Raw genomic sequence first — 56,187 nt, 5'->3', positions numbered from 1 at the left:
GGCGCTGACCGGTTTCGCGCTGGCTCGGCGTCCGGTGTCCGGCGGGATCGCGCTTGCCGTCTTCGCCGCCGGCACAGTGGTGTGGAACAGCCTGTGGGCGTCGTACGGGCAGCGGAACGTGCCGAGCGAGTTGCTGGGTCGGGTCGGCGCGGCCCAGCGGATGGTCGGTCTGCTCAGCGCGCCGCTCGGGGCGGCGCTCGCCGGGTTGGCCGCCGCGGCGTACGGCACGGCGCCGGTGACGGGCGCGGCGGCGGCGACGTTCGCTCTGGTCACCGTCGCCGCGTGGCGGACGCTGCGGCCGGCCGCACCCGCTGTGTTGAGCCGCGCGGGCTAGCCCGGCGTCCGCTCCCGGTGCGACAGCCCGGACAGGCGCAGCGCGATGCGTCGGCGGGCCGGTGGAACGGCACCGAGCAGCCGGAGCAGCACGTCGCGGGCGGGCCGACGAGCCGGGGAGACACCGGCCATCCTGGTCAGCCCGGCGGCGAAGCTCAACACGTCCTCGGCCATCGGCCGCTGCCGGGCGGTGTAGTCGTCGAGCAGCGTCTCCGGGCCACCGTCGAGCACGTCCGCCACTGCGGTGCCGAGCGCGACAGCGTCGCAGATGCCGAGGTTCATGCCCTGCCCACCGGCCGGGCTGTGCACGTGCCCGGCGTCGCCGGCCAGCAGCACCGGCCCGGCTCGGAAGGTGTCGGCGATCCGGTGGTGCACCCGGAACCGGGAGCCCCAGAGCACCTCGGTCACCCGGTCGGGTCGTCGCGCCGGGCCGCGCTCGTCGAGCAACGCCTGGAGGTAGGCCGCATCCGGTTCGGCCGGGGCGCTGGCCACGGCTGCGACCAGCCGGACCACCCCGCCGGGCAGTGGCGCCCACACCAGCGGCCCGGGGCGGGCAAGGAAGAGCGCCGCCTCGTCGCGCGGCAGCACGCTGCGCACCCGCACGTCGGCGAGCACGAAGGACTCCTCGTCGCTGCTGCCGGTGAAGCCGATGCCAGCCAACTGTCGGACAGTGCTGTGCAGGCCGTCCGCACCAACCACGAACCGGGCCCGCAGTGCCTCGCCGTCGACCTGCGCGAGCATGCCGTCACCGGCTCGGCTCAGCCCGGTGAGCTGGCACGGCCGTCGCACCTGGACGCCACGTTCAGCCAGCTTCTCGGTGAGCACGGCCTCGGTGACCGCCTGGGAGACCAGCAGCGCGTAGGGGAAGCGGGACGGCAACTCGTGGAACGGCACCGACAGCAGCACCCGGTCCCGGTCGCGCACTGTGAAGCGCGGCGTCCGCACCGCCTGGGCGATCAGCGGCTCTGCCGCGTCGATCCGGTCCAGCACCTCAAGTGTGTACGCGTGCACGACGGCCGCGCGGGAGGTCGTGGGCGGTGCGGTCAACCGGTCCAGCACTGTCACCTCGACCCCGCGCCGGGCCAGCGTCAACGCGGTCGCGAGACCGGTGGGGCCGGCGCCCACCACCAGGACGTCGGTGCTCGTGGGCAGCATGGCCACCTCCAGGTCGACTGGGCCAACGGCCGTTGGCAAACGCGTGTTGGCAACGCTAGGGCCCTCCCAATTGCGTGTCAACAGGTGTTGGCATACGGTCGTTGGCATGACCAGCCCGACGCGCTCCCGCCGCTCCGACGCCACCCGGGCGGCGATCCTGCGAGCGGCCCGGGAACGGTTCGCGGCGGACGGCTACGAACGCGCCACGATCCGGGCCATCGCCGCCGACGCCCAGATCGACCCGTCGATGGTGATGCGCTACTACGGCAGCAAGGAAGGGCTCTTCGCGGCGGCGGCCGAGTTCGACCTACGCCTGCCCGACCTGACCTCGGTGCCACCCGCCCACCTCGGTGAGGTGCTGGTCCGGCACTTCCTCGCCCGCTGGGAAGGCGACGAGACACTGGTGGCGCTGCTGCGGGCCGCCAGCACCAACCCCGGCGCCGCCGAACGCATGCGCGGCATCTTCGCCGACCAGCTCACCGCCGCCGTCGCCACGTTCGGCAGCGACCCGGCGCTGACCGCCCGGCGGGCCGGCCTGGTGGCCAGCCAGATCCTCGGCCTCGCCTTCACCCGATACATCGTCCGCCTGTCACCCATTGTGGACACCACGCCGGACGAGCTGGTCGCCTGGATCGCGCCGACCCTCCAGCGCTACCTGACCGGAACACCACCAGGCTGACCCAACCTTTTCCCACCTCCCGTGCGTCTGCCAGATGACGCGTACTGCGCGACGGCCGGGAGGGGGGCGGATGGCGCCGACGACTGACGACGGACGCGACGGCTACCTCGCCTTCGTGGAGAACCACCAGCACCGGCTGCTCCGCGCGGCCTACCTGATCTGCGGCAACCAGCATCAGGCCGAAGACCTCCTCCAGGACGCGCTGCTGAAGCTGGCGCTGCGCTGGTCCTCGGTCCGCAACGGCGACCCGTCCGCGTACGTGCGCGCCATCCTCTACCGGGACTCGGTGTCGTGGTGGCGTCGCCGACGGCGGGAATGGCTCAGCGCCGCGCCGCCGGACCAGGTCGCCCACGACCGTGACGGCGCGTTACGGCTGACGATGCACGACGCGCTGGGCCTGCTGCCACCGCGGCAACGGGCCGTGCTGGTGTTGCGCTACTACGAGGACCTGACCGAGGTCGCCACCGCCGAGGCGCTCGGGGTGACAGTCGGCACCGTGAAGAGCCAGTGCCATGCGGCGCTGCGCCGACTCCGCGAGGTCGCCCCGGACCTCGCCCGCGATGCCCGGCCGAGCCGAGGCTCGGCCGATCTGGCCAGCGGCCTGGAGGTGAACCCGTGAACGAGCAGGAACTGCGCCGACTGCTGACCGTCAGCGTCGAGGACGTGCTCCCCAGCCAGCCGGCCGCCGCCGGATGGGAGCGGGCTCGCCGTACCCGGCGGACCCGGCGGGCCGTCGGAGTGGTCGCCCTGGCCGTGGTGCTGGTTGGTGGCGGCACGGTGGCGGCGCTGCGACCACCCACCGACCCGGCACCGGTCCCTCCGGTCGGCCCCACTGTCACCCCGACCGTCGACCCCACCCACGCGGGTCCGGTGCAGCGACCACCCGCCGAGCTGACCTACCCGCCCGATCCGTTGGCCAAGCTCGGCGACCCGGCGACAGTGCCGCTTTCCGAGCGACCGGTCAAGCGGGCACTGGCACTGTTCCAGCCGCTGGACGAGGAGTACCACGCGAACGGCCCGGTCCGGGTGCTCGGCAACGACGGCGTGACACGCAGCCTGGACGTGGTGACGCTGGCGCCGACCCGGGACGCGAGCGGCAACGAGGCGCCCGCGCTGAAGCCGGGGATGCTGTCGCCGGACGGCCGGTCGGCAGCGTTCGCGCAGACCAAAGAGCTGATCCTGATCGACCTCACCACGGCGGCCGTCCGCCGGATACCGCTCGACGGCTACCTGGAGTTGGTGGTGTGGGCGCACGACCGGGTGCTGGTCGGGGGCGACGACCGGACGTACGCGGTGGACTTTGTCACCGGGGCGGCCAGCACGATCGACGTGTCGACCTGGGAGTTGATCGCACCCGACCCGGCCGCCGGCCGGGAGGCCCCGTTGATCGACGTGTACGGCGAGCGGACCAGCCTGGCGCTACGCAGCCGGACCGCCCGGGAGGGCGAACTCCGCTCCGAACAGCCGGTCAACGCCTCGGCGCTGCCCTCGCCGTACCAGGTCAACGAGTTCTACGGCCGGGGCTGGCTGCACGGCGAGCGCCTGGCGCGGGCAGCCTGGATCATCAACAGCGAGATCGACGGTGCCGAGGCGGCGGCCGTGCTGGACGCGCGGACCGGCGCAGTGCTCCACCTGCTCGACCTGGGCCGGGAACGCGGCAAGGGCTGCTGCGAGGTGCTGGGTTGGGACAGCAGGGGCGCGGTGCTGCTCCGACTGGAACCGGCCGCCCTGGCGCGCTGGCACCCGGAGACCGGCGAGATCACCGGCATCGTCCGCGACCTGCGTGGCGTGTTAGCACTCGCCAGCTGACAACTGTCGCGTCGTCCCGACGTGATCGACTCGGGTTCATTGATATCGCGGTGTCCGAACGAGCGGGACAGCCCGGCATCAGGAAACCCGAGTCGATCACATGATGACCTGGTCAGACGGCCAAGCCGCCGGGCTGGTCGCCCTTGACGACGGGTGCCCGGACCAGGTTGCCCCACTCGGTCCACGAGCCGTCATAGTTGCGCACCTGCGGGTAGCCCAACAGGTGCCGCAGCACGAACCAGGTGTGGCTGGACCGCTCGCCGATGCGGCAGTACGCGATCACGTCGTCGTCCGGGCTCAGCCCGAGCTGGTCGGCGTAGATCGCCTTCAGCTCGTCGGCCGACTTGAACGTGCCGTCCTCGTTGGCGGCGGACTTCCACGGCTTGCTGACCGCGCCCGGGATGTGTCCGCCGCGCAGCGCACCCTCCTGCGGGTAGTCCGGCATGTGCAGCATCTCACCCGTGTACTCACCCGGCGACCGGACGTCGACAAGTGGCCGGCCGGAGGCTACGTGCGCCATGACCTGCTCACGGAAGGCCCGCAGCGGCGCGTCGTCGCGCATCGGCACCGGGTAGTCGGCGCGCGGGCGGGCCGACTTGTCGCGGGTCACCTCGCGTCCCTCGGCGATCCACTTCTGCCGGCCGCCGTCGAGCATCCGCACGTCGGCGTGGCCGAAGAGCGAGAACACCCAGAGGGCGTACGTCGCCCACCAGTTGAAGTTGTCGCCGTAGAAGACGACGGTGTCGCCCCGGCCGATGCCCTTCGCGGCACACATCTCGGCGAAGCTCTTGGCGTCCAGGTAGTCCCGGGTCACCTGATCGTTCAGCTCCAGGTGCCAGTCGACCTTGACCGCACCGGGAATGTGACCGGATTCGTAGAGCAGCACGTCCTCGTCGGACTCGACGACGACGAGGCCCTCGTCGCCCAGATGCGCAGCCAGCCACTCGGTGGTGACCAGGCGCTGCGGGTCCGCGTACGACTGGAGGCGGGGATCGGGATCGTTCGGCACAGACATGATCCCCAAGGTACGCCGTTCAGGCGCGACGGTGGGCGATCCGACCAGCGACCACTGTCACCAGACAGGCCCCGTCGACGCCGTGCACCGCGAGGTCGGCCCGCCCGGCCGACCGCAGCGTCGGCGCCACGGCGGTGGCCAGCACCAGCAGGTCGCTGCGCTCGGTGGCGGCCCGCAGGGCGGGGTCGGCCAGATGTTCCGCCAGCACCGCCGTCACCCCGGTACGCAGCAGCGCGTGCACCCGCTCGCGCGGGGTCGGCGCGGGCGGCAGCGGACCGTCGTGCAGCAGACCCGGCCCCAGAGTGCCGGGCCAGCGGCGAACCCGGGCGTTGGCGTACGCCGAACTCAGCTCGGCAAGTGGGCCGACGGCCTCGATCCGGTCGCCACTGACGAGTACGGCGTGGTCGGGCAACGACTCGCCGTCCCGGTCGCGGCGCAGCAGGGCCGCCGCGTGCAGGGTGATCATGCTCAGTCGACGAGCGGGCCGAGTTGCGGGCGCTTCGCCGTCACCGTGTCGCCGGACGACCGACCGGTCAACCGCCGCTTCACCCAGGGAGCGAGGTACTGGCCGGCCCACCGCAGGTCGGAGGCGCGGGCCGCCAGCCACGGCGACGGCGCCGGGTGCGGCGGAACCATCAGCCACTCCTCATCGCAACCAACCCCGAGGGCGTTCAACACCTGCCCGGCGACCCGGCGATGCCCGGCCGGGGAGAGGTGCAGCCGGTCGGTGCTCCAGAGCATGGGATTGAGGAACGTGTCGTCGGCGTACAGGTCGACCATGATGGCGCCGTGCCGCTCGGCGGTCTCGCCGACCGCCTGGTTGAGCAGCTGCACCCGGGGGGCGACGAGGCGTTGGCCGGGCAGTCGGGCCATCACGTCAGCGAACCGGAAGAGGAGCACGTCCGCGCCGCCCGAGCGCAGTTGCCGGACCACCTCGTCGAAGCGGGCGACCAGCGTGTCCGGATCGAAGGTGCGCCGCAGCACATCGTTGCCACCGGCCGCGAAACTGATCAGATCCGGCTTCATCGCCACTGCGGAGGGCACCTGCTCGGCGACCACGCTGGGGAAGAGCCGGCCCCTGATGGCCAGGTTCGCGTACCGGAAGTCGGGCCCCGCGTCGGCGGCGAGCCGGGTCGCCACCAGGTCCGCCCAACCCCGGAAGGTGCCGTCCGGGTACGCGTCGTCCATACCCTCGGTGAAGCTGTCCCCGACCGCGACAAAACTGCGCCAGCGCACCCGCGCCCCCTCACGCCTTCGTTGCCTGCGGCGACCAGTCTGGCACCGGAGTCGCGACGCGTGGTGCCCCGATCCGCAGACGTGTCGGACGTCATGGCGCGCACAACAGGCGGGACCGGCCACCCCCGTGAGTGGCCGGTCCCTCGTACCCGGTGCCCGCTGCACCGGGAGCTCAGCCCAGCAGGCCACCCCACGGCTGGCCGGCGGGCACCGACGCGGTGGCCAGCACCCGGCCACTGGCCGCGTACCGGACCAGCCGGTACGCCGGCGCGCCGTCGGCCGGCGTCGCCGCGTTGACCTGCACCACCAGACCGCCGTCGGCCAGGACGAGCCCGTCGATGGCTTCGCCGTGCCCGGTCGGCTGCTTCCATGCCGGGTCCAACGGCGCCAGCTCGGTGACGGCCCCGCTGGCGGCGTCGAGCCGGTAGTTGCGGAACCGCTCGCTGCACCCACATCCGCCAGGGCTGGTCGTGTGGGCGCTGATCACCAGCGTCCGGCTGTCACCGGAGATCGCCGCCACTCCGCCGATGACGAGGCCGGCCGGGAGGCGCGGGCTGACCGCCCGTCGGACGCCTCGCTCGTCAGAGATCGCCACGGTCTGCTGGCCGACCTGGGCGATCCATCCACCGGACACCGTCGGGCACTTCGGGTGGTGGGTGGCGAGCACCTTCTGCCCGGTCCCGTCGGCGTTGACCGCGATGAGCGTCAGCTCCTTCTCCCGCCCCAGGCCGTACAGCACCCGCCCGGAGTCGAGCCAACTCGGCGCGCACGTCTGCTGACCCTGGGTCGGAATGACGTGCCGCTTCGTGCCGTCGAACCCGCTGATCACCAGGCGGCGGGCGGACCCTTCCATCCAGGCCACCCGTCGCCCGTCCGGCGAGACGGCGAGCGGGCCGGCGTCCATGCTGTTCCCGAGACGACCCGAACGCACCACCTGCCAGGCCCCAGCAGTGGTACGCCGCCAGATCCGGGCCGGGTCGTTCTGCTTCTGGCCGTGCTCCTCAGCGGTGTACCAGGTCAGCTGCGGCCACTGCGTCGAGCCGGCGGCCGGGCGGGCCAGCGCGACAGCCGGAGCGGCATCCACGGAGCCGCCAGTGCCGGCGGCCGAGGTGTCGTCGGTCGCCGGACCGGGGGTGGCGGTGGCCGTTTCGGCCGGAGCGGGCGCGGCCTTCGGGTCGGCGGTGCCGCAGGCCGCGGCGCCGAACGCCAGGAGCAGCAGGGCGGCGGTACCGGCGAGCGCGCCGGAACGGCGGGACGAGGCGGAGCGGGTGGTGTGGGTGAACGGGCCGAGATTCATCATCTTCATCCCTTGTGGAGGCTCACAGTGCCTGACACCACCCAAGACGAGCCCCTGGCCCTGGCGAGTTGCCGCCGCGACGCGCTACTACCTGACAGTCGGATCCGCTCACACCGGCAACCTTTTCCACAGTTCACCGACCGTGATCAACACCGACCCGCGGGCTGTGCGTAGACGCAGAACGGGCGGGCCACCGAGGGTGACCCGCCCATCTCGCGCCGATCGGTCAGTCGACGACGGCCAGGATCTGCATGTCCTTCAGACTCGCCGGCTCGGCGGTCTCGGAAACCTTCTTCCCGTCCTCGTCCACCAGCAGGACCGCATACCCGTTGTTGGTCTTGACCCGCACGACCATCGACCCGTCCGACTGGAAGTAGACCTGGTGCAGGGTGCGCCCGCCCAACGGCAACGAAATCTGCTTGCCCGTACGGGTGTCCAGCACCACGTTGACCCGCAGGTCGCGAGCGACGTCGCCGGCGTCCCCAGCCGGCTTGTGCCGCAGCAGCGCGACCAGCGAGCCATCCGGGGCGAGACTGACGACGTCGTCGGTTTGCCATCCGTCCCGGGAGAAGCCGGGGACGACTCGCTTCTTCGTGCCATCCGGACCGTAGAGCGTTACCCCGTAGTCAGTGGCCATGGCGATGGTCTGGCCGTCCGCCGACCAGAAGGCGCTGCAGGCCCTGGTTTCGATGGTCCACCAACGCACGGTCTTTTTCGCCGAGTGCATGTCCAACATGCCGTACCGACCGGGACCCAGATCTCCTATCTCGCGGAACAGCAACTGCCGCCGGTCCGGCGACCATGCCGCGCCGACGCAATACGCATCGACATTCGAGCGGATTGCTTGCCTGTCGGAGCCGTCGGCGTCGGAGACGATGAGGTCGTTGTTGCTGTCCACCCAAGCAACCCGGTGGCCGTCCGACGAGACGCTCATCCTGCCCTTGAACGCGATATCGGGCAGTGCGAGAAGCCGCGTCGTACTGCCGCCGGGGGTCCAGGATCGCAGGTTCGCGGTCTTCACGAAGGTCACACTGGCGGGGCCGTAGAAGAGCTTGCCGAACTGCACGGACGGCGTGTTCGTGCTGGAACCGTTGCTGGGTGGGGCGCCTGGCGTGTCACCGGCGCTGCTGGAGGGCGTCGGGGTGGGCGACGCCGACGGCGTCGGGCTCGCGGTGACCGACGGGGTGTCGGCAGGCAGCGGGGGCGGAGACTCGTTCGGCCGGATGGCGAAGGCGGTGCCGGCCGCCGCCGCGATCAGCACCAGCGCGGCGGCCGATGTGGCCACCGCCCGTTGGATACCGAGCCGCCGGGACGTGCGCAGCGTACGGTCCCGCAGGTCGACGGAGGTGACCTCGTCGGCCAGGGCGGTCAGGTCGAGCCGGAGGCGCTGGTCGTTCATCGGGTACTCCCTTCCAGGACGTACAGCTCGGCGAGTTCGGGCGCGACGGTGCGCAGCCTGGCCAGTGATTTGGCCGTCTGGCTCTTCACGGTGCCGATCGTGACGCCGAGCAGGTCCGCCGCCTCCGCCTCGGTGCGGTCCTCGAAGAACCGCAGCACCAGCACGGCGCGTTGCTTCGGGGAGAGCTTCGCCAGTGCCGCCCGCAGGGTGAGCCGCAGACTGGTCTGGTGGGCGTGGTCCGGGGCCGAGTCGCCTCCGCGTGGCTCGGGCAGGTCGCCCGGCATCGACTCGGGTACCCGGCGCCGTCGCCACCAGGACACCTGTAGGTGGTACATGGTCTTGCGGGTGTACGCCTCGGCGTTGCCGCTGTGGTGCAGGCGGTTCCAGGAGCGGTGGGTCCGGGCCAGGGCCGACTGGACGAGGTCCTCGGCCAGGTGCTGGTCGCCGGTGAGCAGGTAGGCCGAGCGCAGTAACGCCGGCGTGCGGGAACGGACGAACGAGTCGAACTCACTCAGCAGAGGGTCCACACGGGCCAATCCTTCAGGTCGGGGTGCGAGGGCCTGGTGTCATTGCAGACGTCGGGAACGGCATCGATGGTTGCCGGCGACGAGTGCGGCTCGGATCGAAATGGATCGCTCATTCTGCCGCACCGGCCGTAGGCTGCGCGGATGCTGCTACGCATGTCGACCCTGTTGCTGCGGACCCTGCGCGAGGATCCGGCCGACGCGGAGGTGCCGAGCCATCGGCTGCTGCTGCGCGCCGGCTACATCCGTCGTGCCGCACCGGGCGGCTACACCTGGCTGCCGCTGGGCAAGCTGGTGCTCGATCGGATCACCGAGGTGGTACGCGCCGAACTGCTGGCGATCGGCGACCAGGAGGTGCACTTCCCGGCGCTGCTGCCCGCCGAGCCGTACCGCACCAGCGGCCGGTGGACGGAGTACGGCGACGACATCTTCACCCTCACCGACCGGCGCGGTGCCGAGCACCTGTTGGCGCCCACCCACGAGGAGATGGCGGCGCTGCTGGTCAAGGACCTGTTCACCTCGTACCGGGACTTCCCGGTGACGCTGTTTCAGGTGCAGACGAAGTTCCGCGACGAGGCGCGGCCGCGCGCCGGGTTGCTACGCGGCCGGGAGTTCCTGATGAAGGACGCGTACTCCTTCGACCTGGACGAGGCGGGGCTGCGGGAGGCGTACGGGCGGCATCGCGCCGCGTACCAGCGGATCTTCGACCGGTTGGGGCTGGACTTCACGGTGGTGCGGGCGATGTCCGGCGCGATGGGCGGCTCCGCGTCGGAGGAGTTCCTGGCGGCGACACCGGTCGGCGAGGACACCTTCGTCGGCTGCACCTCCTGCGACTTCGCGGCGAACACCGAGGCGGTGGCCACCCGGGTGCCGAGCGCTGGTGACCCGGGCGCGCAGCCGGCCGTCGAGGTGCACGACACTCCGGAGACTCCGACGATCGCGAGTCTGGTGGAGTTGGCCAACGCGCGCCGGTTGGGCGGTCGGGGCGGCTGGACCGCCGCCGACACCCTGAAGAACGTCGTGCTGTCAGTTCGTCAGCCGGGTGCCGACCGGGCCGAGCTCCTGGTGATCGGGCTGCCCGGTGACCGGGAGGTCGACCTGAAGCGGGTCGGTGCCGCACTGCACCCGGCACAGGTGACCGTCTTCGAGGAGTGGGCAGAGCATCTGGAGCTGGTTCGCGGCTACATCGGACCGCAACTGCTCGACAAGCTGGGCATCCGCTACCTGGTCGACCCTCGGGTGGTGACCGGGTCTGCCTGGCTGACCGGGGCGAACGAGCCGGGCCGACACGCGACCGACGTGGTGTGCGGACGGGACTTCACCCCCGACGGCACCATCGAGGCGGCCGACGTCCGCGCCGGCGACCCCTGCCCGGAGTGCGAGGCGGGTGAGCTGACCATCCGGCGGGGCATCGAGATCGGGCACATCTTCCAGCTCGGCCGCCGCTTCACCGACGCCTTCGCCGTCGACGTGCTCGGGCCGGCCGGCAAGCCGGTCCGGCCGACGATGGGCTGCTACGGCATCGGGGTGTCCCGGGCGGTGGCGGCAGTGGCCGAGCAGCACCACGACGACCGGGGACTGGTCTGGCCGGCGGCGGTCGCGCCGTGTGACGTACACCTGGTGGTTGCGGGCAAGGGCCCGCAGCTCGACGCGGCGCTGGAGCTCGGCGGGCGTCTCGCCGCCGCCGGCCTGCGGGTGCTTGTCGACGACCGCACGCACGTCTCCGCCGGGGTCAAGTTCACCGACGCCGAGCTGATCGGCATCCCCAGGGCCGTCGTGGTCGGCCGCCGGCTCGCCGAGGGGTACGTCGAGCTGCGCGAGCGGGCCGGCGACGGGCGCACCGAGCTGCCGCTGGACGGTCTGGTGGATCGACTCGTCCACCAGGTACGCCAGGAACGTGCGAGCCTGGTGTAGCTGCCGCGTCACGGGGTAGTGCTGTCGGATCGGGTGGAAACGTCTTCGGAGGCTCTCATGACCGGTTACCGGGTCAGTGACGTGATGACCAAGCAGGTCGTGTACCTGCCGGCCGAGACCACCCTGGACGAGGCGGCCAGGGTGATGAAGGAGGCCGACATCGGTGATGTGGTGGTCACCGACGGCGCCAGCCTCGCCGGCATGCTCACCGACCGGGACATCGTGGTGCGGGCCGTGGCGGAGAACAGCTCCCCTGCGGCCACCACCATCGGCTCGATCGTCACCCGCGAGGTCGTCATGATCGAGCAGCACTGCACTGCGGGTGAGGCGGCGGCGCTCATGCGGGATCGAGGCATCCGACGGGTGCTGGTCTGTGACAGTGACCGCAAGCTGGTGGGGATCGTCTCGCTCGGCGACCTGGCCATGCAGCTCGACCCCACCAGCGCTCTCAGCGAGATCAGCGAGCAGTCGCCCACCGTGTGACAGGGGCCCCGGCACGACGGCGGTAACCTCGACACATGGCTGACATGCCGGCCCGACTGGCCGAGATCGTCGACGAGTTCGCCGCCGCGCCGCGCGACCTGGTTCTGGAGATGCTCCTGGAGTACGCCGATGTCATCCCGGTGCTGCCCGAGGGGGCCGTTGAGCGCGAAGGCATGGAGCAGGTGCCGGAGTGTCAGACGTCGTTCTTCCTGCGCGCCAAGGTGACCCCGGCGGGCACCGTGGCGACGATCTTCGACTGCCCACCGGAGGCGCCGACCACGCGGGCGTTCGCCGGGATCCTCGCCGAAGGGCTGGCGGGCGCAAGCCCTCAGCAGGTGCTGGACGTGCCGGACGACCTCTACCAGCGGATGGGTCTGGCGCAGGCGATCAGCCCGCTGCGGATACGCGGCGGCACCGCGATCCTGGGCCGGCTCAAGCGTCAGGTGCGGGAACAACTGGGCTGACCGCGAGGTTGCCACCGATCATGGAGATCGAGATCTACGCGGACGTCATCTGCCCGTGGTGCTACATCGGCAAGCGCCGCCTGGATGAGGCCCTCGCCCGTTACGAGGGCGAGGTGACGGTCCGTTACCGACCGTTCCAGCTCGACCCGTCACCGGTGTCCGAGCCGCTCCCGCTGGTGGAGGCGCTGGCCGGCAAGTTCGGCGGCCCGGAGCGTGCCCGGCAGATGGTCGACCACGTGACCCAGGTCGCGGCGGCCGACGGGCTGCGGCTCGACTACGACCGTGCGGTGATCGCCAACACCTTCGAGGCGCACCGGTTGGTCGCCTGGGCGACCGATCAGGGCAGGGCGGCCGAGATGGTGGAGGCGCTCTACCAGGCGCACTTCAACCACGGGGTCGACGTCGGCTCGCGGGAGGCGCTGGCCACAGTGGCCGGTGAGATCGGCCTCGACGCGGCCGACGCGCGCCGGTTCCTCGACTCCGACGAGCGCGTCGCCGACGTCGCCGCCGGGCTGGCCGCCGCCCGGGATCTGGGCATCACCAGCGTGCCGACCTTCGTGCTGGCCGGGAAGTACGCGGTCTCCGGTGCGCAGGAGGTGCAGACGTTGCTCGCCGCGTTCGCCGAGGTCGAGCAGCGCGAGTCCGCAGCGCACTCACACTGAGTCACCGGCGACCGGGCGTCCGGCATCGATGATCACGATGTTTCACGTGCAACAACATCGATGCCGATGCCTGGTCAGGCCGGCCTGGCCAGCCCTTCCATCACCTGGGCTCCGGGCAGCGCGCCCAACGCCGGCCCCGGCAGCGCGATCTTGCTGTGCCGTACGCCGGACCCGACGATCACGTGCGGTGTGGCGATGACCCGCGCGTCCACCAGGATCGGCCACTGCGCCGGCAGCCCGATCGGGGTGATGCCGCCGTACTCCATGCCGGTCAACTCGACAGCGTCGTCCATCGGGGCGAAGCTCGCCTTGCGGACGTCCAGCGCCCGGCGAGCCACCCCGTTCACGTCCGCCCGCGTGGTGGCCAGGATGATGCAGGCCGCGTAACGCACCACGCCCTCGCGCTTGCCGGCCACCACGACACAGTTGGCCGACACGTCCAGCCCCACCTCGTACGCCGCGCAGAACGCCGCAGTGTCGGCGAGATCGGCGTCGATCGGCGCGACCAGCACGTCGTTGACGTCCACCGGCGCGTCGACCGGCCACTGCGCGATGGCCTCCGCAACCGGCGGGGCGAGCAGATCCAGGCGGGCGCGGGCCGGTTCGGTCTTCAGCGTTCCCATCACGGATGCGATCCTCGCATCCGCGACACTGAACCGCCCAGCGGCTCCCCGGCCCCCCGGCGACGCCACCGGCCCGGGCCGGATCGACCCGGCGCTCAACTGCCCGCGAGGAAGGCGTTGTCGCGCATGAAGGAGCTGTCGCGGGCAGCCGCCAACTCCTCCTCGCGCTGGGCCTTGGCCCGTTGCAGCTCCAGATCCTCGAACGCGTGCCGGACACCCAGCCGGATCACGCCGTAGAGGAAGACGAAGCCGAAGACGTAGAGGATCACAGTGGTGACGACAGCGAACATGGCGTCACGGTAAGGCGAACGTGAACCGGTGTTGCTCTCATTTCCGGCCGGTTCCCCCGTACGTGTCGGCCAGGTGCTCGGCCCAGGTACGCACACCCCGGGGCAGCGCCTCGGTGGTCAGACCACCGGCCCGCAGCTCGCTACCGAGTCGGCCGGGAATCCGCACCGGCAGCAACGGTCGACGCGAGCCTCGGGCCGCTCGCCACGCCCTGGCGGCCTCGTCGAAGCGGAGCACCTGCGGCCCGCCCAGGTCCTCGATGCCGCCCAACGGGCCGGCGACCAGTCGAGCCGCCAGCCGCGCCGCCACCTCGTCCGGGTGGACCGGTTGGGCGAGCACCGCCCGGTCCCCGACCACCGGGCCCAGCCGCGCGCTGGCGGTCAGCATGTCGTCCAGGAACTGGGGAAACTGGGTGGCCCGCAGCACCGACCACGGCACCGGACCGGCCGCGATCACCTGCTCGGCGGCGAGCTTGTGGCGGTAGTACGGGAACGGCACCCGATCAACCCCGACGATCGAGATGTAGACGATGTGCCGCACACCGGCCGTCCCGGCGGCCACCACCAGTCGGCGGGTGCCCAACACGTCCACCTGGTAGGTCTGCCGACCCCGAGGCGCGGACGCCAGGTGCAGCACGGCGTCCACCCCGGTCACCGCCTCGGTCAGCCCATCCCCGGTGGCCAGGTCGGTCACCACCCACTCCACGTCCGAGTCGGCGGACGGCCGGCGGCTGGTGGCCCGGACGCTGATCCCGTCGTCGCGCAACCGGCTCAGCACCGAACTGCCCAGATTGCCGGACGCCCCGGTGACCAGAACCTTCATTTCGTCCTCCCCACTCGTCACGAACCACAGTCCACCGACTCGGCCGACCTGGCGTTGACGAAACAACGCGACAACCCGTGACGGCGAGCGGCCACTCACCCCGATCGGATCAGGTCCAGCACTGTGAGCAGCGCGAAGAACGCGATCACGATCTCGTTGACGATCCAGGCGTGCCCCTGTGCCCACTCCCGCATCCGGGTCAGCACCCGCGAGGCCCTGTTCCCCAGCAGCAGCAACGCGAGCAGAGGCAACGCGAGCAGGAGCACGGTGAGCAGCACGAACGGCACCAGGTGCCACCACGGCAGATCATGTCGGGCCACGCTCGCCCCGACGGTGGCCATGGTCAGGTCGTCGGTCGGCGTCGCCACGAAGAGCAGCGCACCCAGCCGCAGCGTCTGCGGCGGACCGGCATGCTCGATGCTCCCCAGCCAGCGCGGTGGTCCGGAGCGGCCCCGGCGGATCCAGATCAGCACGGCCAGGCACACCAGCAGGGCCAGCACCACCAGGTCGATGGCGGGGCCGCGATCGACCTTCCCGGCGACGGCGCTGGCGTCGGCGGCCACCCCACCCACCAGCTTGGTCAACAACCAGGCCACCGTCACCCCGGCGGCGACCACCAGCCCCGCGCCGGTGAGGAAGCCCAGCGACGCCGCCCGGGGCCGATCCGACGAGGCCAGGAAGACCGCCACCACCAACTGCGTCCCGGCGACCATGACCACGGCGAGCGGCAGAATGGTCAGGAGGTTCATCGCCCGCCATCCTTCCGGCACGAGCAGGTGGGACGCGGCGGAATCCGCTGATCACCCGGTCTGTCGCACACCCCCGCCCACCACCACCCGGCCGGCCAGCAGCGCCCCGAGCAGCGCCAACCCCGCGGTCACCACGAGCGTCGTCGTGTAGCTGGCCGGGCCCGGCGCGTTTCCTGCCGCCAACACGGCCCCGGTCAGCGCGAGCACTGTCGCCGCGAAGAGGGAGTCGCTCAGTTGCAGTGACGAGCTGTTGCGGCCCTGCTCACCCGGCGCGGACAACTCCAATGTGAGCACCGACAACGGCGGATAGAGCAACCCCATGCCCAGGCCGGCGATCGCCCAACCAGCCACGGCGACGGCCACCGGCACCTCGGGCCGGACGGCCAGCGCCACAGTGGCGGTGCCGACGGTGATGCAGGTCAACCCGGCGCGCGGCAGGCTGGCCCGCGACGCCGGCACCGGAATCCGGCCCTGCAACCAGGAACCCGCCGACCAGGCCAGCGCGCCGACGGTGAGGACCAACCCGGCCGCGGTCGGCGACAGGCCCCGTTCCCGGGAGAGCATCAACGGGATGACCACCTCGCTGCCGACGAAGGCCGCCGACGCCAGGCCACGCAGGCCCACGACCGTGGGCAACCCTCGTGCGGCCCGAAGGAACCCGGCCGGCAGCAGGCGCGGGGCACAGATCAACAGGCCGGCCACGGCGAACGCGACAAGCACCAGGGCCGTGGCGCCGCGCTGCTGTCCCCCGATGTGCAGCAGTGCGGCACTCACAGCGGCCCCGCACGCCCAACCGATCCGTGCCGCCGCACCCGTCGGCGGGCTCGTCGCCGCACTCCGGCCCAGCGACAGCAGGCCGGGGTGGATCAGCAGCCCCGCCGGCACCGCCACGGCCGGCACCGCCAGGAAGACCCACCGCCAGCCCAGGTGCTGCACGATCAGGCCGGCAACCGCCGGCCCGACCAGCGACGGCACGACCCACGCCGCCGCGAACGCCGCGAAGATCCGCCGGTGCAGCTCCTGCGGGTACGCGTGCCCGACGATCACGTAGAGCGCCACCGATAGCAGCCCGGAGCCGAAACCCTGCACGACCCGCCCGACGACCAGCGCGCTCATCACGGGCGCGGTCCCGGCGATCAGCAACCCGACCACGAACCAGGCGACGCCGTGCCACATCGGCCCCCGAGGACCCCGCGCGTCGCACCAGATCCCAGAGACCACCATGGCCAGCACACCGCTGGCGAACGGGCCACCGAAGGCGATCCCGTAGAGCGCCAGCCCGTCCAGGCTGCGCGCGACGGTCGGCATCGCCGTGCCGACCGCCAACGCCTCGAACGCGAGGAGTGAGATCAGCGCGACGCTGCCCACCGTCATCGCGCGCAGCCGGGGGGCGAAGAGTCCGGGTACGGCGGGTGCATCGGTGACGGCGGCGCTCGGCATCGACCGAGCATGCGACCTGAACCCAGATTCATGTCAACAGTCGGGTGATCCGGCTCTCGTCAGGCGTCCTGCAGCACCTCCCCGACTCCGCGCGCCAGCCCGGAAAAATGCTGGTCTGCCAGCAGGTGGCCAGCGGTGATCACCACAGCGATCGGCCACTCGATGACCTGTAGCGCGGCGAGCGCCCCGAGCCCGGCGTAGTAGATGACCTTGTCCGGTGGCGGCACCGCCATCTCACCCAGCATCGGCAGATGCACCCGCCGGTTGTACATGTTGACGTTCTCCCGCGCACCGTTGAGATGTCGCGTCAGCGTGCTCATGCCGGCCTCCCCATGTCCGGTGATGATGGTCGGGTTCCACGGCCCATCCCGTCCATGCGCCAGCGACGGCGGAAAATTCCGCCACCCAGGGGGCATAACGGATGGCAGGTCGGGAAGCCAGGCCGCCGGACGTGAGTGCGGTGGGAGGACGACATGGCCAAGGTCAGGACGAGCGGCAACAGGGAGCCGGGCCGGCGCCCGTCCAGCCGTACGCCTCGATGACGGCGGCGGGTCGCGCTGCCGGCCGCATCCTGCCGTCCTTCGGCGTGCCGCACCTGGTCGGCGAGGCGTCCCGGTCGGTCAGCTCGGCCGCGGTCCGGCTGGCCCGGACGGTCGGGCTCACCCGGCGTCGGGTCTGGTCCCGGCCGGGCCGGCACCACATCGAGGTGCACGGTGTCTGCCAGGAGGGCGGCGACCAGCTCGCCCGCCAGGTGGAGGGCGCGCTGGAGCGGATGCCCGGAGTGGCCTGGGCCCGGGTGAACGCTCCATCCGGGCGGGTGGTGGTGGCCGTGCGGGCCCCCGAACCAGATCTCGATGACCTCATCGCCACCATCGGCCGCGTCGAGCGGACCTGCGACCACGAGCCCGACCCGGAGATCCCGCCCCCGCACCCGCCCGAGGAGGGCCCACACAACCCGCGCACCCTCGGCGCGCTCGCCTCGGACGCGCTGGGTCTGACCCTCTGGGCGGCCACCCGGATCCTGCCGTTCGCGCCGTTGCCCGGTGAGGTGGCCGGTCTGCTCGCCGCGGTGGATCTTCAGCCGAAGCTGCACGCGTTCCTTGGCAGGACGTTGCGCTCCGACCCGCGCGCGGAGGTTCTCTTTCCGCTGGCCGAAGCCGTGGTGCAGGGCCTGACCGGCCGCTGGACGGGCATCGTCCTCGACGGCGCCCAACGGCTCGTGGAGTGGGGCGAGGACCGGGCCCAGTTCTCCGCCTGGGTGAGCGCCGAACCGCGGTTGACCGGCGACCCCGAGCGTGCCGTCGCCCGGTGGCCGATCGCCGACCGTCCCCGCCCCAAGCCGCACGGCCCGGTCGAGCGGTACATCAACCGGGCGCTCGCCGCCGGTACGGCGGCCGGCGTTGCGGCGGTGCCCTTCGCCGGGCGCAAGCGGGCCGCCGCGCTGGGCCTGTCCGCGCTGCCGAAGGCACCCGGCAGCGGACGCGAAGGGTACGGCGCCCAGCTCGGCCGGATGCTGGCGCGGCGCGGGGTGATCGCGATGGACCGCAGTGTGCTGCGGGAGTTGGACCGGGTCGACACGCTCGTGCTGGACGCTGCGGTGCTCGGCTCGGACCGGGGCGTACTTGCCGATCTGGCGCCCGCACCGGACACGGACGTCGACCAGGTGGTCGAGCGAGCCTTCGCTTTGTTCGACCCGGACGACCCGGCCGCCTCCCGTGCGTCCGACGGCTGGCGGCTCGGACCGTTGGACCAGATGCCCGCGAACGACCCGGACGCCATTCCGGACGCGGCCCGGCTGCGCTCGGCCGGCGGTCATCTGCTCGGCCTCGCCCATGGTGACCGACTTGCGGCAGTATTGCGGGTCGAGCCGGAACCCGCACCCGGCGTCGACGGGCTGCCGGCCGCCGCGCGGCGGGCCGGCCTGCGGCTGGTCGTCGCCGGCGGTGACGAGCAGCGGTACGGCTTCGCCGACGCGATACTGCCCGGCGGGGACCGGCTGGCCGAGTCGGTACGCGCGTTGCAGCGCGACGGGGCGGTGGTGATGCTGGTTTCCGCGGACCGGAAGGCGCTCGGCGCGTCCGACTGCGGCCTCGGGTTCGCCGCGCCGGAGGAACTGCCGCCGTGGGGTGCGCACCTGCTGGTCGGCGCCGACCTACGGGTGGTGGCGCTGGTGATCGAGGCGACCGGGGTGGCTCGGCGTACGGCCCAGCAGAACATCCGGCTGGCCATGGCCGGCACCGGCCTCGGGGCGCTGGGCGCGTTCACGGCCCCGCCGACCGAGCTGCCCGGCCGCTCGCTCGTCGCGGTGAACGGCGCGGCGGGGTTGGCCTTCGCCAACGGGGTCTGGCAGGCCCGCCGGTTGCACGACCAGTCGGACACCCCGGCACCGGTCACGACCGCCTGGCACCTGATGCCCGTCGGCACCGTGCTCGACCACGTGCGCTCCACGCCGGACGGTCTGACCAGCGCGGAGGCGCAGCGCCGGCACCAGGGCGCTGGCGGGAACGGCAATGCCGCACCGGGGAGCGGGGGGCTGCTGCGTGCCTTCGTGGACGAGTTGTCCAACCCGCTCACCCCGGTGCTGGCCGCCGGGGCGGTGCTCTCCGCGTCATTCGGTTCGCTTGTCGATGCCGCGCTGGTGGGCAGCGTCGTCGGTGGGTCCGCCCTGATCGGGGCGGTGCACGAGCGCAACACCGAGCGGTCGCTGGCCGAACTCCTGTCCCGTTCGGCGGTGACCGCACGGGTCCGCCGGGACGGTGCCGAGCAGGTTCTCGCCGCCGAAGACCTGGTCCTCGGGGACGTCATCGCCCTTGAGCCCGGTGACTCGGTGCCGGCGGACTGCCGCGTGCTCGAGGCGGTGGGCCTGGAGGCCGACGAGTCGTCGCTGACCGGCGAGTCGCTGCCGGTCGCCAAGTCCAACCGACCGGTGGTCGCTGCCGCACTCGCCGACCGGCACTCCATGTTGTACGAGGGCACCACGGTCGCCGCCGGGCACGGCACCGCCGTGGTGGTGGCGACCGGGTCGGACACCGAATCCGGTCGCAGCCTCGCCCTGGTCAAGCAGGACCCACCAGCCAGTGGGGTGGAGGCCCGGCTCGGCTCGTTGACCAGCGCCGCCATCCCGTTGGCGGCCGGTTCCGCTGTGGCGGTGGCCGGCGCCGGCCTGCTTCGAGGCGTACCCCTGGCCGAAACGGCGGCGACCGCCGCGAACCTCGCCGTGGCGTCGGTGCCGGAGGGGCTGCCGTTTCTGGTCAGCGCGGCGCAGCTGGCCGCGGCCCGGCGGCTGGCCGAGCACGGCGCGTTGGTCCGCAACCCGCGCACGATCGAGGCGCTGGGCCGGGTGGACGTGCTCTGCTTCGACAAGACCGGCACCCTCACCGAGGGCCAGTTGCTGCTTGCCGGGGTCGGCGACAGCGTCGGTGACCGGTACGCCCCGCTGGACCGGTTGGACGACCGACTGCGGATGACGTTGGCCGCGGCGCTGCGGGCCACCCCCGCCGCGAAGAATCCGGAGGAGTTGGCGTTGCAGACCGACCGGGCGGTCCGGCGGGGTGCGGGTGAGGCCGGGGTGGTGGAGCAGACCGGCGCCGCCGGTTGGCACGCTGCCGGGGGCCTGCCGTTCGAGCCGTCCCGCGGCTACCACGCGAGCATCGGACAGACCGACGGTCACCTGTTGTTGAGCGTCAAGGGTGCTCCGGAGACGGTGCTGCCGCGCTGTTCGTCCCGACGCGTGGATGGTCGTCGGGAGCCACTGGACGACGCCGGCCGTGCGGAGCTGGAGCGGATGCTCGCCGACCGGGCCGGTGCGGGAAATCGGATCCTGGCCGTCGCGGAGTGCCCGGTGAACGACCCGAAGGTGACCGATTCCGACGTTCGAGGGCTGACGTTCGTGGGTTTCCTGGCCCTCTCGGACGGTGTCCGGGAGAGCGCAGCCCCGGCGGTACGCCGGATCCGGCAGGCCGGCGTGCACACCATCATGATCACCGGTGATCACCCGGCCACCGCGGAGGCGATCGCCGCCACCATCAGTGAACACGACGAGCAGCGGGTGGTCACCGCCGCTGAACTCGACCAACTGGACGACGACGCGCTCGCCGAGCGGTTGGCAAACACCGACGTGGTGGCCCGCTGCACCCCCGCCCACAAGGTGCGGATCATCCAGGCGTTGCAGAAGTGCGGGCGGACCGTGGCGATGACCGGCGACGGCGCCAACGACGCCCCGGCGATCCGGCTGGCCGACGTCGGCATCGCCCTCGGTCAACGGGGCACCCCGGCTGCCCGCGCCGCAGCCGACCTGGTGGTCACCGACGACCGGCTGGAAACCATCATTGCCACCCTGATCGAAGGGCGGGCCATGTGGTCGTCGGTGCGGCACGCGCTCAGCATCCTGGTCGGCGGCAACCTCGGCGAGATCGCGTTCAGTGTGCTCACCGCAGCGGCGACCGGCCGTTCCGCGCTCACCGGACGACAACTGCTGCTGGTCAACCTGCTCACCGACCTGGCGCCGGCGCTGGCCATCGCAGTCCGGCCACCCGCGTCGGACCGCACCGACGCGCTGCTGCGGGAGGGCCCGGACACCGCGCTCGGCGAGAGCCTCACCAGGGAGATCGGGCTGCGGGCGGCAGCCACCACGCTGGGCGCGACAGCAGGCTGGACGTTGGCCCGCTACACCGGACGCCGGCAGCGGGCCGGCACTGTCGCCCTGGTCTCCCTGGTCGGCACCCAACTCGGGCAGACCATCCTGGCCGGCGGCACCAGCCCGACCGTGCTGGCGTCCACCGCGGCGTCACTGGGCGTCCTTGTAGTGGTGGTGCAGACCCCGGGGGTGAGCCAGTTCTTCGGCTGCACCCCGCTCGGGCCGGTGGGCTGGACCATCGGGGCCGGGTCGGCGCTCGGCGCGACCTTCGCCAACGGGGCGCTCACGAAGCTGATGGAGCACGTGCCGCAGGCCCGCCCCCACACCACCACTGCGGGCAGCGACGGCGCGACCGGCTCCAAGGACTGAGCACCGGGCGGTCACCACATAGCTGTCACCGCTCTTCCGGATGGAACGGGTCCCGGGCCGAACCGTGCTCGGCGCAACAGTGCTGATCCGGAGTCTCTCTGCCGGGCCGCTCGGCTCGGTACGAAAGGACGATCGGATACCAGCTGGTCTGCGCTAGCATCCTCCAGCCCGCCTGATGATCATGGCCGGAGAGAGCGCGAGGAGATTCCTTGAGTAAGGCGAAGGCATGGGTGGGCGGTATCGCAGCACTCGGTCTCATTCTCTGTTGCGGCCGGGTCTTCTCCCAATCCGAGCAGGCTGCACCTGCCCCGACGCCCACGCCAGTGCGGACGTCGGCACCTCCCGCGACGCCCTGGGCCAAGCCGTCGCCGCCACCGAGGGCGTTAGCCCTGCCGACCGGGCACAAAATGACGCCGGCCAGGTGGTGCACAAGCTACGCCCAGGTCTTCCTTCAGCTTGACGCGAAGCGGGACAAGATCACCGGCCTACGCAGGAACCAATACAAGAACGGCGTTGCGCTCGATAACACCGGGCGCGAGGCGCAGGCTGACGCAATCTGGGCTGAGGTGGAGGCGTTCGACCCCGGGCAGGCGATCGCTGACGCGCTCTTGTCGCTTCCGCACGCCAGCTACGAAGAGGCGGCGCTGGCTGCCCCGGACGGCGCGAACAACAACCCGGTCAACGTCGATATGTGGCACGCCTATGACAAGGTCGGGCGGGCGCGAGATTACTACGTGGAAGAGTGGAACAGCTCCCTGTTGGGGCCGGATGACGCCGGCGAGGCCCGCAGCTACGCATCGAACACGCTCGTTGACGCTATCGGCGAGCCGCCGAACGGGAAGCCCGGATCGGGCAAGACCGGCCTCTGCTACGTCCAGCAGCCGTACAAGGACGAGCCGGGTGGCAAAGGCACCGGCAGCGCAGGCAGTGGCAGTGCTGGCTGCGAATATCACGGCCGCCCGAGGGCCACGTGGAAGGTCTGGCGCTGGGGTGACTGGAGCTGTTGAGTGTCACCGGAGCGGTACCCGGCACTGAAGGGTGCGGGCCGGTGGGCGTGCGGTCGGTGACTGTGGGCCGGCCGGCATGCTGCGTGGAGCGTTATTCCTCAGAGTCATATGCGTAACTCAGAGTCATGACGCTCCACGCAGGACCACACTCCAGCCGTCCGGCGGAAAGACCCGCCGCCCGGGTCGTCAGGCAAAGGGCTTGGGGAGTGGAACCTCCCCGCTCATCGCCTTCTCCGCCAATTCCGTTCGCTCCGGGTGGAGCCTGCTCTCGTTCAACGGGTGACGAGGCGTGTTGATGCATTGTTGGCCGCTCTGGGCACTACAGACCGGACACCAGAGGAAGAGGCCGCCAGATGGCACCAGCTCGACACCCTGAGCCAGAGCCGACTTGCCGATCTTGATGATCGCCTCGTACAGGCTGTAGTCCCGGTGCCGTGCCGCTGCGGCGGCCGCATCCCGCATCCCGACCCAGAACTGTTCGGTTGCATCCGGCTCGTCGATATTGATCTGCACATTCGAAGATCCCCGTCCTCGAGTGACCCAAACCATCATCAAACCGTCACTGGGCTTCCGTTCGTGGTCCGTAGGTCAGCCGACGCAGGACGATCTCGGCCGGACCGGGTTGCCGGCGCTTGTCGAGCTGACGGGCGATCAGGACGGTGGTGAGCCAGACGGCCACCGCGACGATCAGACCGGTCACCGTGGGGCTGCCGAACCTGTCGCCGAGGGCGAGCGTGAAGGGCGCCAGGAGGACGAGCCAGGCCACGGACTGGAACAGGTATCCCGACAGGGAACGCTGACCCAGGGCTGAGAGAGCGCCGACGACGGGACCGGATCGGCTGGCTCGCATGGCGATCAGGCCGAAGACGGCCACGTAGCCCGGTCCGGCGAACATGCCGCTGACCCCGTGGAGCAGCAGCATCAGACCGGCGGCCGACTCGTCGACGTGCAGCCATCCGGCACTGACCAGGGCAGCCGGAAGGCCACCGGCAACTGCGGCGCCGAGGCCGAGGACGGCGGTCCACGTGAGCAGGGTCCGGTGCCGGGGCAACTCTTCGAGGACGCGGCGACGAGCGGCCCACATGCCCAGCCAGGCAATCATGATGAAGGGCAGGACGGTCAGCGTGTGCACCGGCCATTCGCCGATGCGATCCAGCATGGACGCGACGTAACCGGGTGCGGCGAGAGAGTCGACGTGGCCCGACGGCAGCGGTGCCGCTCCGCCCGACCCCCCGAGGATGCCGCTCACCACCATCGCACCGATGACCAGCATCTCGACCGCCGACAGCGCCCAGAGCACCAGCACGACGCGGTGGAACCTGTCGCCGCGGCGCAGCAGCAACAGGGTCATCGCGATCCCGACGATCCCGTACGCGCCGAGGAAGTCGCCGTAGTACAGCAACGCGGCGTGCGCGAACCCGAACACGACCAGCCAAACGTTACGACGCAACAGCACGGCGCGGACCTGCTTCGGGGTGGCACCGGAGGCGTCCTGGCGGCGGGCGAGTTGGACGAGGCCGTAGCCGAACATCACGGCGAAGACCGGATAGCCGCGGGCATGGACGAGTTCGAAGAGCAGGAAGTTGAGGCCGCGATCGACGCCTTCCGGGGTGGCGTCGAGGCCCGGCTCGCCGGCGAAGACGACTCCGGCGACGTTGGCCAGCGCGATGATCAGCAGCATCGCTCCCCGGGCCAGGTCCGGCGCGAGGGCACGCTCGGTGCGCAGCACCGGCCCTCTCGAAGTTTGCGGTGCGGTGTCGATGCCCATGGTCGTCTCCCCGTGACTCGGCTTTAGTTTCAGAGAGAAAGTATCAGACGTACACCAATGCTGTCTGTCATGATGTGGACGTAACCTTCCGGGGCGAACGTGGGAGCCCATGACCAGCGACGATTTCATTCCGGCGCCGCTGCGCCGGCTGTGGGGAATGTCAGAGCCGGCGCGTCTCGGACGGCCCGCGTCCCTCGACGTCAACGTGGTCGTCGCCGCCGCGGTGAAGATCGCCGACCGGGACGGGCTCGACGGGGTGACGCTTCCCAAGGTCGCCAAGAGCCTCGGCTTCACGAGCATGTCGCTCTACCGGCACGTCGGCTCCAAGGACGAGCTGCTCACTCTCATGGCCGACGCCGCACTGGGCCCACCGCCGGACATCGCCGCCCCCGACTGGCGGGAAGGGCTACGCCGTTGGGCCTTCGCGCAGCGCGCGGTGTTCCAGCGTCGGCCGTGGCTGACGCGCGTGCCCGCCGCCGGTCCACCCTCCGGGCCGCACCAGATCGCCTGGATGGAGGCCGCGCTGGCGGTCATGTCCGGCACCCTCCTCGACTGGGCGCACCGGATCGGTGCGATGTCGCTGATCAGCGGCTACGTGGTCCAGTCGGTACGGCAGTACAGCGAACTCGCCGAGGGCAGGGCCGACGGCCAGGGCCAGGCCGACGCCGAACGCGACTACGGCCGGGCGCTGGCGCGACTCGTCAACCCCGACCGCTTCCCCGAGGCAGCCCGGCTGTTCTCCTCGACGCTGTTCGAGGCACCACCGTCCGACACCCCCGACGAGGCGATCGCCGACGCGGACTTCTCGCTCGGGCTGGAGTTGATCCTCGACGGCATCGCCGTCCGGATCGCGCGCTCCGACCCCTGACCCACCCGCATGCTCTGGTCGGCCCGTCAGCGGCGCCGGGAGGTGAACCGCATGCCGGCGGCTCACCGGGGTACCGGAGCCGCAGGAGGTGGGCACGATGGCGGAGCAACCGCAGGTGACGTTCATCGGTACCGCGACGACGGTGCTGCGGATCGGCGGCTTCACCCTGTTGACCGACCCGAACTTCCTGCATCGGGGTCAGCGGGCGTACCTGGGCAAGGGGTTGTGGTCGCGCCGACGCACGGACCCGGCGCTGCGGATCGCCCAACTCCCAGAACTGGACGCGGTGGTCCTCTCCCACCTGCACGGTGACCACTTCGACCGGGTGGCCCGTCGGGAACTGGACCGTGAGCTGCCCATCGTCACCACCCCCGCGGCGGAACGCAAGCTGCGCCGCTGGGGCTTCCAGGCCGCCCAGGGCCTGCCGACCTGGTCGTCGCGAGAGCTGCACCGCGACGGTACGACAGTGCGGCTGACCTCGATGCCCGGGCAGCACGGCCCGGGCGCACTGGACCTGCTGATGCCCGACGTGATGGGCACGATGATCGACGTGGAACGCTCCGGGCGGCGGGAGTTCCGGCTCTACGTCACCGGCGACACCCTCAACCGGCCACAACTCACCGCCATCCCCGAACGCTACCCGGACATCGACGCGATGCTGATCCATCTTGGCGGCACGAAGATCGCCGGGATCCTGCTCACCATGGACGCCCGCCAGGGTGCGGACCTGGTGGAGCTGATCAGTCCGCAGCTGACCGTGCCGATCCACTACGACGACTACCCGGTCTTCCGCTCCCCGCTGGCGCACTTCGTCGACGAGGCCCGCCGTCGTGGCTGGGCAAAGCAAGTACGCACCATCGCCCGTGGCGAGACCGTCCCGCTCACTCCGCCGGCCTGACCGCGCTGTCGGCTCCGGGTGCTCCGGCCCGGCTCCGGCGGCTTCGGGGGCAGATGCCAAAGAGCGGTATACCTCAGAGTCATATTCATACCCCAGAGCCATAGCGCTGGCGCCGACACCTCGGCGCCTTGCACTACTTCTATCTGCCATTTGATTGGACTGCCAACCGACGGCGAATACCGACAGCTGTCCGTGTCGCGCTGATGATCTGCCAACGCATTCACCACCCAAGGCAGGCACCGCAGTGCGCTCTGCTGACCCGTTGAATCGCGCACAACGCCGAGTGGCTGATCAGCTACCGATGAAGTAGATGTCGTAGAGGATTCCGCTGCCTCCGCTGGTGCCGGACGGCCGAAGACAGACCATGAAATAGCGGGCACTAGGAACACTGAAGTTCTGAGTGAAGGGGTGGAACCACCATGCCGAGGATCGCCGTTCGTCGCGCCTTGGACGCTGGTGGCCTTCTGCGCCGCATCAAGGTCGAGATTGATGGGCAAGTCGTGGCACGCCTGAAGCGTGGAGCCGTCCAGAGCGTCGACGTAGCGCCCGGCCGGCATGTGGTACGGGCTCATCTGGACTGGCAGAGCAGCGCGCCGGTTGAGGTGCACCTCGCCGGCACGGAGACGATTGCTGTGGAAGCAGCCATAGCGGAACGTTCGATGACGTTCACGGCGACGTTCCTACGGCCCGAGAGCGGGCTCGATCTACAGGTCGTCTGACCGGCTCGCCGCCGCGGATGTGTGGTCGGATCTGGGCCCGGTCTTCGCCAGCACCATCGGCACCGCGATGGAACCGCTAAACGTCAACCGGCGCTTCGAGCAGCTCCGCGCTGCGGCCGGGCTGGACTGGCTGCACCTGCACTACCTGCGGCACGCCTTCGCCACGTTCCTGCTCGACCAGGGCAAAAAAATGCGAACAGTGATGGAACTGCTTGGGCACTCCACGATCCGGATGCCGGCCGACACCTACGGCCACGTCTTGCCGTCGGGCTCGTAAGGCTGCCTCAGCCATCGATCGGGTGTACGGATGGCTGTACAGTCGATCAACGTCACCGAGGGAGAGGCGGGTGAGAGTGCCAAGATGGCCGACATTTACACCGCCTTATCGCTAGAAGCGCCAGATCGGCTCTTTCAGATCACCCGTGTTGCGAGGACGCACACGCAGGTGTGGCTCCAGTCAGACCGATCCCAGATGACGGGCCAAAACCGCCTGGAGGTGCTGTTCCAGTCGGTTCAGTACGTCTGCATGCCGTTCGTGTTGCGTGGCCTCTCGCTACGCCGCGCCCCGCAGGATGACTGGGCTCGACTGAGCGAGCTGCACCAGCTGGAGCATGATCCGCGATGGAGCCTCTACATGCTTTCCCGCAGCCATGACTGGTTCATCGTGTCCGCAACGCCGTTGTGGGCGGAGACCGACCTGAGTTACAACGACGCGACGGCGATCTGGGGCCTCCCCGAGCATGATGACCGGTTGGTCTCAAGGGGGACTCTGGAGTAGAGCGCGTTCGTGATGCTGTGGTGAGAGCAGATCACATTGCTGTCGCGGCGCGGCCCGGCCCGCTCTCGACCTTCGACCCGCCGCATACCCGTCCGTCTGGTCCCAGGGAGCGGCTAGGGCGTATCCCAGTCGGAGGAAGCCGAGACCTCGTAGGGAATTGTCGCCAATATCTCGGCAGGCCCCTCCAAGTTCCAGGCCCGGACGCAGCAGCCGCAGCCGCCTTCCTCTTCGGCGTAGGCCAGTGAGTCTCGGTTGGCGTTCAGCCAAGCCTCAGCCGCCTCGACCTCGCTCGGCTTATCTACGGAGGCCGCCATGGTTTGCCGGATCACAGCGAGCACCGTAGCGCACGGGGAAGGGTGAACCGCTCCTCTGCCTGAAGCCCATCTCTGTCGAAGATCCCCGCCGGAGGAATCGGTCTTGGGTCCTGGCGCAGCCTGCAACTATCGGCCGGCGCGCCGGCCGATGCTGGCGCTTGCGCCGCCAGCCCGCCGACCCTCTGCAGGACCGAGCGACGTGCCCTGACGCCCGAGGAAGCCAAGACGCTGCTGTCGGTGTTGACCGGGGACCGGTTGGAGTCGCTGTTCGTCCTGGCGCTGGCGACCGGGCTGCGGCGAGCTGAACTGCTGGGCCTGCGGTGGTCGGATGTCGACCTGCAGGGCAGGGCGCTGTTCGTTCGGCAGACGCTCCAGCGAACGGATCACGGGTTGGCGTTCGTGCCACCGAAGATGCACCGGTCGGCCCGTCCGCTGCCGGCTCTGGCCGTCCGGGCGTTGGAGGTACAGCACGTGCGCCAAGCCAAGGAACGGCTCGCGCCCGGGAGGTGTGGTCGGATCTGGGCCTGGTCTTCGCCAGCACCATCGGCACGGCTATGGAGCCGCGGAATGTCAACCGGCGCTTTTAGCAAGCATGACGAGCCCGCGGTCCGCAGCTCCTCGTCCTGGTCCAGGAGGAACGTGGCGAAGGCGTGCCGCAGGTCGTGCAGATGCAGCCAGTCCAGCCCGGCTGCCGCGCGGAGCTTGCCTCAGCCATCGACCGTGTACTGGGCGAGGAGGGGACGGTGTGACCGCCTTGGCTGTACTCGGACCGAGATCAACCAGAGAAAGTGCTGGTGGAGCCCAGGGGACTCGAACCCCTAACCCCTGCCTTGCAAAGGCAGTGCTCTGCCAGTTGAGCTAGGGCCCCGTGGGTGGCCCTGGCGACGATCGCTCGTCGCCAGGCCGAGCGTCAGCGCAGGTCGGGCGCGGTCGTCGCCTCGTGCCACAGGGCACGCTCGTCGTTCGACGCCTTGATCTTGTTGAACACGACGGCGGCCACACCGACGACGCCAGCCAGAATCAGCAGCTTCTTGAACATGGGGCGACCCCTCGCGCTCGACTACCGTCGGACGACATGCGGTGGGGCTAGATGGAATCGAACCATCGACCTCAGAGTTATCAGCTCTGCGCTCTAACCGACTGAGCTATAGCCCCGCGTTGCGACGAGCAAGATTAACCCATCCGCTCCGCCGGCCCCAAATCGGGGTCCGAGCTTGCGAGCCAGGCCCGTCGTCGCCTGCAAAACCTACCCGAGTACGGGACGCCGGAGCGACCGCATTCCGCGGTGCCCCGGCGTCCCGGTCACTCAGTCCCGCTCGGCGAGGGTCAGCTCGATCCCGCCGACCAGGTCGGCGCAGACGTTGTAGACGAACGCGCCAAGGGTGGCCAGCGCGGTGAACAGCACCACGTTGACCAGGCCGATCAGCGCCGAGCTGAGAATCACGCCCTTGGCGGTGATCTGGAAGCCGCTGGTGCTCTGCCCACCGCCGGCGTTGACCAGATCGCTCAGGCTCTCGTTGACGCTCTGGAACACGCCCATCGCGTCCAGCGCCAGGTAGAGCACCGAGGTGGCCACCACCACGACGATGAAGAGCACCACCGACACCGCGAATGCGAACTTCATCACGGACCACGGATCGATCCGCTTGAGGTTCAGCCGGGCCCGACGCGGCCCGCGGGAGGCGGCCGAACTGACCGACGTACGCGCCGCACGCACCGCGTCACCGACGCGGGCTGCGCCGACGGCGGACGCGTTGCCGATCCCCGGTGGGAGGCCACCGCCGCTGGCCGGGCGGCCGGCAGTGGCGGTCGCCCGCGCCGCGTCAGGCTGCGGCTGGGTCATCCCGGGTGTGATCCGCGGCTGGGTGCCGGTGGACCCGGTTGACGCCGCCTGACCGGGCCGGAGACCGATCGGTTGGGTGGTCGCCGGACGTGCCGGGGGTGCCGCCGCCGGACCCGGAGGGCTGGCGGCGGCCGACGTCGGCGCCTCGGCGCTGGACGCCTCGGTCTTGTCGCCGGACTCGCCATCTTCGCCCGGCTGCTCCGGCGGGGGTGTCATGCCTGGAGCCCTGGTGAACTTCGGGGCAGGCGCGTCGGCGGGGACCGTCGCCCGGCCCACGGCCGCGCGGCCGGTCGCTGGTGTGCCGCCCTTGGCGGCCTCCTCGTCGACCGGTTTGGCCGAGGTCCCCGTGTTCCCCGACTTCGCCTGTGTCTCCGTCATTCAACTAGTCCTGTTCGTCAGGCTCGTCGGCATTGCGAGCAATCGCCACGATAGTCACGCCGTCCGGGAGGTCCATCAGCTTGACCCCCATTGTGTTCCGGTCACGCGTACGGCGTACAGGCTTCACCGGAGTCCGAATGACACCACCGTTGCTGGTGATCGCGAACAGCTCGTCGTCCGGATCGATCACCACCGCGCCAACCAGACCGCCGCGCCGTTCGGTGATCTTTGCAGTCAACACGCCCTTACCTCCCCGGCCCTGCACCGGGTATTCCTCGATCGGGGTTCGCTTCGCGTATCCCCCGTTCGTGGCCACCAGCACGTCCAAACCTTCCCGCACGACTTCCATGGCGAGCAGGACGTCGTCGTCCGTGAAGCGCATGCCGATCACACCCGAGGTGGCCCGGCCCATCGGCCGCAACGCCTCGTCCGAGGCGTTGAACCGGATCGCCTGCGCCTTCTTCGAGACCAGCAGCAGGTCGTTCTCCGGCGCAACCAGCGCAGCACCGACCAGCTCGTCCTCATCGCGCAGGTTGATCGCGATGATGCCGCCGGAACGGTTGGAGTCGAACTCCTCGAGCCGCGTCTTCTTCACCAGGCCGTTCTTCGTGGCCAGTACCAGATAGGGGGCTACCTGGTAGTTCGGGATCTCAATGATCTGCGCTATCTGCTCGTCGGGTAGGAAGGCAAGCAGATTGGCCACGTGTTGGCCCTTGGCTACCCTACTGGCCTCCGGCAACTCGTACGCCTTGGCCCGGTAGACGCGGCCCTTGTTCGTGAAGAACAGGATCCAGTCGTGGGTCGAGCAGACGAAGAAGTGGCTGACGATGTCGTCCTGCCGCAGCGTGGCGCCACTGACACCCTTGCCGCCGCGCCGCTGCGAGCGGTACAGATCGACCTTGGTCCGCTTGGCGTACCCGGTGCGGGTGATCGTGACGACCACGTCCTCGCGGGCGATGAGGTCCTCCATGGAGACCTCGCCGTCGAACGGGATGATCTGCGTCCGGCGGTCGTCGCCCCACTTGGTGACGATCTCGCCCAGCTCCTCCGAGACGATCTTCCGCTGCCGCTCGGGCTTGGCGAGGATGTCCTTGAGGTCGGCGATCTCGATCTCGAGCTTCGCCAGGTCGTCGACGATCCGCTGACGCTCCAGGGCGGCGAGCCGGCGCAGCTGCATGTCCAGGATCGCGGTCGCCTGGATCTCGTCGATCTCCAGCAGCCGGATCAGGCCCTGCCGGGCGTCGTCCACTGTCGGAGAGCGCCGGATCAGGGCGATCACCTCGTCCAGCGCGTCCAGCGCCTTACCGAGGCCGCGCAGGATGTGCGCCCGCTCCTCGGCCTTGCGCAGCCGGAACGCGGTCCGCCGGCGGATCACGTCGATCTGGTGCTCGACGTAGTAGCGGATGAACTGGGCCAGGTTGAGCGTGCGCGGCACGCCGTCGACCAGGGCCAGCATGTTGGCGCCGAAGGTCTCCTGGAGCTGGGTGTGCTTGTAGAGGTTGTTCAGCACGACCTTCGCGACCGCGTCGCGCTTGAGCACCAGCACGATCCGCATGCCGGTACGACCGGAGGACTCGTCGCGGATGTCGGCGATCCCGGCGAGCTTGCCCTCCTTGATCAGCTCGGCGATCCGCTCGGCGAGGTTGTCCGGGTTGACCTGGTAGGGCAGCTCGCTGACGACCAGGCAGGGGCGGCCCCGCTTGTCCTCCTCGACCTCCACCACGGCGCGCATCCGGATCGAGCCGCGGCCCGTGCGGTACGCGTCCTGGATCGCTGTGGTGCCGACGATCAGGCCGTGGGTCGGGAAGTCCGGGCCCTTGACGATGCCGAGCAGGGCTTCGAGGGTGGTCTCCTCGTCCTCCTCCGGGTGCTCCAGGCACCACTGCACCGCCGCGCCGATCTCCCGCAGGTTGTGCGGCGGGATCTTGGTGGCCATGCCGACCGCGATGCCCTCGGAGCCGTTCACCAGGAGGTTGGGGATCCGCGACGGCAGGATGGTGGGCTCCTTGGCCCGGCCGTCGTAGTTGTCCTGCAGGTCGACGGTGTCCTCGTCGATGTCCCGCAGCATCTCCATGGCGAGGGGGTCGAGCTTGCACTCGGTGTATCGCATGGCGGCGGCCGGGTCGTTACCCGGCGAGCCGAAGTTGCCGTTGCCGTCGACCAGCGGGTAGCGCAGCGACCAGGGCTGCGCCATCCGGACCAGCGCGTCGTAGATCGCCGAGTCGCCGTGCGGGTGGAACTGACCCATCACGTCACCGACGACACGGGAGCACTTCACGTAGCCGCGGTCCGGACGGTAGCCGGAGTCGAACATCGCGTAGAGGATCTTGCGGTGGACCGGCTTGAGGCCGTCCCGGACGTCCGGCAGCGCGCGACCGACGATGACGCTCATCGCGTAGTCGAGGTAGGAGCGCTGCATCTCCACCTCGAGCCCGACCGGTTCGATCCGGTCGTGCGCGACCACCGCGGCGATGGCCTCGGCGGGAACCTCGGGCTCGTTCGGTGTGGACTCGGGAGAATCGGTCACTGTATACCCTTATCAGACTCAGAGTCGTTTTCGTGCTGTGGATAACGGCTGTGGATACCGGCCAAGCTGTGGATAACTCTGTGGACCGCCGGATCGGCCGGGCAGTGCCCGACCGATCCGGCGCAGTCCGTCAGATGTCCAGGAACCGCACGTCCTTGGCGTTGCGCTGGATGAACGACCGGCGCGCCTCGACGTCCTCACCCATCAGCACACTGAACAACTCGTCGGCGGTCGCCGCGTCGTCGAGAGTGACCTGACGCAGGGTACGCGTCGCCGGGTTCATAGTGGTTTCCCACAGCTCGGGATAGTTCATCTCGCCGAGGCCCTTGAAGCGCTGAATGTCGTCCGGCTTGGCGTTCGGCTTCTTCTGCTGGCGCAGCGCGATCAGGCCGTCCCGCTCACGGTCGGAGTACGCGTACTGGGCGTCGTCGCCCTTCTTGTTCCACTTGATCTTGTAGAGCGGCGGGGCGGCCAGGTAGACGTTCCCCATCTCGACCAGCGGACGCATGAAGCGGAACAGCAGGGTGAGCAGCAGCGTCTGGATGTGCTGGCCGTCGACGTCCGCGTCGGCCATCAGCACCACCTTGTGGTACCGCAGCTTCTCCATGTCGAAGTCGTCGTGGATGCCGGTGCCCAGCGCGGTGATCAGCGCCTGGACCTCGTTGTTCTTCAGCACCCGGTCGATCCGGGCCTTCTCCACATTGAGGATCTTGCCGCGGATCGGCAGGATCGCCTGGGTCCGTGGGTCGCGACCCTGCTTGGCCGAGCCGCCGGCCGAGTCGCCCTCGACGATGAACACCTCGGACTCGCGGGGGTCGGTCGACTGGCAGTCGGCCAGCTTGCCCGGCATCGAGCCGGACTCCAGCAGCGACTTACGCCGGGCCAGCTTGCGCGCCTGCTGGGCGGCGATCCGGGCGCGGGCCGCCTGGGACGCCTTCGTGATGATCATCTTGGCCTCGGCCGGGTTGCGGTCGAACCAGTCGACCAGCCGGTCGTTGCAGACCCGCTGCACGAAGCTCTTCACCGGGGTGTTGCCCAGCTTGGTCTTGGTCTGACCCTCGAACTGCGGGTTGGCCAGCTTGACCGAGATGATCGCCGCGAGCCCTTCGCGGATGTCCTCGCCGGAGAGCTTCTCGTCGCCCTTGAGCAGCTTCTTGTCGGTGCCGTACCGGTTGACCACGCTGGTCAGCGCGGACCGGAAGCCCTCCTCGTGGGTGCCGCCCTCGTGGGTGTTGATCGTGTTGGCGAAGGTGTAGACCGACTCGCCGTACGACTCGTTCCACTGCATGGCGATCTCGAGGGACATGCCCTCCTCTTCGGCCTCGAACTCGACCACTGTCTTGTGGATCGGGCTCTTCGAGGCGTTGAGGTGCCGGACGAAGTCCGCGATGCCGCCCTCGTAGTAGAAGGTGACCTCGCGCTGCCGGCCGTCCTCCTCCTCGGCCACCCGCTCGTCGAGCAGGTGGATGCGCAGGGCGCGGTTGAGGAAGGCCATCTCCTGCAGGCGCCGGTAGATGGTCTGGAAGTCGAAGTCGACGGTCTCGAAGACGTCGGGGTCGGGCCAGAAGGAGACCGCCGAGCCGGTGCGGTCGGTGGCCTCGCCCTTCTCCAGCGGGCTCGGCTTGGAGTTGGTGTAGTGCTGCCGCCACACGGAGCCGGACTTGTGGATCTCGACGAACATCTTGGTGGAGAGCGCGTTCACCACGGAGACACCGACGCCGTGCAGACCACCGGAGACCGCGTACGCCTTGCCGTCGAACTTGCCACCCGCGTGCAGGATGGTCAACGCGACCTCGACACCCGGCTTCTTGAGCTTCGGGTGGAGGTCGACGGGGAAACCACGGCCGTTGTCGGTGACCCGGACGCCGCCGTCGGCAAGCAGCACCACGTCGATGGTGTCGCAGTATCCGGCCAGCGCCTCGTCGACCGCGTTGTCGACGACCTCCCAGACGAGGTGGTGCAGACCGCGCTCGCCGGTGGACCCGATGTACATACCGGGCCGCTTGCGAACGGCCTCCAGCCCCTCGAGAACGGTGATCGACTCTGCGCCGTACTCCTGCTTGTCCTGCGCTGCCACCCTCGGCCACTTTCTCGCGTCAGCCGCGCCGGTAGGGCGCGTCGGGCGCGGGTTCGGCGGACAGGACGCGACGTCGGCGCGCGCGGACCGGCGCCGGAGAACTCCGGACAGCGGGTCGAACGCGCCGGTCGCCGCGGTTGCCCGCGGATCGCGATCGGCTCGACCCGACGTGGAGAATGAATCTGGGCCACCGGCCCCGTCCCACTCCCGCACCGGGTCTTCGTCTCGCTGTCAATCCTACTGTGCGCGGGGGACAGAACCACCACTCGGCACCCTCAGCGAGGCGGCTGAGAAGTCCGTAGCCGGCAGAACCCCATTGCCCGCGACTCCCCCCACACGCCACGGTCCGATCGCACGCGCCGTCCCCGAACGGGTTGACCCGCGCTCGGGCGGGTCGGGGGTCGCGGCCGAAGCGTCAGTGCCGTACGTTTGCGGCGCTCCGGAACCAGGCTTGATCTTTACCGGCCGGAACCGGGACGATCGACCCGATCGACCCGACACGTGCTCTTTAAGAGGTGACAGATGGGGCTGGACAACGTCGCGGTGCACTGGCCGCGGACCGGCCGCTTCTACGATCCGGTCGCGCCGGCCGAGTTCGTCGACTTCGGCGAGATCGTCGACCTGCCGCGCATCTCCGCGCCGACAGCGGCGTTGGCCGAGCTGATCGCGAAGACCGGCACCATCCGGGCGACCGCCTACACCGAGTTGGTGGATCTGCTTCTCGGCCTCGAAGGTGTGTTGTACGCCACAGACGCCGCAGCCGAGGACGAGGACCCGGTGATCGATCCGGACGGCTGCTCCTGGATCGCGAGCGGCATCGAACGGTTCGTGGCCGCGCACCGCGCGACAGGCGAGGCGGTCACCTTCGAGTCGGTGAGCATCGTGCTGCGCTCCCTGCTCGGCGACGGTCGGTTGGCCGAGCAGCAGCTGCGCTGGCTGGAAAGCCGGCTCGACGCGCTGCGCGACGAGAGCGGTGCTCCGCCGCAGTGGAACTTCACCTGCGCGGAGCTGGGCGTGCTGGCCGCGTTCTACAGGCGCTGCGCCGAGCGCGGGTTCGCCGTCTACGCCGACGTCTGAGCCGCCGCGTCATTCTCCGACGCGCCTGGTCGGTTGGCGGCCGCGATCAGCTGCGTGAGCACCGCGTGCAGGTGTTGCAGGTCCTCGACGGGCAGCCCGAGCCGCTGCACGATCGCGGCCGGGATCAGCTCGGCCTGACTCCGCAGCTCCGCACCGCTGGCGGTGAGGGTGACGGCGAGGCTGCGCTCGTCGCTCGGGTCGCGTTCCCGGCGCAGGTAGCCGGCCGTCTCCAGCCGCTTGAGCAGGGGTGACAGCGTGCCCGGGTCGAGCTGGAGCAGGCGACTGAGGTCGCGACCGGACAACGGCGCGTGCTGCCAGAGCGCCAACATCACCAGGTACTGCGGATGGGTCAGCCCCATCGGCTCCAGCAGCGGCCGGTAGACGGCCACCACGCTGCGCGCGGCCACCGAGAGGGCGAAGCAGACCTGCTGCTCCAGGGCCAGCGGGTCGACGCCGTCAGGTCGTTCGCTCATCGGTTGCCCTCTCTCCGCACGGTGACTATCGTACCGATCATTTGTACACCAACCATTGGTGCCCCAAAGGTCTGCTCGTGCGATGGACGAGAACCGGCGAGGCGACGCGGGGAAGAGGGCGGCAGATGAGCGAGGACGGCGCGATCACCAGGGGCCCGGGCGAGGGCGGCCGATTGATGCGTTGGGCCTTCCGGCACCTCGCCGGCCCGGCCGAGGGTGTCCAGGGCGCTGTGCAGGGCGGCTCGGCCGAGGCCCGCGAGGCGTGGAAACGCGACCTGGCCGAACGCAAACGCTTCACCCGGGAGCAGCGGGAACGCAAGCGGGCAGCCCGTGAGGCCGACCGGCGCGGCTGAACGGCCCGCTCAGCCGTACGTGTCGCGCGGACCCCGGCCGCGTACCCGCCGCGGGCCCTTCCCCCAGGAGGGCGCGGCGGGGCCGTGGATGTGCAGCTTGCGCACCACGTTGTGCCCGACCTCGCTGGCGATCTGCTTGAGCAGCGAGCCGGCGAGCAGCCGCAGCTGGGTGGCCCAGGCGGTCGAGCGCGCCTCCACTGTCAGCTCGCCGTTCTCCAACTTCACCGGGCGACTGTTCTGCGCGACCTCCGCGCCGACGACCCGCTCCCAGGCGCCGAACACCGTGGCCTCGGCGGCCGGCTGCTGCCAGCCGCGCGCCTTCACCAGCCGGTTCAGCACGGCACTGAGCGGCTGTGGATCGCGCGGGTCGGGGCCGGGGCCGGAGTAACCGCGCAACCGCCGCCCCGAGCCGCCGCCGGCAGCGTCACCGCCCCCGGGAGTACGCCGGGCGCGGGCCGCCGCCTGCCGTCGGGACAGCGCCGCGTCGAGCACCGCCCGGGCCAGCTCCGGCCCGCTGGCGGCCGCCGCCGGCTCACCGCCCGCCGATCCCTCCGCCGCCTTCGGGGTACGCGCAGCAGGACCGTCGCCGGCCGCTGGTCGTTTGCTGCCTGGCTCATCCGACACGGCGTACCGTCCCTTCGCCGACCTGGTAGCGGGTGCCGCGCAGGGCGGCCGGCACGTCATCGTCCACCGCGCAGGTGACCAGCAGCTGACTCGCCCCGCCGACCAGCTCCGCCAACCGCTCCCGGCGGCCGGTGTCCAACTCCGCGAAGACATCGTCGAGGACCAGCACCGGCTCGATGCCGTCGGCCCGCAACAGGTCGTACCCGGCCAGCCGCAACGCGAGGGCGAACGACCACGACTCGCCGTGGCTGGCGTACCCCTTGGCGGGCAGTGGGCCGAGGCTCAGCGCCAACTCGTCGCGGTGTGGGCCAACCAGGGTGGTGCCCCGCTCGATCTCGGCGGAGCGGGACGCGGCCAGGGCCGCCGTCAGCGCCTCGGCCAGCGCGGCCCGATCGGTGGTCGGCTCGACCAGCTCGATCGAGGGCCGGTAGGTGATGCTCGCCGCACCCCGACCGGCGGCCACCGCGTCGTACGCCTTGGCCACGTGCGGGGTGAGCGCGGCCACCAGCTCCAGGCGGCCGGCGAGCAGCTCCGCCCCGTGCTGGGCCAGGTGGGTGTCCCAGACCGCGAGGGTGCCGAGGTCGCCACCCCTGGAGCCACCGGTCTTGCGAGCCAGGTACGCGGTGCGCAGCAGGGCGTTGCGCTGCTTCACGACCCGCTCGTAGTCGGCCCGCACACCCGCGAACCGGGGCTGCCTGTTGACCAGCAGGTCGTCCAGGTAGCGGCGGCGCTCCGACGGATCACCCCGGACCAGCTCAAGATCCTCCGGGGCGAACAGCACCAGCCGGAGCGCCCCGAGCACGTCCCGGGCCCGCCGCGCCGGTGAGCGGCCCAGTCGGGCCCTGTTGGCCTTGCCGGGCACGATCTCCAGCTCGACGAGGAGTTCACGGCCGTCGTGCACCACAGCGCAGCGGATCACTGCGGACGTGGCGCCCATCCGAACCAGAGGCGCATCGGTGGCGACCCGGTGCGAGTCCAGGGTCGCCACATAGCCCAGCGCCTCGACGAGGTTGGTCTTGCCGACGCCGTTGGCGCCGATCAGGACGTTCGCCCCCGGCTGGAGGTCGACGGCCACCCGCTCGTACGAGCGGAAGTCGACCAGTTCCAGCCGGTGAACGTACACAGGTTGTGGATACCGCTCAGCGCTTGTGGACGGCGTGGCCACCGAACTGCTGACGCAGCGCGGAGACAGCCTTCATGGCGGGCGAGTCGTCCTGCCGCGAGGCGAACCGGGCGAACAACGAAGCGGTGATGACGTTCAGCGGCACCGCAAGCCGGACCGCCTCGTCCACCGTCCACCGGCCCTCGCCGGTGTCCTCCGTGTAGCCGCTCAGATCGGCCAGCTCCGGGTCCTCGTCGAGCGCCCGGTCCAGCAGGTCGAGCAGCCAGGAACGGACGACAGTGCCCTCCCGCCAGGACTTGATGACGCCCGGCACGTTGGTCACCAGCTCCGAGGCGGCCATCAGCTCGTAGCCCTCGGCGTAGGCGTGCATCAGGCCGTACTCGATGCCGTTGTGCACCATCTTCGAGTAGTGGCCCGCACCGACAGGGCCGGCGTGCACGAAGCCGAACTCACCCTCGGGCTTGAGCGCGTTGAAGATCGGCATCAGGCGGTCCACGTGCTCCTGGGCGCCACCGACCATCAGCCCGTAGCCGTTCTGCCGGCCCCAGACGCCGCCGGAGACCCCGACGTCCAGGTAGCCGATGCCCCGCTGGTGGAGCCGCTCCGCACGGGGCGCGTCGTCGCTGAAGCGCGAGTTGCCGCCGTCGATGATGATGTCGCCCTCGCCGAGCACCTCGGCGAGCTCGTCGATGGTGGCGTCGGTGACACCGGCGGGCACCATGACCCAGACCGCGCGCGGCGACTCAAGCTTCTCTGCCAGGCCCGCGATGGTCGTGACGTCGCTGATCTGCGCGTTGTGGTCGAAGCCGACCACCTCGTGCCCGGCCGAACGCAACCGCTCCCGCATGTTGCCGCCCATACGGCCGAGTCCTACCAGGCCGAGCTGCATGTGTTTCTACCTCCGTGGATCTGGTGTTGCTGGGCGCGATCAGCGCGAGACGCGGATCGGCATGATGAGGTACCGGTACCCCGGAATGACCTCGCCATCCTCGCCAGCGGGTGAGATCACCGCGGGCTTGAAGGCGTCGACGAACGAGAGCACGGCCGTCTGAGCGCCCAGGTTTGCCAGACCGTCGATGAGGTACTGCGGGTTGAAGCCGATGGTCAGTGGCTCACCGGTGAAGGTGGCCTCCATCGCCTCGCTGGCCCGTGCCTCCTCGGAACCGCCGGCCTCGACCACCAGGCCGTCGGCGCTGAAGCTGAGCAGCACCGGGGTGGTCCGTTCGGCGACCAGCGCGACCCGCTTGACCACCTCGATCAGCGTGCTGACCGGCACCCGGGCCGCGGCGTTGTGCGTGGCCGGGAAGAGCGACCGCACCGGCGGGTAGTTGGCGCCGTCGAGCAGCCGGCTGGTGGTACGTCGGGTGCCGCCGGCGAGGCCGACCATGCCCTCGCCGGCAGCGCCCTGGGCGAGGGCGAGCGTGACCTCGCCGCCCAGCGGGCCGAGGGCCTTGGCGGTGTCGTTCAGGGTGCGGGCGGGCACCAGGGCGTTGATGCTCACCTCGGGGTCGTCCGGCCGCCACTGGATCTCGCGCAGCGCCAACCGGTACCGGTCGGTGGCGAGCATCGACAGGGTGTTGCCCGACAGCTCGACGCGGACACCGGTCATCATCGGCAGCGTCTCGTCGCGACCGGCGGCGATGGCCACCTGGGCCACGGCGGTGGCGAACGCTGCGGCGTCGACTGTGCCGGCGCTCTGCGGCATCTCGGGCAGCGCTGGGTAATCCTCCACCGGCATGGTGGGCAGCGTGAACCGGGCGCTGCCGCAGACCAGTTCGAGATGCGCGCCGACCGCGGCGATGTCGACAGGCTTGGCCGGCAACGCCTTGGTGATCTCGGCGAGCAGGCGGCCGGAGACGAGCGCGGCGCCGTCGGCGTCGCCCTGCACCTCGACGGTCACCTGGCTGGAGACCTCGTAGTCGAACCCGGAGACCCGCAGGTTGCCGTCGGTGACGCGGAGCATCACCCCGGCGAGCACCGGTACGGATGGCCGGTTGGGCAGGCTTTTCGCGGTCCACGCCACAGCCTCGGCGAGCGCGTCGCGCTCTACTCGGAACTTCATCAATGCCTCCGCGTCGACGTCAGCGACAACTCTCTCATGCCGACCGCTGCCTACCGTCCCGCCCGACCGTGCGGGTACCCATCGCACCTTAGGGCGCGGGGACATCGGCTGTGCGCCCGACCCCATGGATCGTGTCGATGCTGACCGGCTGATCCGACAGCGTTCGGCCCGATCCACAGAAAGCCCAACGGTGATGATTGGTTTTTGTTCTCTTAGAAGAGATAACTCATCGTCTTCATCGCACCTGTGCAAACTGTGGAAAACCGAGGTCTGCGCAGGTCAGACAGGTTATCCACCGGTGATTTAGCTGTGGAGAACCGGGGGTACAACCGGCTCGTGTGTCCACAGCCCGGCGACGACGGCCGGTTGTCCACCGTTGTCCACCGGTTGTCCACCGGTAATCCACCGACTTTCTCCCCAAGCCTGTGGATCGCGGGGAAGATCACCATTGCCGTCATCCCCAGAACCTTCAACAGCTCGTGCACAGGTTGATGATGATCGGTGGATAACCTGACGGTCGTCCCCAGGCGTCCACAGCCTCGTACACAGGGTTTCTCCACAGCCTGTGGGTAACTGGCGGAGGACGGACCGTAGTTATCCACCGACGGTGGATAACGAGCTGTGGACAACGAGTGGGGATCGAGGCGGTCACGGCCTCAATGCTGTGGTCTGCACCATGTCGAGAGTCCAGCTACTGACCCAAAAAGAACGCCCGACCGGAGATCCGGTCGGGCGTGTCCTGCGGCTGTGCGGCGCCGCGAGGGCTGTCGTACGCCTCAGCTGTTCTGCTTGATGCGGTTGGTCAGCTCGGCGATCTGGTTGTACAGCGAGCGGCGCTCCGCCATCTGCTGACGAATCTTGCGGTCGGCGTGCATCACAGTGGTGTGGTCGCGGCCACCGAACGCCTGCCCGATCCGGGGCAACGACAGCTCGGTCAACTCCCGACACAGGTACATGGCCACCTGGCGGGCGTTGACCAGCACCCGGGACCTGGACTGGCCGCGCAGATCCTCCAGGCTCACCCCGAAGTAGTCAGCGGTCGAGGCCATGATCTGGTCCGCGTTGATCTCCGGACCGGCGCCGTCGGGCATGAAGTCCCGAAGCACCTCCTCGGCAAGCGACAGCTCGACTGTCGACCGGGTCAGGCTGGCGAACGCGGTCACCCGGATCAGCGCGCCCTCCAGCTCCCGGATCGAGTTCGACACCCGGGAGGCGATGAACTCCAACACGTCCGGCGGGGCGTACATCCGCTCCTGCGCCGCCTTCTTCTGCAGGATCGCGATCCGGGTCTCCAGATCCGGCGGCTGGATGTCGGCCAGCAGCCCCCACTCGAACCGGGTTCGCATCCGGTCCTCAAGGGTCGCGAGCTGGCGCGGCGACCGGTCAGAGGTGATCACGATCTGCTTGTTGGCGTTGTGCAGCGTGTTGAAGGTGTGGAAGAACTCCTCCTGGGTGCGCTCGCGGTTCTCCAGGAACTGGATGTCGTCGATCAACAGGATGTCGACGTCGCGGTAGCGCCGCTGGAACGCGCTGGTCTTGTCGTCCCGGAGCGAGTTGATGAAGTCGTTCGTGAATTCCTCGGTCGAGACGTACCGGACCGAGCGGGCGTTGCCGAGTGTGGTGGCGTAGTGCCCGATGGCGTGCAACAGGTGCGTCTTGCCCAACCCGGAGTGCCCGTAGATGAACAGCGGGTTGTACGCCTTGGCCGGCGACTCCGCCACCGCCACGCTGGCCGCGTGGGCGAAGCGGTTGGACGAGCCGATGACGAACGTCTCAAACATGTACTTCGGGTTGAGCCGGTTGCCGCCGGTGTCGGCACCGGGCAACCGACGGTCGTCGCGGCCACCGGTCCGATGGTCCACGGCGCTGCGACCCGGGCCGCTGTCCGTTCCGCTGTCCCGGGGGAGCGAACGGATCACGTGCTGGTCGCGTGGTGACGCCGAGTCGTCCCGGTAGCGGGGCTCGTAGGGCCGCGTGTCTGGGCCGGGCGGGTCCAGGCGGGCGGCCTGCTCGTCGTAACCGCGCCGGTCCGGACCCGGCCGGGAGGGCCGCAGGGGCTCCGCGAAGGCAGCGCTGAACAGCGCCTCCTGCCCGTCCCTGCTGGCGGGAATCAACCCCGCGCGATGCCCCTCCACAGGCGGCGCGAGCGGCGGACCCGCCGGCGCGGGCAGCGGAGAAGGATCGGGGGTACGCGGCGCGGGTGACTGTTCCCCGATCATCGCGTCGGCCGACGGTCGAGCACCCTGGTCGTCGTCGAACGGCGCGTGGCCCGGGCCGTCGATGTCGAGCTGCCCGGTCTCCGGGGCGCTGCGGTAGACGGTGCCGGCCGGCCGGCCGGTGGCGTCCTCGGCCACCCGAACGGTGACCGCGACCTGGATCGGTCGGCCGAGCCGGCGGGTGAGCGCCTCGGTGATCGCCGGGCGCAGCCGTGACTCGATCACGTCGCGGGTGAACGCGTCCGGAACGGAGAGCAGCGCGGTGTCCTCGACGATCGCTCGCAGCCGGGTCAGTCGGAGATAGGCACGCTGCTGGGCGGAGATGATCTCGTCGGCGAGCTCGTCGGTCGCCGCTAACCACACTGCGGCAAGGTCGGTCGTACCGGCCACCGTCGTGCCACCCCCTCGCTTCTGCTCCCGGCCGCCGCTGTCTGCCAGCCGGCCGTCCCGGGCCCGCTGCGTTCGCGGGTGGAACAACACCCACCCGGACGGTCGACCGGTGGTCATCCACAAGTTATCCACAGCCTGTGTACCGACCGATTGTGGCCGCCGCCGGACGCGGGTGGGACCTGCCCCTGCCTGAACGGGCGCTGAAGCGGGTACACCGTGCCGAACGATTCACTGCCATGTCCGGTCTTGCCTGCGCGACGACCGGAGCTTCCGACGCTCACCGCAATCGGGCACGGTAACAGCGTTGTCCCTGCGCCATCAACCGGCGACGCGGCGGCGCCCTTGTCGGCATCAGCGAAAACCACCCTTCGGCCTCGGGCGCGTCCCGTTGTCCCCTGCTCGGGGTGTTTGACGGTCATTGCCCCCCTGCGTAGGCTGGAACGGCTGCTTTCTCGCCCTCTGCTAGGGTGATGGGTGCTTGCTGTCCGCGGTCGCATCCCCGCAACACCGAGGTCCCGCTCCGCCGGGCAGCACCGATCGTGGGCCACCGTCGAGGTGGCCTGGACCACCACACGACCCCGGCGATCCCGTCGCGCGGGGCGCGTACGAAAACGGAGAGCCTGACGTGAGCAAGCGCACCTACCAGCCGAACAACCGCCGGCGCGCGAAGACCCACGGCTTCCGGCTGCGCATGCGCACCCGTGCCGGCCGTGCCATCCTGTCGAGCCGTCGCGCCAAGGGTCGCACCACCCTGTCGGCCTGAGCCGACCGGGCCGGTCCAGGGGACGTGGGCAGTCGTGCTGGCCGCCGCACAGCGACTGCGGCGCAGTACTGACTTCGCCGCAGCGGTTCGCGGTGGCCGACGCGCCGGACGTGGCGCCGTCGTGGTCCACCTGACCATGCCGGTGACCGTCGACCCCAGCACACCGACCTTGCCGGAGCCGGTACGGGACAACAGTGCGGAGCAGTCGTCCGTGCCGTCCCGTGCCGGCTTCGTCGTGTCCAAGGCGGTCGGCAACGCGGTGACCCGTAACCGGGTCCGGCGCCGACTGCGGGCGCTGGTCCGCGAACGGTTGACCGACCTGCCCGCCGGCAGCACCCTGGTCGTCCGGGCGCTCCCCGCCGCGGCGCAGGCGTCGTACCCTCGGCTCGCCACCGACCTGGACGCCGCCATCGCTGTCGCCCGGTCGCCACGCGAACGGCGGTCCCGATGAGCGGTGCCGAGCAGAGCAGCCCTCGGCCGTCGACAACCGGTGCCAAGGTGCTGATCGCGCCCATCATCGCGTACCGTCGGTGGATAAGTCCGGCACTGCCGGCTCGCTGTCGGTTCTACCCGTCGTGCAGTGCGTACGCCCAGGAGGCTGTCGTTCGGCACGGCGCGCTCCGGGGAGCCGTGCTGGCGGCCCGACGGTTGTTGCGCTGCCACCCCTTTCACCCTGGTGGATATGACCCGGTGCCGGAGCCGGGCGACCGCCGCCGTGCTGATGTGACTGGAGCCCCGAATTGAGTCTGAGTCTCGACTGGATCTACTACGCGATTTCGTGGATCCTGCTGACCTGGCACTCTGCCTGGGACGCCATCGGGGTGCCCGTCGGTGCGGTGATCGGCACCAACTTCGCCTGGATCCTGTCCATCATCTTCCTGGTGGTCACCGTCCGGGTGATCCTGTTCCCGGTCTTCGTCAAGCAGATCAAGTCGCAGCGGGCGATGCAGGCGCTCCAGCCCAAGGTCAAGGAGCTTCAGGAGAAGCACAAGGGTGACCGGGAGACGCTCCAGAAAGAAATGATGGAGCTCTACAAGAAGGAGAAGGCCAACCCGCTGATGGGTTGCCTTCCGATGTTCCTTCAGATCCCGGTCTTCCTGGGCCTCTTCCACGTGCTGCGCCGGCTCGACCCGGACAAGCAGAACAAGACCCTCTACGGCTGGACCGTCGACCAGTTCCAGAGCGCCTCGCAGGCGAAGCTCTTCACCGCCCCGATCGCCGGCAAGTTCGGCTCCACCGCCGACGAGCTGGCCAGCCTCGGCGCCAACGGCAGCACCGTGAAGATCATTGCTGGTGTCCTGGTCCTGGTCATGATCGCCACCACCTACCTGACCAGCCGTCAGATGATCCTGAAGACCGGCTGGGCCGAGGACCCGCAGCAGCGGATGATCCAGCGACTGATGCTCTACGGCATCCCCGCGTCGCTGCTGATCTCCGGCGCGATCTTCCCGATCGGCGTCATCATCTACTGGGTCACCAACAACCTCTTCACCCTCGGCCAGCAGCAGTGGGTGCTGCGGAAGTTCCCGCCGCCGGTGACCGCCAAGAAGGCCGTCGCGCCCGCTGCCAGCCGCAACCCGGTGCAGCCCGCCAAGTCCGGTGGCCTGTTCGGTCGCGGCAAGGCCGCCCCGGCGGCGCCGGTCAAGGCGGCCGCGCCCAAGGTGGCGGGGCCGAAGCCGGGCGCCAAGCCGGCGAACAACCCGAAGAAGAGCCGCCCCGCCAAGCGGCAGGGCTGACCTACGAGGGCCGCCGCCGGATCACCGGCGGCGGCCCGTTCCGCACCGCGCAGCCGCCGTACGGCCGGCGCCGGGCGGAACCGACCGCGCACCGCGCGGCCACGGGCGACACTGCCCGTACAGACGTGCCCGTGGGCACCGGCAACCTCCAGCCGGCCCCGGGAAACCAGTCGGACCCGACGGTCCGGCCGAGCGAGTACGGAGATGAGACCGTGACCGAGACCAGCATCCCCCGCGCCGAGCAGTCCCTGGACGAGGAGGAGACCGCCACGCTCGCGGTGGACGGCGACGACACCGAAGCCGATGACACCGAGGCGGACGACGACACCGACACCGCCGCTGGCACCCGGGTGAAGAAGGCTGTGGGCGAGGGCGACCTGTTCCGGCAGAGCGAGATCGCCGCCGACTACGTCGAGGGCCTGCTCGACATCCTCGACTACGACGGCGACATCGACGAACTCGTCGCCGCTGGCCGTCCGATGGTCGAGGTGGTCGGCGAGCGGCTGCAGAATCTGGTCGGTCAGCGCGGGGCCACCCTGGAGGCACTTCAGGAACTGACCCGCCTTGCCGTCTTCCGGCAGACCGGTACGCCGAGCCGTCTGCTGCTCGACGTCGGTGGCTACCGGGCGAACCGCCGCAAGGAACTCGCCGCGGTCGCCAAGAACGCCGTCGAGAAGGTCAAGGAGTACGGCGAGCCGGTCCGCCTGGAGGCGATGTCCGCGTTCGAGCGCAAGTGCGTGCACGACGTCGTCAACGCCATGTCCGGTGTGGCGAGCGAGTCCGAGGGTGTGGAGCCGAACCGGCGCATCGTCGTACGGCCGGCGGACTGACCGGGTGACCCACGACGACATCACGGCCGATGCCGTGTCCGGCCCGGGCGGCACGCCGCCCGGGCCGTCCGCTGTCCGCCCCGCAACCGTCGACGCTGATGCCGAATCGGCCGGGCGTGACACCGCACCGTCACCGGCTGACGCGGCGTTGCCGCCCGAGCTGGCCCCGGCCGCGCTGACCCTCTTCGGTGACCGTCTCGACCTGGCCGCCGCGTACGCCGAACTGCTCGCCACCGACGGGGTGGTCCGCGGCCTGATCGGCCCCCGGGAGGCACCCCGCATCTGGGACCGGCACCTACTCAACTGTGCTGCTGTCGCGGAGCGGATCCCGTCCGGAGCGACGGTGCTCGACGTCGGCTCCGGCGCTGGTCTGCCGGGCCTCGTCCTGGCCATCGCCCGCCCCGACCTCACTGTCACACTGATCGAGCCGCTGGCCCGGAGGACGTCGTTCCTGATCGAGGTCGTCGAGCGACTCGGTCTGGCTAGATCGGTGCGGGTGTTCCGCGGCCGGGCCGACGAGGCGGCCAGCGGTTCGAGCGGCCGTGAGCCGATCAGCGGAGACGTGGTGACCGCGCGCGCGGTGGCGCCCCTGGATCGGCTCGCGGGCTGGAGCCTTCCACTGGCCGTTCGCGGTGGTCGGCTGCTGGCACTCAAGGGCTCATCCGCCGCAGCCGAGATCGAGGAACACGCCGACGTGGTGGCGCGACTCGGCGGCGGGGAGCCGGCCGTGCAGCTCTGCGGCGTCGGGGTGATCGATCCGCCGACCACTGTCGTGGAGATCGTGCGCGAGCGGATGATCGGCCCGGCCCGCCCGGCGGCCAAGAAGCGCGCCCGGGGTGGACGCTCCCGCCGAAGCTGACACTTCGCGCCATCGGGCTTCCGGCCGGTGGGTTGCCTCGTTGTACCGGTACGGATGGACGAGGGGATGAGAACCCGACGTGGACCGGCCGCGCCCGTCCGCCGTAGGCTGACCGCGCGTCGATAGTGTGGAGCGGGTGACGGACGTCGCGGGTCTCCGACCGCTCCCGCGGGCCGTACGCTCCGGGATGCGGGCGAGGAGGCGGCCAAGTTGACCGGGGCGCGGACCGACCATCCGAAGCGGGCAGGGATGACAGGTGCATGACGACGGCAGGTACGACGATCCACCCGTGACCGGGTCGACCAGCGATCCCGTTTCACGTGAAACCGACTACCCGAGCTGGTCGCCCGGCGCGACCGGGCCATCGACCCGACCTACCGACGGCGATCCGCCGGCAGCGCTCGACCCACCATTGGGTGCCGGGCATCCGGAAAGCTCGGCCATTCCGGAGCCGGCGGGTGGTCGTCGGACGCCGGAGGCGTCGAGTCGACCGGTGAACGCCGCCGAGGTGCGGTCGACCTCGGGTCGCCGCAACACCGCCGCGTCGGTTCGCTTCGAGCCGGCCGTCCCACACCAACCCACTGCGGCGGTTGTTCGGGACGCCGCGCCGGTCGCTTCGACCGATTCGTTGGCCGCCGTGGCGGCCGATCCCACGTACGTTTCACGTGAAACCCCGACGCGCGAAGAGGATGACCCACCGTTGGCTATGGAGGCGATGCGCGCCGTGCAGATCCTGAATCCCAGTGGCGAGGTGACAATGCCTCGGCCGGACCGGACCCGGGTCATGTGCGTCGCCAACCAGAAGGGCGGCGTGGGTAAGACCACCACCACCGTCAACCTTGCGGTGGCGCTCGCCCTGCACGGCAACCGGGTGCTCGTGGTCGACCTCGACCCCCAGGGCAACGCCTCGACCGGGCTCAACGTCCCGCACCACACGGGAATCCCCGACGTGTACGACTGCCTGATCAACAGCGTGCCGCTGGCCGAGGTGGCACAGGCGGTCGACGGCATCCCCAACCTCTGGTGCGTACCCGCGACCATCGACCTGGCCGGCGCGGAGATCGAGCTGGTGTCGGTGGTGGCCCGGGAGTCGCGCCTGGACCGGGCGATCGCCGCCTACCCGGGCGAGTTCGACTACGTCTTCATCGACTGCCCGCCCTCGCTCGGCCTGCTCACCGTCAACGCTCTGGTTGCCGCGCAGGAGGTGCTGATCCCGATTCAGTGCGAGTACTACGCGCTGGAAGGGCTCAACCAGCTGATCAACAACATCAACCTGGTACGCCAGCACCTCAACCCGAAGCTCGATGTCTCCACCATCCTGCTGACCATGTACGACCGTCGTACCCGGTTGGCCGACGCCGTCGAGCAGGACGTCCGGAACCACTTCGGCGACAAGGTTCTCCAGGCGGTCATCCCCCGCAACGTCCGGGTCTCCGAGGCACCGAGTTACGGCCAGTCGGTGATGACCTACGATCCCGGTTCGCGGGGTGCCACGAGTTACTTCGAGGCCGCCCAGGAGATCGCCGAGCGCGGCGTCAAGGAGCCGGTGGGCCGGAATGCGTAATGCGGAAGAGTCGCTGGGAGGCGTGGCATGAAGAACCGTCCTCGGGGCGGTCTGGGTAGGGGCCTCGGGGCGCTGATCCCAACCGGGCCGGCGCCGGATGCCGCTGGCACCGCGACGGCCGAGCCGGAGAACGAGCACCTGGACGACACGGGCACCGTCGCCGTCGCCGTCGCCGCGGTGCCGGCCGGAGCGCCTGTCCACGAGCCGGAGCCCGTGCTGAGCCCGGTGCCCGGTGCTCGATTCGCCGAGATCCCGGTCGACGCGATCATGCCCAACCCGAAGCAGCCCCGCCAGGTCTTCGACGAGGAGGCGCTGGAGGAGCTGAAGACCTCGATCCAGGAGGTCGGCTTCCTCCAGCCCATCGTCGTCCGACAGCTCGACGACGAGAAGTACGAACTGGTGATGGGCGAGCGGCGCTGGCGGGCCGCCCAGGCGGTGGGGCGGGAGAGCATCCCGGCGATCGTCCGGGACACCCGTGACGACGCGATGCTCCGCGACGCCCTGCTGGAGAACATCCACCGGGCGAACCTGAACCCTCTGGAAGAGGCCGCCGCCTACCAGCAACTGCTGGAGGAGTTCGGGGCCACCCACGAGGAGTTGGCCCGCCGGATCGGCCGGAGTCGCCCGCAGATCTCCAACACGATCCGACTGCTGAACCTGCCCGCACAGGTGCAGCGCCGGGTTGCCGCCGGCATCCTGTCGGCGGGGCACGCCCGCGCCCTGCTGAGCCTCGACGAGGCGGAGGCGCAGGAACAGCTGGCCCTGCGGATCGTGGCCGAGGGACTGTCGGTTCGGGCGACCGAGGAGATCGTCGCCCTGACGCTCAACGACGGACCGACGAAGGGCCAGGCCGCGAAGCGGCGACCCAAGGCGCACGCGCCGGCCCTGACCGATCTCGCCGATCGGCTGTCCGACCGGTTCGACACCCGCGTGAAGGTGGACATCGGCCGGAGCAAGGGCAAAATCACGATTGAGTTCGCGACGGTGGACGACCTTGAGCGGATCGTCGGGATCATCGGAGTGCAACAGGAGGAGAGCGGGGAGGACTGATTCCGCCCGCTCGCCTACGGCCGCGCTACCCCACCGGGGGCGCGGCCGTTCTGCATCCCGGGGTCGTCGCGGTTTCACGTGAAACAGACGGCGGACCTGACTCCAAGATCGGGTATGACCCGCGGATGTCGTCATCCTCGGCTCGCCCAACCAGTCAGCCGACCCGAGGTCCCGCTCTGGCAGCAGGAGAAGTGGGCGGGGCGGTGGAGCGGAAGTTCGGTCGGTCGCGTTGGCCGCACGTCGACAGCACAATCCGCTCGCGGCTCGCGGCTCGCGGCTCGCGATGACGGGGGGAAATGACGGGGGCGCGATGACGGGCGCGGCGGGCAGCGGGGCGTGGCGATCGGGTCGCCGTGGGCGCGGCGGTGCGCAGCGGTGGGCGACAAGCCCGCGTCGCGAGCGGCTGGTGGAGGAGCGGGCGCAGCGGCGGGCGGCGGACGCGGTGGCTGGCGACCGGCGGCGGCCGCTGAGGTGAGTGCGGGCCTTGAGAGGAACGGATCCTCTACACGCGTCGCAGAAGGCTCCGGGATGGTCCACTCGACCGCAACCACCCGCTGCGCCGATCAAAGCGCCAGCGGACCGCTGAGTGGCGCGAAACGACGTCTCCGTGGTCATCCGTAGGTGGGTCGAGGACCTCGATCGTGGTTAGCCCGCTGGAGCCGCCGCACAGCAACCCGGCGGGAGTCCGCCGGTCCGGGAGACCGCCAGACGGGTCAGACCGCCAGACCGCACGGCGGCCAGACCACCGGACCACCGGACCGCCGGACCACCGGACCGCACGACGGCTAGACCGCCAGACGGCTAGACCGCACCACGGCCAGACCCGAACTGGATGCACGGGCGGTAGACCCCAGCGCGATATCGGCCCTGGCTCCGGATCGTCTCCGCCACCCGGCGCGGCGGTTTCACGTGAAACCGAGATAGCGGCTCGCTGGCACCGGTCGAACCCTGGGGACGGAGTGACTGGTCAAGCGGAGTGGCCTCCCTATCCCAGCGATCGACGTTGGTGCTACGGGTCCGATCGACCCGTCCCGGGCTTTCCGGAGACATCAGGGGATCCACGCCGCGCGGGTGGGTGTTCTGCTGACACGGTCCGCGAACGCAAGCCAACCCGTCGCCGTCGACGCGTGCCAGATGAGCCAGCGGGAGGTCGTCGGTGGCTGGGGAACCGCGCCGACGGTGGCGCGCGACGCCGGTCGGAGCGCACCCCTCCGATTTCGTCTCCGGTGGCCGTCGACTAGGCCGATTTGGCGGTTCGCGGACAACGACCGACCGGCCGAAAAGTTATCCACACCGGTTGTCCACAGGCACCCCCCGTTTCACGTGAAACAGCGCGTGGGAGCGGGTGTGAGCCTGTGGATGACGGCCTGTGTTCAGGATCTCGGCAGCCTGTGGATATCGCCTCTCGGTGGCCCGCGCGACCACGCGCACCCGGTCGATGACGGGTGCCGATCCGGTGGCCCGGGACCGCTCGAACAGGTAGGGACAGCGGTGCCAGACTCGGTTAGGGTCAGCGTCGTGCACGACAACCCTCCCTCAGTCCCGGACTTCACCCAGTGGCCGTCATTCCCCTTCGAGGGTGACCTCCACGTGAAGCAACTCGATGATCCGGTCCCGGTCGAACCGCCGCGGAAGGGCGAGGGTCTCCGGGAATGCACCGCCTGCAACGCACCCGACGACGCCTACATCTGGGTGGGTGAGCGGTGGCGCGTCCGCGCCATGGACCGGCCCACCGGCCTGCCCATGGTGCTCATCCTGGAATCGCGCACCCACCTCGACCTCGGCGACCTGCCGAACCTGCTGGCCGCCGAGCTGGGGGTGATGACAGTACGTCTGGAGCGGGCCATCCGGTCGCTCGACGGCGTGGCACGGGTGCACGTCAATCGCTGGGGCGACGGCTCGGCTCATCTGCACATGTGGTTCCTCGCCCGTCCGTACGGCCGGCTTCAACTGCGGGGCACGTTCCTGTCCCTGTGGGACTCGATCCTGCCGCCGATCTCCGAGGCGCAGTGGCGGGAGAATCTGGCGCTCGTCGCGGCCTGGCTCGCCGAGTTTGGTGGCCGCCCGCTCGCCGAGCCGCCCCGTATCCAGTGGCAGGCGCCGTCCAGTCTGTTGGCCCAGTCTGCCGCCGCGGACGCCGCTGCCGCAGCGGAGGCTGCCTCAGCGGCAGCAGCCGGGACGGAGGCCGTCTCGGTCATCGAGGCGGCAGAGGAGATCCCGGAGCCGGCGCTCGACTCCACTCCTGATCCGACCGACGCCGACAGCCGGCCCAGGGCCGAACCGGTCGTGGAACCGGACGCTGATGCCGGCTCGACGACGAGCACCGTCACCGACCGCGCTGCTGAACCCGCCCGGTCGGCCACGGTCGGCGGTCCGGCGGTTGAACCCGCTCGGCCGGCGTCCGCCACCAACCTGCCCGGCATCCCGGCTTCCGGCACCCGGGACTCCACCGCCGCAGCATCGGGCAGCGCCGCATTGACTGCGGCCGCCACGGGCAGCACCGTCACGACGGCCACCGACGGACTCCACGTCGGCCTGGCGGAGGTGCCTACCGACAGCCCTCACGGTGTCGGAACGGCGGAGAAGCCCACCGGCCGGGCTCACCTCGGCCCGCCGAGTGGAAGCGCCGGGGAGGCTGATTCCGCCAACCCGGCCGTGTCCGACCCGGCCACCGGGGGCGCCTCCGGAGAGGCCGTCAGCAAGACCGCACCCGGGAAGGACGCCGGCACTCCGGGCCCGGACGCGCGCACCGATGGCACCGACACACCCGACGTAAGCGCGACCCACTGACCTGGAACCGCCAGTGAGGTTGACCCCCGGCAGGCCAACCTCACTGTCGTCCCGTCGGGTTGGCCCGCTCGGCCGTACGGGTTGGCGGGGAGGTCAGTGCTTGGTGAGGCGGGCGGCTGCTCGGGCGACAAGGGTGCCGAGAAGTCGGCCGAAGTCCAGGCCGGCCGCCTGCACAGCGAGCGGAAGCAGTGACGTCTCCGTCATCCCCGGCGAGACGTTGACCTCCAGCACGTGCGGCTGGCCGGCCGCGTCCACGATCACGTCGACGCGGGAGAGATCCCGTAGACCGAGCGCGGTGTGCGCGGCGAGGGCCACGTCAGCGACCGTGGCGGCCACATCCGGGGCCAGCCGGGCGGGGGCGTGCCAGGTGGTGCGCCCTGCCGTGTAGCGGGCGGCGTAGTCGTACACGCCGTTGCGCGGCACAATCTCCACCGGTGGCAGCGCCTGTGGACCGTCGCCGAGGTCGACGACGGAGACCGCCACATCCATGCCCGGCACGTACCGCTCCACGAGCGCCGTGGAGTAGTACGCGAAGCAGCCGACCATTGCGGCGGGCAGCGCGGCGGCGTCCCGGACCACCGCCCCGCCCAGCCCGGACCCGCCCTGCGCCGGCTTCACCATCAGGGGTACGCCCAGACGGTCGACGATCCGGTCCAGGACGGCGACCGCGCCGAGCTCGGAGAAACGATCGTGCGGGAGCGCCACCCAGTCGGGGGTGGGGATGCCGGCCTCGCGGAGCACCGCCTTGGCGGAAGGCTTGTCCCAGGCGACCCGGGAGGCCCGGGCGTCGCAGCCGACGTACGGGACATCGCACAGATCCAGCACCCCGCGCAGCGAGCCGTCCTCGCCGGTCGCGCCGTGCAGCGCGATCACCACCGCGTCCGGCGGGTCGGCGGCGAGCGACGGCAGCAGCGCTACGTCAGCGTCTCGCAGCTCGGCCTCCACCCCGACGGCGCGCAGCGCGTCGAGCACCCGACGACCGGAGCGCAGCGACACGTCCCGTTCGTAGGAGAGCCCACCCGCGAGCACCACGACGCGCAGGTCGGCCGAGATGGCGGAATCGGTCACGAGGAGGTGCTCGGCGGTCGTACCCATGCCGGCATCATGCCAAGTCGGGCCCGGGCACGTCGGAGCCGGCCCGGCCGCGTCGGCCGGCGGCACCACCCACGGCACCGAAGACCCGGCGCATAGCGATCTCCTGCTCCATCACCCCGGCCAGCCGGCGGACGCCCTCGCGGATCCGGTCCGGCGGCGGGAAGCTGAAGTTGAGCCGCATGGCGTCGGTGCCGGTGCCGTCGGCGTAGAAGCCGGTGCCGGGAACGTAGGCGACCCGGGCGGCGACCGCTCGCGGCATCATGGCCTTCGAGTCGAGCCCGTCGGGCAGGCTCGCCCACACGAACAGACCGCCGGCCGGGGTGGTCCAGCTGGTGCCCTCGGGCATCAGGTCGGCCATCGCGTCGAGCAGGGCGTCGCGGCGTTCCCGGTAGACCTCGCGATAGACCTTGAGCTGCTGCCGCCAGGGCATCGTGCTCAGGTAGGTGGCCACTGCGGCCTGGGCGAAGCCGCTGGGGCAGAGGATCTGCGCCTCGCTGGCGATGACCAGTTTGTCGCGGACCGCGTGCGGCGCCAGGATCCAGCCGACCCGCAGCCCGGGGGCGAAGGTCTTGGAGAAGGTGCTGAGGTAGAAGACGCCGTCGCGGCGGCGGGCCCGTAGAGGGGCCGGGGCCTCACCCTCGAACCCCAGTTGGCCGTACGGGTCGTCCTCGACGACGAGCAGGCCGGCGCGCTCGCAGATGTCGAGCACCCGTTCCCGGCGCTCCTCGCTGAGCGTCACGCCGGTCGGGTTCTGGTAGGTGGGGATCGTGTAGAGGAATTTGACCCGCTGGCCCGCGCGGGCCAGGTCGGCGATGGCCGTCTCCAGCGCCTCCGGGATCAGCCCGTCCTCATCCATCGGTACGTGGACGACCTGCGCCTGGGCGGCCTGAAACACGCCGAGCGCACCGACGTACGTAGGTCCCTCGGCGAGCACCACGTCGCCCGGGTCGAGGAAGAGCCGGGCGACCAGGTCCAGCGCCTGCTGCCCGCCCACCGTGACCACGACGTCCTCCGGGGAGGCGCCGCAGGCGGCGTCGATCCCGGAGAGCGACATCACCTCGCAGATCCGCTCGCGCAGCTCGAGGGTGCCCTGACCGATGCCGTACTGAAGGGTGGTCACGCCCTGCTCGGAACCGAGCCGGCCGAGCATCTCGCCGACCGCGTCCAGCGGAAGGGCGGCAATGTACGGTGCGCCACCGGCAAGCGAGACGACCTCCGGACGACTGGCCACCGCGAACAATGCTCGAATCTCGGAGGCGGTCATCCCGCGTACCCGCCGGGCGTACCGGTCGGTGTAGTCGTCGAGTGTCGTGCCGGTCATGACCTCACCTCGATCACTGCTCGAGTGGCTCCCGCCCGGGTACCCCGCACACCGCTGACCATGGCGGCGGACACACCGATTGTCGATCCTAGTCCGCCGGAGTCGTGCTGCCGCCGTGCCGCAGCAGATCGACCACATGGCGGACCGTCCTCGGCGTCCCCCGTTGCGGTGGGCATTCGCGCGTCCCCTCCCGCATCGCCGATCGGCGGCGTACGATCGCTCGTCGGGGGCAGGAAGGCGGCGCTGTCGTTCCATGCCGGTCTCACCACCGAGCCTATTGTGGGGATGCGCCATATGTCGCGACGTCTGGTCAGCCTGACCCTCGACACGTTGGAAGACCTTCCGCGCCGGTGCCGGCAGTGCGTCTACTGGGAGCTCGATCCGGTCTCCGCGGACCGCGCCTGCGCTGCTGGCGACCCGGCCCTGGAGAAGGAGGCATGGGTCTCCCAGACGCTGCTGGAGTGGGGTTCCTGCGGCAAACTCGCGTACGTCGACGGCATGCCGGCCGGCTTCGTGATGTACGCCCCGCCCGCTTACGTGCCCCGGTCGATGGCGTTTCCGACCTCGCCGGTCTCCGCGGACGCGGCACTGTTGATGACAGCCAACGTGGTCGCCGCGTTCTCCGGCGGCGGGTTGGGCCGGATGCTGGTGCAGGGTGTCGCCCGGGATCTGACCAAGCGTGGGATCAAGGCGATCGAGGCGTTCGGCGATGCCAAGTTCGGTGACGCGGACGACCCGGCCGGCGGTTGCGTGGCACCTGTCGACTTCTTCCTCTCCGTGGGCTTCA

The 56,187-nt window shown here is 70.3% G+C and carries 55 protein-coding genes and 2 tRNA genes (2 of these 57 only partly in view); 28 read left to right on the top strand and 29 right to left on the bottom strand.

Annotated elements, in window-relative coordinates:
* Window positions 1-334, top strand: the 3' portion of a protein-coding gene (locus AB0K35_RS10265) for an MFS transporter (protein WP_363884810.1). 890 nt of this gene lie to the left of the window's left edge; only the last 334 of its 1,224 coding nucleotides appear in the window; the start codon falls outside the window, past its left edge; its stop codon occupies window positions 332-334.
* Here the strand turns inward: AB0K35_RS10265 and AB0K35_RS10260 are convergent.
* Complete coding sequence (locus AB0K35_RS10260) at window positions 331-1,488, bottom strand: FAD-dependent oxidoreductase (protein ID WP_363884808.1); 1,158 nt, start codon at window positions 1,486-1,488, stop codon at window positions 331-333. The genes AB0K35_RS10265 and AB0K35_RS10260 overlap by 4 nt on opposite strands.
* A gap of 106 nt (window positions 1,489-1,594) precedes the next feature.
* Here AB0K35_RS10260 and AB0K35_RS10255 point away from each other — a divergent pair, with 106 nt between their 5' ends.
* The 3 genes from AB0K35_RS10255 (at window position 1,595) to AB0K35_RS10245 (ending at window position 3,976) form a co-directional block, all read left to right on the top strand.
* The gene (locus AB0K35_RS10255; RefSeq protein WP_238669672.1) at window positions 1,595-2,167 is read left to right on the top strand and encodes a TetR family transcriptional regulator; all 573 of its coding nucleotides are present in this window, start codon (window positions 1,595-1,597) and stop codon (window positions 2,165-2,167) included.
* Between the two features lie 70 nt (window positions 2,168-2,237).
* Complete coding sequence (locus AB0K35_RS10250; protein WP_238669671.1) at window positions 2,238-2,786, top strand: SigE family RNA polymerase sigma factor; 549 nt, start codon at window positions 2,238-2,240, stop codon at window positions 2,784-2,786.
* The gene (locus AB0K35_RS10245; protein ID WP_363884806.1) at window positions 2,783-3,976 is read left to right on the top strand and encodes a hypothetical protein; all 1,194 of its coding nucleotides are present in this window, start codon (window positions 2,783-2,785) and stop codon (window positions 3,974-3,976) included. Before AB0K35_RS10250 ends, AB0K35_RS10245 begins: the two co-directional genes overlap by 4 nt.
* Before the next feature lie 112 nt (window positions 3,977-4,088).
* Here AB0K35_RS10245 and AB0K35_RS10240 read toward each other — a convergent pair whose 3' ends face one another.
* The 6 genes from AB0K35_RS10240 to AB0K35_RS10215 form a co-directional block, all read right to left on the bottom strand.
* Entirely contained in the window at window positions 4,089-4,991 is a 903-nt protein-coding gene (locus AB0K35_RS10240) for a sulfurtransferase (RefSeq protein WP_363884804.1), read from the bottom strand.
* Window positions 4,992-5,010: 19 nt separating this feature from the next.
* The gene (locus tag AB0K35_RS10235) at window positions 5,011-5,457 is read right to left on the bottom strand and encodes a hypothetical protein (protein WP_363884802.1); all 447 of its coding nucleotides are present in this window, start codon (window positions 5,455-5,457) and stop codon (window positions 5,011-5,013) included.
* 2 nt (window positions 5,458-5,459) lie between these two features.
* Window positions 5,460-6,227 (bottom strand): SGNH/GDSL hydrolase family protein, encoded by a 768-nt coding sequence (locus tag AB0K35_RS10230; protein ID WP_112583954.1) that lies wholly within the window; start codon window positions 6,225-6,227, stop codon window positions 5,460-5,462.
* A 172-nt stretch (window positions 6,228-6,399) separates the two neighbouring features.
* Window positions 6,400-7,533, bottom strand: a complete 1,134-nt coding sequence (locus AB0K35_RS10225) for a hypothetical protein (protein WP_363884800.1) — start codon at window positions 7,531-7,533, stop codon at window positions 6,400-6,402.
* 217 nt (window positions 7,534-7,750) lie between these two features.
* Entirely contained in the window at window positions 7,751-8,923 is a 1,173-nt protein-coding gene (locus AB0K35_RS10220) for a hypothetical protein (RefSeq protein ID WP_363884798.1), read from the bottom strand.
* Window positions 8,920-9,450, bottom strand: coding sequence for a SigE family RNA polymerase sigma factor (locus AB0K35_RS10215; RefSeq protein WP_238669665.1), 531 nt, complete (start codon window positions 9,448-9,450; stop codon window positions 8,920-8,922). The genes AB0K35_RS10220 and AB0K35_RS10215 overlap by 4 nt, the downstream gene beginning before the upstream one ends.
* Window positions 9,451-9,591: 141 nt before the next feature.
* Here AB0K35_RS10215 and AB0K35_RS10210 point away from each other — a divergent pair, with 141 nt between their 5' ends.
* Genes AB0K35_RS10210 through AB0K35_RS10195 form a run of 4 tightly spaced genes read left to right on the top strand, consistent with a single transcriptional unit; the run spans window position 9,592 to window position 12,970 of the window.
* Entirely contained in the window at window positions 9,592-11,361 is a 1,770-nt protein-coding gene (locus AB0K35_RS10210; protein WP_363884795.1) for a proline--tRNA ligase, read from the top strand.
* A 57-nt stretch (window positions 11,362-11,418) separates the two neighbouring features.
* Window positions 11,419-11,844 (top strand): CBS domain-containing protein, encoded by a 426-nt coding sequence (locus AB0K35_RS10205; protein ID WP_030487636.1) that lies wholly within the window; start codon window positions 11,419-11,421, stop codon window positions 11,842-11,844.
* A 35-nt stretch (window positions 11,845-11,879) separates the two neighbouring features.
* Window positions 11,880-12,308, top strand: a complete 429-nt coding sequence (locus AB0K35_RS10200; RefSeq protein WP_363884793.1) for a SufE family protein — start codon at window positions 11,880-11,882, stop codon at window positions 12,306-12,308.
* A 20-nt stretch (window positions 12,309-12,328) separates the two neighbouring features.
* Window positions 12,329-12,970: a DsbA family oxidoreductase gene (locus AB0K35_RS10195; RefSeq protein ID WP_238669662.1), complete on the top strand. Its 642-nt coding sequence runs from the start codon at window positions 12,329-12,331 to the stop codon at window positions 12,968-12,970.
* Between the two features lie 74 nt (window positions 12,971-13,044).
* Here AB0K35_RS10195 and AB0K35_RS10190 read toward each other — a convergent pair whose 3' ends face one another.
* The 6 genes from AB0K35_RS10190 to AB0K35_RS10165 all read right to left on the bottom strand — a co-directional run bounded on the left by AB0K35_RS10190 (window position 13,045) and on the right by AB0K35_RS10165 (window position 17,212).
* The gene (locus AB0K35_RS10190) at window positions 13,045-13,593 is read right to left on the bottom strand and encodes a YbaK/EbsC family protein (protein ID WP_363884791.1); all 549 of its coding nucleotides are present in this window, start codon (window positions 13,591-13,593) and stop codon (window positions 13,045-13,047) included.
* 95 nt (window positions 13,594-13,688) lie between these two features.
* Window positions 13,689-13,883: a hypothetical protein gene (locus AB0K35_RS10185; protein WP_238669660.1), complete on the bottom strand. Its 195-nt coding sequence runs from the start codon at window positions 13,881-13,883 to the stop codon at window positions 13,689-13,691.
* A gap of 37 nt (window positions 13,884-13,920) precedes the next feature.
* Window positions 13,921-14,703, bottom strand: a complete 783-nt coding sequence (locus tag AB0K35_RS10180; RefSeq protein ID WP_363884788.1) for an NAD(P)H-binding protein — start codon at window positions 14,701-14,703, stop codon at window positions 13,921-13,923.
* A 95-nt stretch (window positions 14,704-14,798) separates the two neighbouring features.
* Window positions 14,799-15,452, bottom strand: coding sequence for a GAP family protein (locus tag AB0K35_RS10175; RefSeq protein WP_238669658.1), 654 nt, complete (start codon window positions 15,450-15,452; stop codon window positions 14,799-14,801).
* 51 nt (window positions 15,453-15,503) lie between these two features.
* A complete protein-coding gene (locus AB0K35_RS10170) occupies window positions 15,504-16,892 on the bottom strand; it encodes an MFS transporter (protein ID WP_238669657.1) in 1,389 nt (462 codons plus the stop codon).
* 59 nt (window positions 16,893-16,951) lie between these two features.
* Window positions 16,952-17,212 (bottom strand): hypothetical protein, encoded by a 261-nt coding sequence (locus tag AB0K35_RS10165; protein WP_355004567.1) that lies wholly within the window; start codon window positions 17,210-17,212, stop codon window positions 16,952-16,954.
* Between the two features lie 218 nt (window positions 17,213-17,430).
* Here AB0K35_RS10165 and AB0K35_RS10160 point away from each other — a divergent pair, with 218 nt between their 5' ends.
* Window positions 17,431-21,897: an HAD-IC family P-type ATPase gene (locus AB0K35_RS10160; protein ID WP_363885262.1), complete on the top strand. Its 4,467-nt coding sequence runs from the start codon at window positions 17,431-17,433 to the stop codon at window positions 21,895-21,897.
* A gap of 209 nt (window positions 21,898-22,106) precedes the next feature.
* Window positions 22,107-22,904: a hypothetical protein gene (locus AB0K35_RS10155; RefSeq protein WP_238669655.1), complete on the top strand. Its 798-nt coding sequence runs from the start codon at window positions 22,107-22,109 to the stop codon at window positions 22,902-22,904.
* A gap of 186 nt (window positions 22,905-23,090) precedes the next feature.
* Here the strand turns inward: AB0K35_RS10155 and AB0K35_RS10150 are convergent, their stop codons facing one another.
* Both AB0K35_RS10150 and AB0K35_RS10145 read right to left on the bottom strand, forming a co-directional pair.
* Entirely contained in the window at window positions 23,091-23,417 is a 327-nt protein-coding gene (locus AB0K35_RS10150) for a hypothetical protein (RefSeq protein ID WP_238669654.1), read from the bottom strand.
* 46 nt (window positions 23,418-23,463) lie between these two features.
* Window positions 23,464-24,672 (bottom strand): DUF418 domain-containing protein, encoded by a 1,209-nt coding sequence (locus AB0K35_RS10145; protein WP_238669653.1) that lies wholly within the window; start codon window positions 24,670-24,672, stop codon window positions 23,464-23,466.
* A 109-nt stretch (window positions 24,673-24,781) separates the two neighbouring features.
* Here AB0K35_RS10145 and AB0K35_RS10140 point away from each other — a divergent pair, with 109 nt between their 5' ends.
* The 6 genes from AB0K35_RS10140 to AB0K35_RS10115 all read left to right on the top strand — a co-directional run bounded on the left by AB0K35_RS10140 (window position 24,782) and on the right by AB0K35_RS10115 (window position 29,071).
* Window positions 24,782-25,540, top strand: coding sequence for a TetR/AcrR family transcriptional regulator (locus AB0K35_RS10140; protein ID WP_363884784.1), 759 nt, complete (start codon window positions 24,782-24,784; stop codon window positions 25,538-25,540).
* A 97-nt stretch (window positions 25,541-25,637) separates the two neighbouring features.
* The gene (locus AB0K35_RS10135) at window positions 25,638-26,438 is read left to right on the top strand and encodes an MBL fold metallo-hydrolase (protein ID WP_363884782.1); all 801 of its coding nucleotides are present in this window, start codon (window positions 25,638-25,640) and stop codon (window positions 26,436-26,438) included.
* Window positions 26,439-26,857: 419 nt separating this feature from the next.
* Entirely contained in the window at window positions 26,858-27,157 is a 300-nt protein-coding gene (locus AB0K35_RS10130; RefSeq protein ID WP_363884780.1) for a hypothetical protein, read from the top strand.
* 67 nt (window positions 27,158-27,224) lie between these two features.
* Window positions 27,225-27,434, top strand: a complete 210-nt coding sequence (locus tag AB0K35_RS10125; protein ID WP_363884778.1) for a tyrosine-type recombinase/integrase — start codon at window positions 27,225-27,227, stop codon at window positions 27,432-27,434.
* Window positions 27,435-27,464: 30 nt separating this feature from the next.
* Window positions 27,465-27,935, top strand: a complete 471-nt coding sequence (locus AB0K35_RS10120) for a hypothetical protein (protein WP_363884776.1) — start codon at window positions 27,465-27,467, stop codon at window positions 27,933-27,935.
* Window positions 27,936-28,486: 551 nt separating this feature from the next.
* Window positions 28,487-29,071: a tyrosine-type recombinase/integrase gene (locus AB0K35_RS10115; RefSeq protein WP_363884774.1), complete on the top strand. Its 585-nt coding sequence runs from the start codon at window positions 28,487-28,489 to the stop codon at window positions 29,069-29,071.
* Here the strand turns inward: AB0K35_RS10115 and AB0K35_RS10110 are convergent.
* The 6 genes from AB0K35_RS10110 to gyrB form a co-directional block, all read right to left on the bottom strand.
* Window positions 29,042-29,117 (bottom strand) — tRNA-Ala (locus tag AB0K35_RS10110). The two genes, AB0K35_RS10115 and AB0K35_RS10110, sit on opposite strands and share 30 nt — an antisense overlap.
* A gap of 42 nt (window positions 29,118-29,159) precedes the next feature.
* Window positions 29,160-29,288, bottom strand: coding sequence for a DLW-39 family protein (locus tag AB0K35_RS10105; protein WP_209444550.1), 129 nt, complete (start codon window positions 29,286-29,288; stop codon window positions 29,160-29,162).
* A gap of 42 nt (window positions 29,289-29,330) precedes the next feature.
* Window positions 29,331-29,404 (bottom strand) — tRNA-Ile (locus AB0K35_RS10100).
* Between the two features lie 151 nt (window positions 29,405-29,555).
* On the bottom strand, window positions 29,556-30,470 hold the full coding sequence (locus tag AB0K35_RS10095) for a DUF3566 domain-containing protein (protein ID WP_238669644.1): 915 nt from the start codon (window positions 30,468-30,470) through the stop codon (window positions 29,556-29,558).
* A gap of 4 nt (window positions 30,471-30,474) precedes the next feature.
* Complete coding sequence (gene gyrA, locus AB0K35_RS10090; RefSeq protein WP_238669643.1) at window positions 30,475-32,997, bottom strand: DNA gyrase subunit A; 2,523 nt, start codon at window positions 32,995-32,997, stop codon at window positions 30,475-30,477.
* 130 nt (window positions 32,998-33,127) lie between these two features.
* Window positions 33,128-35,074, bottom strand: coding sequence for a DNA topoisomerase (ATP-hydrolyzing) subunit B (gene gyrB / locus AB0K35_RS10085; protein WP_238669642.1), 1,947 nt, complete (start codon window positions 35,072-35,074; stop codon window positions 33,128-33,130).
* 522 nt (window positions 35,075-35,596) lie between these two features.
* Between gyrB and AB0K35_RS10080 the strand changes: the two genes are divergently transcribed.
* Entirely contained in the window at window positions 35,597-36,151 is a 555-nt protein-coding gene (locus AB0K35_RS10080) for a hypothetical protein (protein ID WP_238669641.1), read from the top strand.
* Here the strand turns inward: AB0K35_RS10080 and AB0K35_RS10075 are convergent.
* Window positions 36,136-36,624, bottom strand: a complete 489-nt coding sequence (locus tag AB0K35_RS10075; protein WP_238669640.1) for a MarR family transcriptional regulator — start codon at window positions 36,622-36,624, stop codon at window positions 36,136-36,138. The genes AB0K35_RS10080 and AB0K35_RS10075 overlap by 16 nt on opposite strands.
* A 125-nt stretch (window positions 36,625-36,749) precedes the next feature.
* Here AB0K35_RS10075 and AB0K35_RS10070 point away from each other — a divergent pair, with 125 nt between their 5' ends.
* On the top strand, window positions 36,750-36,977 hold the full coding sequence (locus AB0K35_RS10070) for a hypothetical protein (RefSeq protein ID WP_238669639.1): 228 nt from the start codon (window positions 36,750-36,752) through the stop codon (window positions 36,975-36,977).
* Window positions 36,978-36,986: 9 nt separating this feature from the next.
* Here the strand turns inward: AB0K35_RS10070 and AB0K35_RS10065 are convergent, their stop codons facing one another.
* The 5 genes from AB0K35_RS10065 to dnaA all read right to left on the bottom strand — a co-directional run bounded on the left by AB0K35_RS10065 (window position 36,987) and on the right by dnaA (window position 43,392).
* Window positions 36,987-37,601 carry a DciA family protein gene (locus AB0K35_RS10065; protein WP_357268038.1) on the bottom strand — a complete coding sequence of 205 codons (615 nt, stop codon included), beginning with the start codon at window positions 37,599-37,601 and terminating at the stop codon, window positions 36,987-36,989.
* On the bottom strand, window positions 37,591-38,724 hold the full coding sequence (gene recF / locus AB0K35_RS10060) for a DNA replication/repair protein RecF (protein WP_363884770.1): 1,134 nt from the start codon (window positions 38,722-38,724) through the stop codon (window positions 37,591-37,593). Before recF ends, AB0K35_RS10065 begins: the two co-directional genes overlap by 11 nt.
* 16 nt (window positions 38,725-38,740) lie before the next feature.
* Window positions 38,741-39,613 (bottom strand): phosphogluconate dehydrogenase (NAD(+)-dependent, decarboxylating), encoded by an 873-nt coding sequence (gnd, locus tag AB0K35_RS10055; RefSeq protein WP_238669636.1) that lies wholly within the window; start codon window positions 39,611-39,613, stop codon window positions 38,741-38,743.
* Window positions 39,614-39,652: 39 nt separating this feature from the next.
* Window positions 39,653-40,786 carry a DNA polymerase III subunit beta gene (dnaN, locus tag AB0K35_RS10050; RefSeq protein ID WP_238669635.1) on the bottom strand — a complete coding sequence of 378 codons (1,134 nt, stop codon included), beginning with the start codon at window positions 40,784-40,786 and terminating at the stop codon, window positions 39,653-39,655.
* 776 nt (window positions 40,787-41,562) lie between these two features.
* Window positions 41,563-43,392 carry a chromosomal replication initiator protein DnaA gene (dnaA, locus tag AB0K35_RS10045; RefSeq protein ID WP_238669757.1) on the bottom strand — a complete coding sequence of 610 codons (1,830 nt, stop codon included), beginning with the start codon at window positions 43,390-43,392 and terminating at the stop codon, window positions 41,563-41,565.
* Window positions 43,393-44,017: 625 nt separating this feature from the next.
* Here dnaA and rpmH point away from each other — a divergent pair.
* From rpmH to AB0K35_RS10000, 9 genes are all read left to right on the top strand, one after another.
* Window positions 44,018-44,155: a 50S ribosomal protein L34 gene (rpmH, locus tag AB0K35_RS10040; RefSeq protein ID WP_007453904.1), complete on the top strand. Its 138-nt coding sequence runs from the start codon at window positions 44,018-44,020 to the stop codon at window positions 44,153-44,155.
* 34 nt (window positions 44,156-44,189) lie between these two features.
* A complete protein-coding gene (gene rnpA, locus AB0K35_RS10035; RefSeq protein WP_238669634.1) occupies window positions 44,190-44,606 on the top strand; it encodes a ribonuclease P protein component in 417 nt (138 codons plus the stop codon).
* Window positions 44,603-44,899: a membrane protein insertion efficiency factor YidD gene (gene yidD, locus AB0K35_RS10030; protein WP_238669633.1), complete on the top strand. Its 297-nt coding sequence runs from the start codon at window positions 44,603-44,605 to the stop codon at window positions 44,897-44,899. The genes rnpA and yidD overlap by 4 nt, the downstream gene beginning before the upstream one ends.
* Before the next feature lie 2 nt (window positions 44,900-44,901).
* The gene (gene yidC / locus AB0K35_RS10025) at window positions 44,902-45,891 is read left to right on the top strand and encodes a membrane protein insertase YidC (RefSeq protein ID WP_238669756.1); all 990 of its coding nucleotides are present in this window, start codon (window positions 44,902-44,904) and stop codon (window positions 45,889-45,891) included.
* A 212-nt stretch (window positions 45,892-46,103) separates the two neighbouring features.
* Complete coding sequence (locus tag AB0K35_RS10020) at window positions 46,104-46,721, top strand: R3H domain-containing nucleic acid-binding protein (protein ID WP_091397533.1); 618 nt, start codon at window positions 46,104-46,106, stop codon at window positions 46,719-46,721.
* Window positions 46,722-46,725: 4 nt separating this feature from the next.
* Window positions 46,726-47,580, top strand: a complete 855-nt coding sequence (gene rsmG / locus AB0K35_RS10015) for a 16S rRNA (guanine(527)-N(7))-methyltransferase RsmG (RefSeq protein WP_238669632.1) — start codon at window positions 46,726-46,728, stop codon at window positions 47,578-47,580.
* Window positions 47,581-47,836: 256 nt separating this feature from the next.
* Window positions 47,837-49,144, top strand: a complete 1,308-nt coding sequence (locus tag AB0K35_RS10010) for an AAA family ATPase (RefSeq protein ID WP_363884767.1) — start codon at window positions 47,837-47,839, stop codon at window positions 49,142-49,144.
* Window positions 49,145-49,171: 27 nt separating this feature from the next.
* On the top strand, window positions 49,172-50,194 hold the full coding sequence (locus tag AB0K35_RS10005; protein ID WP_363884765.1) for a ParB/RepB/Spo0J family partition protein: 1,023 nt from the start codon (window positions 49,172-49,174) through the stop codon (window positions 50,192-50,194).
* Window positions 50,195-51,712: 1,518 nt separating this feature from the next.
* Window positions 51,713-52,984, top strand: coding sequence for a hypothetical protein (locus AB0K35_RS10000; protein WP_363884763.1), 1,272 nt, complete (start codon window positions 51,713-51,715; stop codon window positions 52,982-52,984).
* Between the two features lie 93 nt (window positions 52,985-53,077).
* Here the strand turns inward: AB0K35_RS10000 and AB0K35_RS09995 are convergent, their stop codons facing one another.
* Entirely contained in the window at window positions 53,078-54,079 is a 1,002-nt protein-coding gene (locus AB0K35_RS09995; protein ID WP_357360813.1) for a D-alanine--D-alanine ligase, read from the bottom strand.
* A 7-nt stretch (window positions 54,080-54,086) separates the two neighbouring features.
* Window positions 54,087-55,400 (bottom strand): PLP-dependent aminotransferase family protein, encoded by a 1,314-nt coding sequence (locus tag AB0K35_RS09990; RefSeq protein ID WP_238669628.1) that lies wholly within the window; start codon window positions 55,398-55,400, stop codon window positions 54,087-54,089.
* A 294-nt stretch (window positions 55,401-55,694) separates the two neighbouring features.
* Here AB0K35_RS09990 and AB0K35_RS09985 point away from each other — a divergent pair, with 294 nt between their 5' ends.
* Window positions 55,695-56,187: the 5' portion of a GNAT family N-acetyltransferase gene (locus AB0K35_RS09985; protein ID WP_363884761.1), read on the top strand. The gene runs 173 nt beyond the window's last position; only the first 493 of its 666 coding nucleotides appear in the window; the start codon lies at window positions 55,695-55,697; its stop codon lies beyond the right edge, outside the window.

It is taken from the genome of Micromonospora sp. NPDC053740 (genome assembly GCF_040677775.1).
Taxonomy (GTDB): domain Bacteria; phylum Actinomycetota; class Actinomycetes; order Mycobacteriales; family Micromonosporaceae; genus Micromonospora; species Micromonospora alfalfae.
This window is presented reverse-complemented; position numbering and strand designations above follow the sequence as displayed.

Excerpts from the sequence above, each read along its gene's own strand:
- AB0K35_RS10260 (WP_363884808.1), bottom strand. The coding sequence starts at position 1,488 with ATGCTGCCCACGAGCACCGACGTCCTGGTGGTGGGCGCCGGCCCCACC.
- AB0K35_RS10255 (WP_238669672.1), top strand. The coding sequence starts at position 1,595 with ATGACCAGCCCGACGCGCTCCCGCCGCTCCGACGCCACCCGGGCGGCG.
- AB0K35_RS10250 (WP_238669671.1), top strand. The coding sequence starts at position 2,238 with ATGGCGCCGACGACTGACGACGGACGCGACGGCTACCTCGCCTTCGTG.
- AB0K35_RS10240 (WP_363884804.1), bottom strand. The coding sequence starts at position 4,991 with ATGTCTGTGCCGAACGATCCCGATCCCCGCCTCCAGTCGTACGCGGAC.
- AB0K35_RS10235 (WP_363884802.1), bottom strand. The coding sequence starts at position 5,457 with ATGATCACCCTGCACGCGGCGGCCCTGCTGCGCCGCGACCGGGACGGC.
- AB0K35_RS10225 (WP_363884800.1), bottom strand. The coding sequence starts at position 7,533 with ATGAAGATGATGAATCTCGGCCCGTTCACCCACACCACCCGCTCCGCC.
- AB0K35_RS10220 (WP_363884798.1), bottom strand. The coding sequence starts at position 8,923 with ATGAACGACCAGCGCCTCCGGCTCGACCTGACCGCCCTGGCCGACGAG.
- AB0K35_RS10210 (WP_363884795.1), top strand. The coding sequence starts at position 9,592 with ATGCTGCTACGCATGTCGACCCTGTTGCTGCGGACCCTGCGCGAGGAT.
- AB0K35_RS10205 (WP_030487636.1), top strand. The coding sequence starts at position 11,419 with ATGACCGGTTACCGGGTCAGTGACGTGATGACCAAGCAGGTCGTGTAC.
- AB0K35_RS10200 (WP_363884793.1), top strand. The coding sequence starts at position 11,880 with ATGGCTGACATGCCGGCCCGACTGGCCGAGATCGTCGACGAGTTCGCC.
- AB0K35_RS10195 (WP_238669662.1), top strand. The coding sequence starts at position 12,329 with ATGGAGATCGAGATCTACGCGGACGTCATCTGCCCGTGGTGCTACATC.
- AB0K35_RS10190 (WP_363884791.1), bottom strand. The coding sequence starts at position 13,593 with ATGGGAACGCTGAAGACCGAACCGGCCCGCGCCCGCCTGGATCTGCTC.
- AB0K35_RS10185 (WP_238669660.1), bottom strand. The coding sequence starts at position 13,883 with ATGTTCGCTGTCGTCACCACTGTGATCCTCTACGTCTTCGGCTTCGTC.
- AB0K35_RS10180 (WP_363884788.1), bottom strand. The coding sequence starts at position 14,703 with ATGAAGGTTCTGGTCACCGGGGCGTCCGGCAATCTGGGCAGTTCGGTG.
- AB0K35_RS10175 (WP_238669658.1), bottom strand. The coding sequence starts at position 15,452 with ATGAACCTCCTGACCATTCTGCCGCTCGCCGTGGTCATGGTCGCCGGG.
- AB0K35_RS10170 (WP_238669657.1), bottom strand. The coding sequence starts at position 16,892 with ATGCCGAGCGCCGCCGTCACCGATGCACCCGCCGTACCCGGACTCTTC.
- AB0K35_RS10165 (WP_355004567.1), bottom strand. The coding sequence starts at position 17,212 with ATGAGCACGCTGACGCGACATCTCAACGGTGCGCGGGAGAACGTCAAC.
- AB0K35_RS10160 (WP_363885262.1), top strand. The coding sequence starts at position 17,431 with ATGACGGCGGCGGGTCGCGCTGCCGGCCGCATCCTGCCGTCCTTCGGC.
- AB0K35_RS10145 (WP_238669653.1), bottom strand. The coding sequence starts at position 24,672 with ATGGGCATCGACACCGCACCGCAAACTTCGAGAGGGCCGGTGCTGCGC.
- AB0K35_RS10140 (WP_363884784.1), top strand. The coding sequence starts at position 24,782 with ATGACCAGCGACGATTTCATTCCGGCGCCGCTGCGCCGGCTGTGGGGA.
- AB0K35_RS10135 (WP_363884782.1), top strand. The coding sequence starts at position 25,638 with ATGGCGGAGCAACCGCAGGTGACGTTCATCGGTACCGCGACGACGGTG.
- AB0K35_RS10130 (WP_363884780.1), top strand. The coding sequence starts at position 26,858 with ATGCCGAGGATCGCCGTTCGTCGCGCCTTGGACGCTGGTGGCCTTCTG.
- AB0K35_RS10125 (WP_363884778.1), top strand. The coding sequence starts at position 27,225 with ATGGAACCGCTAAACGTCAACCGGCGCTTCGAGCAGCTCCGCGCTGCG.
- AB0K35_RS10120 (WP_363884776.1), top strand. The coding sequence starts at position 27,465 with ATGGCTGTACAGTCGATCAACGTCACCGAGGGAGAGGCGGGTGAGAGT.
- AB0K35_RS10105 (WP_209444550.1), bottom strand. The coding sequence starts at position 29,288 with ATGTTCAAGAAGCTGCTGATTCTGGCTGGCGTCGTCGGTGTGGCCGCC.
- AB0K35_RS10095 (WP_238669644.1), bottom strand. The coding sequence starts at position 30,470 with ATGACGGAGACACAGGCGAAGTCGGGGAACACGGGGACCTCGGCCAAA.
- AB0K35_RS10080 (WP_238669641.1), top strand. The coding sequence starts at position 35,597 with ATGGGGCTGGACAACGTCGCGGTGCACTGGCCGCGGACCGGCCGCTTC.
- AB0K35_RS10075 (WP_238669640.1), bottom strand. The coding sequence starts at position 36,624 with ATGAGCGAACGACCTGACGGCGTCGACCCGCTGGCCCTGGAGCAGCAG.
- AB0K35_RS10070 (WP_238669639.1), top strand. The coding sequence starts at position 36,750 with ATGAGCGAGGACGGCGCGATCACCAGGGGCCCGGGCGAGGGCGGCCGA.
- gnd (WP_238669636.1), bottom strand. The coding sequence starts at position 39,613 with ATGCAGCTCGGCCTGGTAGGACTCGGCCGTATGGGCGGCAACATGCGG.
- dnaN (WP_238669635.1), bottom strand. The coding sequence starts at position 40,786 with ATGAAGTTCCGAGTAGAGCGCGACGCGCTCGCCGAGGCTGTGGCGTGG.
- yidD (WP_238669633.1), top strand. The coding sequence starts at position 44,603 with ATGAGCGGTGCCGAGCAGAGCAGCCCTCGGCCGTCGACAACCGGTGCC.
- AB0K35_RS10005 (WP_363884765.1), top strand. The coding sequence starts at position 49,172 with ATGAAGAACCGTCCTCGGGGCGGTCTGGGTAGGGGCCTCGGGGCGCTG.
- AB0K35_RS09995 (WP_357360813.1), bottom strand. The coding sequence starts at position 54,079 with ATGGGTACGACCGCCGAGCACCTCCTCGTGACCGATTCCGCCATCTCG.
- AB0K35_RS09990 (WP_238669628.1), bottom strand. The coding sequence starts at position 55,400 with ATGACCGGCACGACACTCGACGACTACACCGACCGGTACGCCCGGCGG.